Source organism: Streptomyces sp. Q2, from assembly GCF_056820935.1.
In genome coordinates this window covers 45,700-102,489 of record NZ_JBXEJE010000027.1, presented here as the reverse complement: position 1 = coordinate 102,489, position 56,790 = coordinate 45,700, and the positions used below count along the sequence as shown (strand labels likewise).

Sequence of the window (56,790 nt, the reverse complement as noted above, 5' to 3'; positions counted from 1 at the left end):
CCCCCGAACTGCACGCCATCCGCCCGCACCCGGGGCAGGGCGCCAGCGCCGCCAACATGCTGGCCGTGCTGCACGGTTCGGAACTCACCGGCCACCACCAGGACGACGCGCCCCGCGTCCAGGACGCCTACTCCGTGCGCTGCGCCCCGCAGGTCGCGGGAGCGGGCCGCGACACCATGGCGCACGCCCGCCTCGTCGCCGAGCGCGAACTGGCCTCGGCGGTGGACAACCCGGTGGTGCTCCCCGACGGGCGCGTCGAGTCCAACGGCAACTTCCACGGCGCCCCGGTCGCCTACGTCCTCGACTTCCTGGCCATCGCCGCCGCCGACCTCGCCTCCATCGCCGAGCGCCGCACCGACCGGCTGCTCGACAAGAACCGCAGCCACGGCCTGCCGCCGTTCCTGGCCGACGACCCGGGCGTCGACTCCGGGCTGATGATCGCCCAGTACACGCAGGCGGCGCTGGTCAGCGAGATGAAGCGGCTCGCCGTACCGGCGTCCGCGGACTCGATCCCGTCCTCCGCGATGCAGGAGGACCACGTCTCCATGGGCTGGTCGGCCGCCCGCAAGCTGCGCACGGCCGTCGACAACCTCACCCGTGTCATCGCCATCGAGCTGTACGCCGCCACGCGCGCCGTCGAGCTGCGCGAGGGGCTGACCCCGGCGCCCGCGTCCCGGGCGGTCATCGACGCCGTACGGGCCGCGGGGGTCGCCGGCCCTGGCCCGGACCGCTTCCTGGCGCCCGACCTCGCCGCGGCGGACGCCTTCGTACGCGCCGGACAGCTGGTCACGGCGGCGGAGACGGTCACCGGGCCACTGCGGTAGCCCAGGCCGGACAGCACGGAGCCCCGCCGGTCCGCCGACCGACGGGGCCCCGGGTGGTCACTTGAGCTTGGCGCCCTGCGCGTCGATCACGGCGGCCGGGATGTCGTAGGCCTTGCCGGTGGTGAGCGCGGCGAAGTTCACCGAGTAGTACGTGGCGATGGTGCTGCCGTGCCGCACGACCTCGGTGTGGAAGGTGCCCGACTCGCCGTCCGCGCCGGAGTCCACGGCGAACGCCACCGACTCGTCGCCGACGCCGGAGGCCTTCTCGGAGGTGATCTTGGTGATCTTCGTGTCCGTGCCGTCGGCGGTGAAGCCGAACCCGCCGGAGCAGGCCGTGATCCCGTCGGAGACGGCCTTGAAGGCCTTCTCCGCGCCGTCGCCCTCGTACGAGGAGAGGCCCACGTAGGTCGCGGTGAGGTTGAACGCCTCGGCCAGGTCGCCCGCGGAGGCGGCGTCCGTCGGGGCGTCCTCGGTGACGGTGTTGCTCGCGCTCGCGTCGGTGTCGCCCGGCGGCAGCGCGGCCATGGCGTAGGCGACGGGCTCGCACTCGGCCTTGTCGATGTTCTTCAGCACGCTCTTGGACTTCGGCAGCGTGTCGTCGCCGGAGGTGACCTTGTACCCCTTGATCTCGCCCTGCGCGAGCAGCAGCTTCTCCAGCTCCGCCGCGCTGTACGCCTTCGCGGCCGCGGTCGGCGACGAGGACGAGGACGACCCGGAGTCCGCGGAGTTCTTGGGGTCGTCGGACCCTTCGTCGGAGCAGCCCGTGATGAGGGCGAGCGACAGCACGCTCACGGCAACCGTGGCGCCTATGCGCGCGCCCGATGATCTCTTCATGAGCGGACTATGAAGGTTTCCTCAAGAACGCGTCAAGCCGGTTTAAAAGCCGAGGCGTTCCCGGCGCACCGAATAGACCACGAACCCGGCGCCCAGGGCCAGGCACAGGGTCCCGCCGGCGACGTACGGCGTGGTGTCGAAGCTGCCGGTGTCGGCGAGCCGGGTGGCGTCACCGGTCGTGCTGCTGGTGTCCGTGGACATGGCCCGTGCCTGGGTCGTGACCTGCGACGTCGGGGTCGCCGAGGGCTTCGTTCTGGCCGGCTGGTCCCCCGTCGCGTTGGCGGAGGGGACGAACCACAGGGCGCCCAGAAGGGTCCCCGCGGCGGTGGCGGTCAGCAACGAACGTCGAGCGGGTGACACGGAATATCGATCCCCTTGTGGCGCTGGCGAATTGGCCGTGTGGGGCGATGTTAGTGAAAGGTGCGGGTCACGGGAAAGTCACGGGAGGGATGAGCCTTACGCTCCGGGCATGAGCACTCCAGAGACATCACGTTATGTACGGCTTCGCGTCGATCTGATTCTCGAGATCGACGACGCCGGAGCCGTCATCGAGGCCGCGCTGGGGCGGATCGCGGACGACACCGACCTGCCGGCCGACGAGCGGGCACACGCCGAGAGCGCTGTGACGGAGGACACCGCGGAGGCCCTCGCCTACCTCGTCGACCCGTTCGACCTGGTCAGCGAGATCCCGGGGGTCGAACTCGCCCAGGCCTCCTGGTCCAGCGAGCAGATCGCCCACGATCCCGATTCGCCCGACTGGGGTCTGGACGAGGATGATGTCGACGAAGAAGACGACGAGGGCGACGACGGCGACGCGTTCGAAGGTGACGGCGAGGTCGAGGACGACCGCGAAGTCGGGGACGACCACGAGAACGAGCGGGTCGGCTGACGTTCCTTGGGGAAATCGTGACCCCGGACGGCAACCGCTGTTCGGGGTTTCGTCGTCTCATGGGGCGCACGGACCGACCCCCGCACCACCCGCCTCCGGGAACGTGGTGTGCCCCACACCTTCAATGAATGTGGAACGGGACGAACCGGTCGTAGCGTTGAAGGTTCTTGACGGGGACTCTCGGGCTTTTGGGGATTCGGCAACGATGGAGAAGCGTGTGATGACCAACAGTAGGCGGCGCAGGGGCCTGACGGTCGCGTCCGCACTGCTCGGCGGTGTGCTGGTGCTCTCGGCGTGTTCCAGTGGCGGCGACGACGCCTCCGGGAACGACGGCGGCAAGGACACCTCACAGGCCAAGGTCGACGAGGCCGCGGCCGAGAAGACCTCCGAGGCCCAGATCAAGATCACGCCCAAGGACGGTTCGGACAACGCCTCCATCAACAACTCCGCCGCCGTCACCGTGACCAAGGGGACGCTCACCGACGTGGCGATGACGACCGCGGACGGCACCGCGGTCAGTGGTGAGATATCCGCGGACAAGCTGAGCTGGAAGCCGAGCGCCCAGCTGGAGCGGTCCACCACCTACAAGCTGACGGCGGAGGCGAAGGACTCGGAGGGGCGCGTCGCCCACGAGAACGCCTCGTTCACCACGGTCTCGCCGACCAACAGCTTCATCGGCACCTTCACACCGGACGACGGCACCACCGTCGGGGTCGGGATGCCCGTGTCGATCAACTTCGACAAGGCGATCACCGACAAGGCGGCCGTCCAGAAGGGCGTCACGGTCTCCTCCACCAGCGGTCAGGAGGTCGTCTGCCACTGGTTCAACGCCAACCGCATGGACTGCCGGCCCGACGACTACTGGCAGGAGAACTCCACCGTCACGCTGAAGCTCGCGCTCGACGGTGTCGAGGGAGCAGACGGTGTCTACGGCGTCCAGCAGAAGACGGTGACCTTCAAGATCGGCCGGAACCAGGTCACGTACGTCGACGCCAAGACCAAGCAGATGAAGATCACGCAGGATGGCAAGACCGTCAAGACCATCCCGATCTCGGCCGGTTCGCCGGACAACAAGACGTACGAGGGCGTCATGGTGATGTCGGAAAAGTTCAAGGAGACGCGCATGAACGGCGCGACCGTGGGCTTCACCGACGACGACGGCAAGGGCGAGTACGACATCAAGGACGTGCCGCACGCCATCCGTCTGACGAACTCCGGCACCTTCGTGCACGGCAACTACTGGGGCGCCAAGTCCATCTTCGGCAGTGTGAACACCAGCCACGGCTGTGTGGGCCTGTCGGACACGAAGGGCGCCAACGACCCCAACACGCCTGGCGCGTGGTTCTACAACAACTCGATCCTCGGTGACGTCGTGGTCGTCCAGAACACCGGCGACAAGACGGTCTCGCCGGACAACGGCCTCAACGGCTGGAACCTGAGCTGGGCCGACTGGAAGGCCGGTTCGGCGGTCTGACCGACCCGTAATTCACAGTTTTCCGATGCCGCCCCCAGGGGCGGCATCGGTGTTTCCGGGCCAGGCACAGCCTTCTCATGCTTCTCTTATGTCAGGCTTATCCCTTCATCACGCGCCGTACCTACCTTGCGGCCATGTTCTTCACCTACCTGAGGCGCGAGTTGCGCCGCCGCAGAAAAGCGGCCCTCGTCGTCGCCTCCGGGCTCGCGCTGGGTATCGCGCTGGTCATCGTGGTCAACTCCGTGTCCTCCGGCATGGGCAAGGCCCAGGACAAGGTCCTCCAGTCCCTCTACGGTCTCGGCACCGACATGACCGTCACCAAGGCGGCCCAGCCGCAGGCCAGTGCCTCCGACCGGCCGCGCTTCCGGTTCGACGCGCGGGACGAGGACTCCGGCGCGGAGCAGAGCACCGACCGCGTCGTGGTGCAGGGCTTCCAGACCCTGTCCACCGCGACCGTCACCAAGGTCGACAAGCAGACCGGCGTCTCCGGCGCGGTGGGCGGCCTCAGCCTCCAAGTCATCAAGGTCAGCGGCGAGTTCACCCGCGGCCAGTTCCAGCAGAACGGCGAGGGAGGCAACCGGCAGGGCGCCCCCGGCGGCCAGGGCGGCGGCACCGGCCAGCCGCAGGGCGAAGTGCAGGGCGGTGGCGCCAACTTCGACGTCAACAACTACTCCGTCTACGGCACCGACGTCACCGAGCCGGCCCTCGGCCCGCTGACCTCCTCGAAGATCACCAGCGGCCGCACGTTCACGTCGTCCGAGACCGACGCCAAGGTGGCCGTCGTCGACTCGGCGTACGCCAAGGAGAAGAAGCTCAAGGTCGGCAGCACCGTCACCATCAAGAGCGTCAAGTACAAGGTGATCGGCGTCGCCACGGCCGACAGCGGTGACGCGGCGGCCGACCTCTACATCCCGCTGACGCAGGCGCAGACGCTCAGCGACTCCAAGAACAAGGTCACCACGATCTACGTCAAGGCGACCGACTCCCAGAAGATCGACAGCGTCAAGTCCGCCATCCAGAAGAACGTCTCCGGTACGACGGTGACGACCTCAGCGGACCTCGCGGACACGGTGTCCGGCTCCCTCTCCACGGCCTCCTCCCTCGCCACCAGCGTCGGCAAGTGGCTGTCGATCGCCGTGCTCATCGCCGCGTTCCTGGTCGCCGGTCTGCTGACCTCCTCGGCCGTCTCACGCCGGGTGCGTGAGTTCGGCACGCTGAAGGCGCTGGGCTGGAAGTCGGGGCGGGTGACCCGGCAGGTCGTCGGCGAGGCGATGGTCAACGGGCTGGTCGGTGGTGCGCTGGGCATCGCGCTGGGGCTGGCCGGGGCGTACGTCGTCACGGCCATCAGCCCGACGCTGCAGGCGCAGTTGGGCGGCGGCGGTGGGGGGCTCGGGGGCGGGCCCGGCGGTGGCGGAGGCTTCGGTGGTGGCCGGCAGGCCGCGGCTCGGACGCTCGACGTCACGCTCACCGCGCCGGTCAGTCTGACGACCATCGGCGTCGCGGTGGGGCTTGCTGTGGCGGGTGGGCTGATCGCCGGAGCGTTCGGTGGCTGGCGAGCTTCTCGACTGCGGCCGGCTGATGCCCTTCGGCGCGTCGAGTAGCCGACGTCGGACGGGGCGAGGGGCGGGTCGCGCGGCCCGGCGTGTGCGGGGTGGGTGCCACTGCGCCCACCCTCCCCCACTCTCGGCTTCGCTCGAGCGGGGGGACCCCCATCGCCCCAGCGGCACGACTGCCCGCAGTTACGCGGGATCGACAACTTCCTCACCACCCCAGGAGCACTCACCATGTATGAACTCAAAGGTGTCACCAAGCGCTACACCCGAGGCAAGGACACCGTCGACGCGCTCGACGGTGTCGATCTCACGATCGCCGACGGGGACCGTCTGGTCATCCAAGGTCCCACCGGTGGCGGCAAGTCCACGCTGCTCCAGATGCTCGGCGGCCTGGACCGGCCGACGTCCGGTGAAGTCGTCCTCGACGGCACGGACATGGCCAGGCTGTCCGAGGCCCGGCTCACCAAGGTGCGCAGCGAGAACATCGGCTTCGTCTTCCAGAGCTTCAACCTGATCCCGACGCTCACCGCGCAGGAGAACGTCGAGACCGCCCTCGTTCCGCTCGGCGTGAAGGGGAAGGAGCGGCGCGAACGGGCCGCCGAGGCACTGCGGTCGGTCGGGCTCGGCGAGCGGCTCGGGCATCTGCCGGGCGAGATGTCCGGCGGCCAGCAGCAGCGCGTCGCCATCGCCCGCGCGCTGGTCAAGCAGCCGAAGGTACTGCTGGCCGACGAACCCACCGGAAATCTCGACGAGTCGATGCGCGACGAGATCATGGACGTGCTCGAGACCATGTGGAAGGAGCTCGGGCTCACTTTCATCATGGTCACCCACGACTCCGCGATCGCGAAGAAGGCCCCGCGTCTTGCCACGATCCGCAAGGGGAAGATCACGGTGAAGGAGAACGCCGTCTCGTGACGGGAAGTCATGACGGGAAGCCGTGACGGGAAGTCGTGACGGCGAAGTCGTGACGGGAAGGCGTGACGATGAACTCGCAACGGCGAACTCGCGGCGGCGAAATTCGGAAATGGCCGGAGACATTCGCTTACCCGACGATCGTGTAACAGAGCCTTCCTGTGCGGTACCTGTCTATTGAGGTGCCTGATCACCCCCCGGCATACTGCGAGTTCCGGGGGGTGCACGGGTATGCGTGCGAGACCGCCCCCGGCCGGGTGAAGGGGGAATTCACCCGGTACTTCTGCAAGGGGGAAACTTGCGCAGACAAGTGAAAAGAGCAGGCGCGGCCACGATAGCCACGGCAGCGGCCGTCGCTCTGGCGGCGGGCATGACCAGCCCGGCGTCGGCGAAGCCCGAGCAGCGCTCGACCGGCGCTGCCCAGCTCACGTCCCACCACCGCATCACCCTGATCACGGGTGACCGGGTCACCGTCGACACCAAGGGGCGTGTCGTGGGCCTGGAGCGGGCGGAGGGGCGCGAAAACATACCCGTCCAGATCCGCAAGGCCGACGGACACACCCTCGTGATTCCGGCCGACGCGGCCCGACTGGTCTCCACCGGCAAACTCGACCAGCGGCTCTTCGACATCACCGAACTCAACAAGTCGGCGACGCGCACGTCCCAGAAGAACGGCCTGAAGGTCATCGTCGGCTACAAGGGAGCCGCGGCCGCCGCCAAGAACGACGTCCGTGACGCGGGCACCCTGCGCCGGACCCTCAAGACCCTGAACGCCGACGCGGTACAGACCCCGCACGAGGACGCGCCGGACCTGTGGGACGCCGTCACCAACGGCGACAAGACCGCCTCCGGCATCGCGCACGTCTGGCTCGACGGTGTCCGCAAGGCCAGCCTCGACAAGTCCGTCCCGCAGATCGGCGCCCCCAAGGCGTGGGCGGCCGGCTACGACGGCAAGGGCGTCAAGATCGCCGTCCTGGACACGGGGGTCGACGCGACCCACCCGGACCTCAAGAACCAGGTCGTCGAGGCCAAGAACTTCTCGACCTCCACCGACGTCAAGGACCACGTCGGCCACGGCACGCACGTCGCCTCCATCGCGGCGGGCACCGGTGCCAAATCCGGCGGCAAGTACAAGGGTGTGGCGCCCGGCGCGTCGATCCTGGCCGGCAAGGTCCTCGACGACACCGGCTCCGGCGACGACTCCGGCATCCTCGCCGGCATGGAGTGGGCGGCCGCTCAGGGCGCCGACGTCGTCAACCTCAGCCTCGGCGGCATGGACACCCCCGAGGTCGACCCGCTGGAGGCGGCGGTCAACAAGCTGTCCGCCGACAAGGGCATCCTCTTCGCGATCGCGGCCGGCAACTCCGGCCCGGAGTCGGTCGGTTCGCCGGGCAGCGCGGACGCCGCGCTCACCGTCGGCGCCGTCGACGACAAGGACAAGCTCGCCGACTTCTCCTCGACCGGTCCGCGGACCGGCGACGGCGCGATCAAGCCGGACGTCACCGCCCCGGGCGTGGACATCACGGCCGCGTCCGCCAAGGGCAGCGCCATCGAGCAGGAGGTCGGCGAGAAGCCGGCCGGCTACCTGTCCATCTCCGGTACGTCGATGGCGACCCCGCACGTGGCCGGTGCCGCCGCGATCCTCAAGCAGCAGCACCCGGACTGGACGTACGCCGAGCTGAAGGGCGCGCTGACCGCCTCCACCAAGGGCGGCAAGTACACCCCGTTCCAGCAGGGTTCGGGCCGTATCCAGGTCGACAAGGCCATCAAGCAGACCGTCATCGCCGAGCCGGTGTCGGTGAGCTTCGGCACGCAGCAGTGGCCGCACACCGACGACAAGCCGGACACCAAGCCGCTGACGTACCGCAACCTCGGCACCAAGGACGTCACGCTCACCCTGTCGGCGACCGCCACCAACCCCAAGGGGGCGGCGGCTCCGGCCGGCTTCTTCAAGCTCGGCGCGACGAAGGTGACCGTCCCGGCGAACGGCGGCACGGCGTCCGTGGACGTCACCGTCAACACCAAGCTGGGCGGCACGCTCGACGGCGCGTACTCCGCGTACGTGACGGCGACCGGCGGCGGACAGAGCGTCCGTACGGCCGCCGCCGTCAACCGTGAGGTGCAGTCGTACGACGTCACCGTCAAGCACCTCGGCCGGGACGGGCAGCCGACCGACGGCTACAACACCCTGCTCCTCGGCTACTCGGGCCTCGGCAACGGCCGCGGCTACCAGGTCCCGGTGGCCGCCTCCGGCACCACGACCATGCGGGTGCCCAAGGGCTCGTACCTGCTGGACGCCTGGATCGCGAAGGACTTCGTGAACCTGGAGGGCGGCCTCGACTGGCTGGTCCAGCCGAAGCTGAACGTCACCAAGGACACCTCGGTGACGATCGACGCCCGCAAGACCAAGTCGGCCGACATCACGGTGCCCGACGCGCAGGCCAAGCAGACCGGCGCGATGAGCAACTACTTCTACGAGCCGGCGGGCATCGGCATCGGCGTCGGCCTCAAGTCCTTCGCCGACCTGCGGATGGCCCACCTCGGTCCGGAGGCCGCCACCGGTCTCACCCAGACCTGGAACGGCCAGTGGACCAAGGGCGCGAGCGCCGAGTACGACGTGGCCACCACCGCCAAGGTCAAGAAGATCCAGGGCGACAAGGTCCGCCACTTCAAGGCGAGTGAGCTCGCCACGGTGAAGAACAACCTGGGTGCCGCCGCCTCCGGCAAGTCCGGCGGACTCGTCACCTGGGGTCTCTTCCCCGAGGACGTGGTCATCGGTCTCCCGGTGGAGCAGAAGCTGCCGGGTGCGCGCACGCTGTACCTCTCGACGGCCGACAAGATCCAGTGGGACCTCGACTTCGAGCAGTACGCCGGCAAGGACGCGGACGGCTTCCCGGTCATCGACGCCTTCTACACGCTGGGCGGCCCGCAGACCTTCAAGGCGGGCAAGAAGTACACGAAGACCTTCAACACCGCGGTCTTCGGCCCGCACCTGAACGCGGACTACGGGCTCTACCGCGAGGGCAACGGCATCTACGGCTTGCTGCCGCTGTTCGCCGACGGGGCCGGGCACGCCGGTTCGTCGGACTTCACCTCGGTCGCCACCTCGCTGTACCGCAACGGCACCAAGGTCGGCACCAGCGCCGACCCGCTGTTCGGTGAGACGGTGTTCAAGGTCCCGGCCGGTGACGCCCAGTACAAGCTGACCACCTCGGTCAAGCGCAGCGTCAAGGTCGCGGCCGCCTCCACCCGGATCGACGCGAGCTGGACCTTCCGCTCGAAGAAGCCGACCGGCGACGTGGCCAAGCTGCCGGCCTCCATGGTCCGCTTCAACGCCAAGACGGGCCTCGACAGCAAGGTCGAGGCGGGCAAGACGGTGTCGATCCCGGTCACCGTCGAAGGCGCGGCCAAGGGCTCCAACCTGAAGTCGCTCGCGGTGTACGTGTCGTACGACTACGGCAAGACCTGGAAGAAGGTCACCGTGAAGAACGGCAAGATCACCGTGAAGAACCCGGCGAAGGACAAGGCCATCTCCTTCCACGCCAAGATCGCCGACAAGAAGGGCAACAAGTCGACGATCTCGATCTACAACGCCTACTACGGGAAGTAGATCGCGGGCTCATTGAGCGCTGAGCGAAAGGCCTGCCGGAGGTACAGCCTCCGGCAGGCCTCTCGTGCTTGTGTGGGCACATGACTGCACAGACCGTCGAGTACATCCGGTACCGCATCCCCGAAGAGCAGTCGGCGGTGTTCCTGTCCGCCTACACCAAGGCCGCCGCCCTGCTGGCCGCGGCACCGCAGTGCGTCGACTTCGAACTGGACCGCTGCGAGGACGACTTCGAGCACTACATCCTGCGCATCACCTGGACCTCGACCGAGGACCACCTCGAAGGCTTCCGGAAGTCGGAGCTGTTCGAGGACTTCCTCGCCGAGATCCGGCCGTTCATCCCGTACATAGAGGAGATGCGGCACTACAAGCCGACCACGGTCCGCGGCACGGGCTCCGCCGTGCCCACGCTGTACGCGTGGGCGGGCGGCGCGGAGGCCTTCGCCCGGCTGACGACGGTCTTCTACGAGAAAGTCCTCGCGGACGAGCTCCTCGCGCCCGTCTTCGCGGGGCTGGACCCCGAGCACGCCGAGCACGTGGCACTGTGGCTCGCCGAGGTCTTCGGCGGGCCGCCCGCCTACTCCGAGACGCAGGGCGGGCACGGGCACATGGTCGCCAAGCACATGGGCCGCGGCATCACCGAGCCGCAGCGCCGCCGCTGGGTGAACCTGATCCAGGACGCGGCGGACGAGGCGGGCCTGCCGACGGACGCCGAGTTCCGCTCGGCCTTCCTCGCCTACGTGGAGTGGGGCACACGGCTGGCCGTGCACTTCTCCGGCCCGGACGCGACGCCGCCGGCGGAGCAGCCGGTGCCCCGGTGGACCTGGGGAGCGGCACCGCCGTACCGGGGCTGACGCGGGCCCCCCGCCGCGACACGTCGGCTCCGGTGCTCTCAGGGCGCCGGCGCCGACGTCCCCAAACCCGCCCGCGTCGCGTCCGTGCCCCAGCTCGCCAGCAGGCGCAGGGCCTCGGCCGACGGGGAGCCCGGTTCGGCGTGGTAGGTGATCAGGGACTGTTCCTGGTCGTCGACCAGGCGGAACGTCTCGAAGGAGAGTTCGAGGTGGCCGACGAGCGGGTGGTGCATCCGCTTGACGCCGTGACTCTTCTCCTTGACGTCGTGGGTGGCCCACAGCCGCCTGAACTCCTCGCTCTTCACGGAGAGCTCGCCCACCAGTGCGGACAGCTGCGGGTCGTCCGGGTGGCAGCCCGCGTCCATGCGCAGGTAGCTGACGATGTCGGTGGCCTTCTGTTCCCACTCGACGAACAGCTCCCGGTAGTCCGGCTTCAAGAACGTCATCCGCGCCCAGTTCCGCTCCTGCGGCGGCAGCTGCCCCCAGTCCCCGAAGACCGCCGCGGCCATCCGGTTCCAGACGAGGATGTCGGAGCGCCGGCCCACGATGTACGAGGGAATGCCGTCCATCGTGTCCAGCAGCTGCCGCAGCGCGCCCCGCACCTGCTGGGTGCGGGCGGTCTGCTTCTTCTTGTGCTGCTTGGGCTTCGCCAGATGGGTGAGGTGGGCGTGCTCGGCGTCGGTCAGCCTGAGCGCGCGGGCGATGGCGTCCAGCACCTCCGCCGACACGTTCCGCCCGTTGCCCTGCTCCAGGCGCGTGTAGTACGCCACCGACACCCCGGCCAGCTGCGCCAGCTCCTCCCGGCGCAGTCCCGGCACCCGGCGGTGCCGCCCGAAGTCCGGCAGCCCCACGTCCTCCGGCTTCAGCCGGGCCCGCCGGGTGCGCAGGAACTCGCTGAGCTCGGCTCGCTGGTCCAGCGACCCGCCACTCTCCGCGCCGGGGTCCTGTACGGGTTCGGGCTGCTCGTCCATGCGTCCAGTATTCACGGTCGTACGCACACCAAACTGACCCCGCCAGTGGTAGGACCAGTGAACGTAGGCAGAGCCGTGGCCTGGGTGAAAGCCGTCCGGTGAGGCACGCTGGAGGGCGTGCCCGGCCGGAAGGCAGCCGGGCACGGAAAAACCCTTTGCTAGGAGAACCCTCCGCATGACCACTGTTGCTGCGTACGCCGCCCCCGCCGGCAAGGCTCCGCTGGAGCGCACCACCATCGAGCGTCGCGCGGTCCGCGAGTTCGACGTGCTGATCGACATCAAGTTCGCCGGCATCTGCCACTCCGACATCCACCAGGTCCGCGAGGGCTGGGGTGAGGCGATCTTCCCGATGGTCCCGGGTCACGAGATCGCGGGCGTCGTCACCGAGGTCGGTTCCGGCGTCACCAAGTTCAAGGTCGGCGACCGGGTGGGCGTCGGCTGCCTGGTCGACTCCTGTCGTGAGTGCGACAACTGCAAGGCCGGCCTGGAGCAGCACTGCACCGGCGGCTCGGTCGGCACGTACAACGCCATCGGTAAGGACGGCGAGCCCACGTACGGCGGCTACTCCACCCACGTCGTCGTCGACGAGAACTTCACCGTCCGCATCCCCGACGGCCTGGCCCTGGACGTCGCCGCACCGCTCCTGTGCGCGGGCATCACCACGTACTCGCCGCTCAAGCAGTGGGGCGCGGGCCCCGGCAAGAAGGTCGCCGTGGTCGGCCTCGGCGGTCTCGGCCACATGGGCGTCAAGATCGCGCACGCGCTCGGCGCCGAGGTCACGGTCCTCTCGCAGTCCCTGCGCAAGAAGGACGACGGCCTGAAGCTGGGCGCCGACCACTACTACGCGACCGGTGACCCGAAGACGTTCGAGGAGCTCGCCGGCTCCTTCGACCTCATCGTCTCCACCGTGTCGGCCCCGCTGGACTTCGGCGCCTACCTCAGCCTGCTGAAGACGGGCGGCGCCCTGGTGAACGTGGGCGCCCCGGAAGAGCCCGTCGCCCTGAACCTGTTCTCCCTCATCGGCGGCAACAAGACCCTCGCCGGTTCGATGATCGGCGGCATCGCGGAGACCCAGGAAATGCTGGACTTCTGCGCCGAGCACGGCATCGGCGCGGAGATCGAGCTGATCGGCGCCTCCGAGATCAACGACGCGTACGAGCGCGTGCAGGCCAGCGACGTGCGGTACCGGTTCGTGATCGACACCGCGACGATCTGAGCACCGGCTGACGGGCCCCGGAGGATCATCCACCGGGGCCCGTCAGCGTGCCGCCGTACGACTCCTTCAGCGTGTCGCCGTACGACGCCCCAGCAGCCACAGCAGATACGGCCCCCCGACCAGCGACGTGAGCGCGCCGACCGGGATCTCCAGCGGGGGCAGCAGCGTGCGCGCCGCGAGGTCGGCGGCGACGAGCACGAACGCGCCGGTCAACGCCGAGCACAGCAGCGGAAGGTGCGGCGTCCGGGTGATCCGACGGGCCAGCTGGGGCGCGGTCAGCGCGACGAACCCGATCGGTCCCGCGGCACCTGTCGCGGTAGCGGCGAGGACGACCCCCAGCACGGTGAGGCCGAGGCGGGCCCGGTCCACCCGGACGCCGAGCGCGGCCGCCGTGTCCGGGTCGAGTCCCAACGGCCGTACGGCCCGCCCCGCCCACACCAGCGCGGGCAGACACAGCAGGAGCACGCCGGCCAGCGGCCCCGCCTGCTCCCAGCCCCGCCCGTTCAGGCTGCCGGTCAGCCACAGCTTGACCTGCTCGGCGGCCTCCAGCTCGCTGTCGGTGAGGTACAGCTGGACGATCGCGGACAACGCGACCCCGATCCCCACACCGGTCAGCACGAACCGACCCGGCTGCATGCCGCGCCGCCACGCCAGGACGTAGACGAGGGCCGCGGCGCCGAGCCCGCCCGCCACGGACACCACGGGCATCGCGCCCGGCGAGCCGACCGTCCCGGTCGCCAGGGCGAGCACGGTCGCGGCGGCGGCCCCGTGCCCCACGCCGATCACGTCCGGGCTGGCGAGCGGGTTACGGGTGACCGTCTGCACCAGCGCCCCCGCCACTCCCAGAGCGGCCCCCACCAGCACCCCCAGCACGATCCGCGGCACCCGCAACTCCCCGACGACCAGGTCGTACGGCCCCGATCCGGTGCGCAGGGTGTGCCAGACCTCGCCAGGGGAGACGTACGTCTGCCCGAGACAGGCGGAGGCCAGCATGACGGTCGCGAGGAGCACGAGGAGCGTCACGGCGGCCGCGGCGGAACGGCGGTGAAGGAGGAGGGAGACACGGCGATGGGGCCGCAGCACCGTGGTCCCGGGGGCGGTGGTGCCCGACCTCGCCATCCCGCGGGCAGTCGTGCCGCTGGGGCGATGGGGGTCCCCCCGCTCGAGCGAAGCCGGGAGTGGGGGAGGGTGGGCGCGGGCGGCACCCCGCGGGCGCCGGGCTGCGCGACCCACCTCCGCCCAGGACCAGCGCCGGGCCCCCTTCACACCACGGCCCCCTTGCGCCGCACCAGCACCACCAGCACCGGCACCCCCACCAACGCGGTCATCACCCCGGCCGGCACCTCGGCGGGCGCCCGTACCACCCGCCCCGCCACATCCGCGCCCAGCAGCAGCGCCGCCCCCAGCAGCGCGGACAGCGGCAGCACCGCCCGATGTCCCCCGGAGACCAGCCGCCGCGCCAGGTGCGGCACCGCGAGTCCGACGAAGGCGATGGGACCGGCCGCGGCCACCGCGGCGGCCGTCAGCAAGGTCGCCCCCAGCGCCGCCGCACCCCGCACCAGCTGGACCCGGTGCCCCAGCGCCCGTGCCGTCTCCTCGCCCAACGCCAGCGCGTCCAGCCCGCGCGCACACGCCAGCACCAGCACCGCACCGGCCGCCAGGAACGGCAGCATGCGGACGACCGTGTCCGCGTCCCGCCCGCTCAGCGCCCCGACCTGCCAGAACCGGAACTGGTCGAGCGTGGCGGAGCTGGAGGTGAGGACGACGGTCGTGGCACCGGCGGTCATCGCGGACAGCGCCGTGCCCGCCAGCGCCAGCTTCACCGGCGACGCCCCCTCCCGTCCGCGCGCGGCGAGGGCGTACACCAGACACGCGGCGCCGACGGCACCGGCGAAGGCGTACCAGACGTACCCGCCGAAGCCGTTCGCCAGCCCGAACCCGATCGCGAGGACGACCCCGGCCGCGGCCCCCTGGCTCAGCCCGAGGATGCCGGGGTCGGCGAGCGGGTTGCGGGTGACGGCCTGGAGTGCGGCGCCGGCGACGCCGAGCGCGGCCCCCGCGGTCAGCCCGACCTCGGTGCGCGGCATCCGCAGCGACCGTACGACCAGGGCGTCCGGCGAACCGCCACCGTGCAGCAGGGCGTCGAACACGGCCGACAGCGGCACCGCGCGGGTGCCGACGGCGAGGCTGAGCAGGCCGACGGCGGCCACCGCGAGGACGGCCGCCGGCCAGGCGAGGTGTCTGGGGCTCACTTGCCGATGTGTTCGGCGAGCTGTCGTATCACCAGACGCGCGGCGGTCGGACCGGCGTTGAGGTACCAGGGGTCGTCGTCGACCTTCACGGCCTGCCCCGCCTCGACGGCCTTCATCGACTTCCACAACGGCCCGGCGACGACACTCGCCGCGTCGGTCTCGCCGGCGTCACCCTGGACGGAGTAGAAGATCCAGTCACCGTCGGCGGTGTCGATGCTCTCCGGGCCGATGTCCTCGGAAATCGCGGTGAACCGCTGCGACTCGGGCCGCGGCAGCCCCATGTCGACGGCGATGGACCCGGTGAAGGACGCGACGCCGAACATGCGGGTGCGGTCGGGTGTGAACCGCACCATGGACACGGTGGGATCGCCGAGGTCCGCGCCCTTCTCGGCGGCGTCGGCGGCGATGTCGTCCAGCAGGTCCTGGGCCGCCTCGCCCTTGCCGACGGCCTCGCCGACGAGGAGCAGGTCGCGCTTCCAGTTGATGCCGTTGCCGGCGGTGATCACGGTGGGCGCGATCTTCGACAGCTTGGGGTACAGGTCGCCGAGCGAGTCGTTGGCGAGGATCAGGTCCGGCTCGGCGGCGGCGAGGGACTCCAGGTTGGGTGCCTGCCGGGTGCCCGCGTCGGTCATGCCGGCGAGCCGTGCCTTGTCCTTCGGGAAGGCGTCGGTGAGGTAGTCGGGCACGAGCCCGGCGTTATCGGCGCGGGTGGTGGCCGTGGGCACGATCCCCAGGGACAGCAGGTCGTCGAGCTGACCGGTGCTGAGGACGGCGGTCCTCTTCGGCTCGGCCTCGATGGTCGCCTTGCCCTGGAAGTGGGTGACGGTCCGCGGGAACGTCCCGTCGGTGTCCGTGTCGGCGCCCATGCCGTCGGCGAGGGCGCTCGGTGCGGCGGACGGCCCCTCCGTGGCCCCTGCCGAGGCGCCCATCACCGGGTTGCGCGCCCCCTCCGCCTTCTCCGCGCTCCCGTCACCGCCGTCCGAGGCCGAGCAGCCGGCGAGCAGCCCTCCGACGACGGTCGCGGCCAGGACGGCCTGCATTGCTACTGCGCGCACGACGACTCCGACGATGTACTGGTTCACCGGAGTCCTGGCACCGTTGCACTCGTTCAGCGATAAACCGTTTTGCTAAGGCAAGGCTTACCTTAACCGGTCGCGGAGTATGGTCGGTACGAAGGAGGCCCGCACTCGGCGCGAGGAGGCCCGCGCGATGACCGTCCAGCTGAACCACACCATCGTCGCCGCACACGACAAGAACACCTCGGCCCGGTTCCTCGCCGACATCCTGGGCCTGGAGGTGAGCCCGCCGTACGGCCCCTTCACCCCTGTCGAGATCCCCAACGGCGTGACCCTCGACTACATCGACACCCCCGGCCCGATCACCCCGCAGCACTACGCCTTCCTCGTCTCCGAGGACGACTTCGACACGATCTTCACCCGCGTCCGGGACGCCGGTCTGACCTACTGGGCGGACCCGTTCCACAGCCGGGTGGGGGAGATCAACCACAACGACGGGGGCCGGGGTACGTACTTCGACGATCCGAACGGGCACAACCTGGAGATACTCACGCGGCCGTACGGCAGCGGGAGTTGAGCGACGCGGATCGGCGGGCCCGGCCCGGCAGTCCCCGTCGGGCAATCCCCGTCTGGCAGGCCCGGTCCGGCAAGCCCGGCCGCCCGCCGGCCCCGGTGTCACGCGAGGGCCGACGGGGGAAGCCGCCAGGGCAGTTCCAGGGCCTTCCTAGGGCCGCTCTAGGGCAGTTTGACGAAGGGGGACAGGAAGGCCCGGGCTCCGGGGGTGTCGAGGCGGTAGGTCACGTTGGTGGCGTAGCACGGGGTGTCGCCGGTGATGGTCGTCGCGGCGAGGATGGTCCTGCCGCCGACGACCGCGAAGTTGGGGCCGCCCGAATCGCCGTAACAGGCACCGCCGTTGCCTTGGGGCGCGGTCATCGCCAGCCGTATCCACGCGTTGTTGAGGGCGTCGAAGGTCACCGGTGCCTTCATGCGAACCCCGCCGCCCGGGTGGGTCTGGCCGCCCGGTCCGTTGACGGCTTCCTGGGTGCCGTACCCCGCGACGAACCAGTCGGCGGCGTTGAGCCCCTTGGCGCCGAGTGCGCCGAACTGGTCGGCGGTCGGCAGAGCCGCAGGGGTGAACGTCCAGCGCGCCTTCAGCTGTTGGGCGGGCAGATCGACCACCGCGATGTCGTGCGTGTCGGAGGCAGGGCCGGGGTAGGCGGGGTCCGTGTGGGCGGTGCCCTGGACGCCCACGGCGGCGGCCTGCGCGGCCGGGTCGCCGGGGTACTTGACGGCGGCGGCGTCGAGTCCGGCCTGGACGTTCTGGTCCAGGGACACGTAGAACCGCACGTTGTCCGGCCAGTCCGTGGTGCAGTGGGCGGCGGTCAGGAAGGTGTTCCCGTCGATCATGGTGCCTGAGCAGACCCAGTCGACGCGGTCCGGGGTCGCCGGGTTCGCGTCGTTGTCCCAGGTGGCGACGAGGGCGCCGACCTCGGTGCGCTCCGGCGCGGGGGTCGCGTTGTAGGAGTTGATCGCTGACGAGGGCAGCGCGGTCGCGAGCACGGCGGCGCAGGCCGCCGCGGTGACGGTGGTGGCGCGGGCCATGGTGGTGGCGCGGGCCGTGGTGCTGATGCGGGCCGTGGTGGTGGCACGTCTGTCGGTCAAGAGAAGACCCTTCGGCTGGGGTGGGACGGGTGTTCTCCTGTGGGGGGTGTGAGCCGCGATCAGTGAAGCGCCTGCGGCCGACCGCGGCAAGAGGGCGGCGCGTTCCTCGCGAAGTGATCGACGCGATCCGACCACCGCATGACGCGCTGCGATCGGTCGGATCGGGACCTTCGGTCGGATCGGGCCCTTCTTCCGGATCGGGCCCTTCGGTCGGATCGGGAGATTCGTCCGGACCGGGACCTTCCGACGGTCAGGGGCGCAGACCCTTGAGGCCGTCGTAGGCGGACATGACGATCTCCAACCCCCGCTGGTCCTCCGCGGGTTCGCGCATCTGGTTCGTCACGTACGCCACCGCCATGCGCGCGTCGGGTTCGATCATCACGAGTGAGCCGCCCCAGCCGCCCCACCCGTAGGTGCTGCCGAACAGCCCGTAGCCCAGGCCGTAGCGCACCGGCATGCCCAGGATCCGGTCGTCACCGCTGAACTGCTCCACCCACGCCCGCTCACAGCCCGCCTGCGACAGCAACCGCACGCCCCGCGCCGCTCCTCCGCAGGCCATCACCGACTGCACGAGGGCGACCGAGCGGGCGTTGCCGAATCCGCTCGCCGCGGGGATCTGCGCGCGGCGCCAGGCCACGCTGTTCCCGTCGCGGACCCGCATCCCGGTTCCGGCGGCCGGGTTCGTGTTGCCGGCGGGCGTGCTCGCGGTGTAGTCGTCGTCCCGGGAAGGGGGCGGGATGGTGAGGGCCACGCGGTGGTCGTGTTCGGCGGACAGTCCGACGTGGAAGTCCGCGCCCAGGGGTCCGGCCACCTCCTCGGCGAAGTAGTCGCCGACGCTCCGGCCGGTGATCCGGCGTACGACCTCGCCCACCAGGAATCCCTGGGTGATCGAGTGGTACCCGGCCGCGCTGCCCGGCTCCCACCGAGGCGCCTGCCCCGCCAGCCGTGCCGTGGCGGACGTCCAGTCGTAGAGCTCGTCGACCGGCCCCTCCCAGTCGGGCAGGCCCGCGGTGTGCGAGAGCAGGTGCCGCACCAGCACCTTCTCCTTGCCCGCCGCGGCGAACTGCGGCCAGTACCGGGCGACCGGTGCGTCCAGGTCGAGATCACCGCGGTCGGCCAGGACCAGGGCGCACAGCGCCGTCATCGTCTTCGTGACGGACCAGACGTTGACGATCGTGTCCCGCTCCCACGGCACCGTGCGCTCCGCGTCGGCGAACCCGCCCCAGACGTCCACCACGGGCTCGCCGTCCACGAAGACCGCCACCGAGGCGCCCGCGTCCCCCTCGTCCAGGAAGGCGGCCAGCGCGCTGGGCACCGCGGTGAACAGATCGTCGTACGAGCCCTGAATGTCGGCCATACAGGTATCTAGCCCTCACCGGGCCGTCGCAGGCAACCGAGATTCCCTCGACGCCGAGCGCAGGGCTACGTCTCCTTGCTCACCGAGGTCCTCGTCGGCGGGGGGTCCTGCGCGCCCAGGTCGAGACGGAACGGCGGGTACTGATCGGTCAGCAGGGCGGCATAGGCGGTGACCCGCGCGACCCAGCGGGCCAGGCCGATCAGGAAGTCGAAGAGGTGCACCGGGTACCGGGCGGTGAACGCCAGGATGATCACGGCGACCAGGGAGAGGAAGGGAATCAGGCCGCCGCCACGCCAGGCGCCCCCTTCTCCCCAACCCCAGCCGCCACCGACGAACATCCCGACGACGATGCACTGCGGGATCACCAGCAGCCACCACTTCACCAGGACCAGGCCGCGGGAGAGGCGCTCGGGATAGGCGACGTCGAAATGCGCCGGATAGTCGGGCACGTCCGCGAGGGTGAACGGCGGGTACCGGTCGGTGCCGAGCGCGGTGTGGGCGTAGTAGCTGACGCGCCAGTTCCAGCGCATCACGCCGACACTGAAGTCGAAGAGGGACCGTGGGTATCGGCCGGTGAACAGGATGGCGAAGAACGCGATGACGGTCACGACGACGAACGCGATCCACAGGAAGAACAGCACGATGTAGTGCGGGATGGCGAGGAGCCACTTCACCAGCCACAGCCATCTGGACAGCCGGGGATCGAGAAACGCTTCGAGGCGCACAGGTGACGCGGCGACCGGGCTCATGCGGCGCAACTCCCTTCGAGGCCTCCCCCCACCTGGCGCCCACCGTCCGTCAGCTCCCCCGCACGGGCCGGTGACCAGGTGTTTTCCGGATCATGAATCCAGGCTCGCACGCGGGGCGGAAGGCCGCGACCGGGGCTGGGCGCGCCCGCGGCGATGCGGACGGTGACGATCAAAGGGGCGTGGGCTGGTGATCGGCGACCGCGGGGTCGGTCGGACGGGCACGGAATCGCCGGGGCCCCTCGTGCGTTGAGCGGGGTGGGCCGGGATGCCGGTGGTGTGTGAGCCGAGCAGCCCGAGCGACCGAGCTGACCGATATTGGAGGGGCCGTAATGGCTGTGCAGACGCAGAGGGCCGTGCTGGCGGGCGGATGCTTCTGGGGGATGGAGGAGCTGATCCGCCGACTCCCGGGCGTGACGGCGACCCGGGTCGGATACACCGGCGGTGACGTGCCGAACGCGACGTACCGTAACCACGGCACGCACGCGGAGGCCATCGAGATCCTTTTCGACCCCGCGGAGACCGACTACCGCGCGATCCTGGAGTTCTTCTTCCAGATCCACGACCCGAGCACCAAGAACCGCCAGGGCAACGACATCGGCCTCAGCTACCGCTCGGCGATCTACTACGTGGACGACGAGCAGAAGAGGATCGCCGAGGACACGATCGCGGATGTGGACGCCTCCGGACTGTGGCCGGGCAAGGTCGTCACCGAGGTGGAGCCGGTCGGTCCCTTCTGGGAGGCCGAGCCCGAGCACCAGGACTACCTGCAGCGTTATCCGAACGGCTACACCTGCCACTTCCCGCGCCCGGGATGGCGACTGCCCACCCGCACGCAGGGCTGACCGCGAGGCGGCCCGCTCGTGACAGCCGGTTCCACGGCGGGCCGCCCGTGGCACCGGCCACCCGCCATCCGGCCGTCGTCTCAGTTGGGCAGTGTCGCCGGGCTGCCGCCGTTCGCCTCGTAGCCCGCGACCGCCAGGGCCCGGTAGACCGCGAACTCCGCGGCCGGGTCGGGGGACAGCGTCCAGGGGAGGGCGCCGACGTGGCCGTCGACGTGCACGAGCTGGCTCATCGCCTCCGCCCAGCGCTCGGCGCGCACCAGGAAGAAGACCAGCAGGTGGCGCACGTGCGCCAGCATCGGGTCGTCGGCGCGGGCCGAGTGGACGGCGTACAGCGCGCCGTGGATCGCCTTCGTCACGGTCTCGCTCTGGTAGAAGCCGCTGACCAGGTTCACCTCGGGGAGGTGCTCGAAGACCGCGAAGAGGGGCATGGCCGCCAGGAGCGAGCCCCGGGGAGCTCTCGCCGCCGCCGCTTCCGCGAAGCCGTACGCCTGCTCGCGCGAGCCGTGCCACTTCTCGCACCAGTAGTGCAGGGCGGCCAGATGCGCCCCCATGTGGTTCGGGGCGCGGTCCAGGATCTTCAGCCAGAGCTGCTCGAACTCCGGCCGCGAGTACGCCAGTCCGCGCGCCACCGACAGCTCGACGATGTACGGGATCGGGTCGCCGGGGGCCAGCAGGGCCGCGTCGCCGACCGCGGACCTGGCCTCCTCCATGATGATCCGGAACTCGTCCGTGCCCGGCGTCGCCGTCCGCCACGCCTGCTGCACCAGGAACTCCGCCTGCACCGCCGCGCCGCCCGCGTCCTTCGGCGCCTCGGCCCGCCACACCCGCAGCCACTGCCCGCCCGGCGTCTCGCTCACCCCGCCGGGCCGCTGCCGCAGCTCCAGCGAGGCGGCCCCCGCGAAGGCCTGGACGCGCTGCCACCGCAGCTCGCCCTCCGCCTCCGTACCGGCGAGGAGCTGGGCCGCCGCCCGGTGGTCCTGGGTGCGCTGCACCAGGTCCAGGACGTCCACCAGGTCCTGGTCGGGGCCGGGCATCCGGACGTCCAGCTCCTCCTGCAGCGCGAAGCCGTAGTTCGCCGGGTCCGCGGCGTCCGGATGGCCCGGCGGGACCTGCTCGATCATGCCGCGCCGGCGCCGCATGACGGGAAGCAGCACGAAGCCGAGCATGACCAGCGCCATCAGGACCCAGAGAATTTCCATGTCTCAAGGGTTCCAGACGCCTCGGACAATTGGCCAACCCGGTCGGCGCCTGTGGAAAACTCCCGGGCGCACTACGCTCGGTGCCCATGAGCGACAGGCACATCAGTCAGCACTTCGAGACCCTCGCGATCCACGCGGGCAACACCGCGGATCCCCTCACCGGCGCGGTCGTCCCGCCGATCTACCAGGTCTCGACCTACAAGCAGGACGGCGTCGGCGGCCTGCGCGGCGGCTACGAGTACAGCCGCAGCGCCAACCCGACCAGGACGGCCCTGGAAGAGAACCTCGCGGCCCTGGAGGGCGGCCGCCGCGGCCTCGCGTTCGCGTCCGGACTGGCGGCCGAGGACTGCCTGTTGCGTACGCTGCTCAGCCCCGGCGACCACGTGGTCATCCCCAACGACGCGTACGGCGGCACGTTCCGCCTGTTCGCCAAGGTCGTCTCCCGGTGGGGTGTGGAGTGGTCGGTCGCCGACACCAGCGACCCGTCCGCGGTACGGGCCGCCATCACCCCGAAGACCAAGGCGGTGTGGGTGGAGACCCCGTCCAACCCGCTGCTCGGTATCACCGACATCGCCGCCCTCGCCCAGGTCTCCCGGGACGCGGGCGCGCGGCTCGTCGTCGACAACACCTTCGCCACGCCGTACCTGCAGCAGCCGCTGTCCCTCGGCGCGGACGTCGTGGTGCACTCGCTGACCAAGTACATGGGCGGCCACTCCGACGTCGTCGGCGGCGCCCTGATCGTCGGCGACCCGGAGCTGGGCGAGGAGCTGGCGTACCACCAGAACGCGATGGGCGCGGTCGCCGGGCCCTTCGACTCGTGGCTGGTGCTGCGCGGCACGAAGACGCTGTCGGTGCGCATGGACCGGCACAGCGAGAACGCCACCAAGGTGGCCGACATGCTGACCCGGCACGCGCGCGTGACGAAGGTCCTGTACCCGGGTCTGCCCGAGCACCCGGGGCACGAGGTCGCCGCCAAGCAGATGCGGGCCTTCGGCGGCATGGTCTCCTTCCAGGTCGCGGGCGGCGAGGAGGCGGCCGTCGAGGTCTGCAACCGCGCCAAGGTGTTCACGCTCGGCGAGTCCCTGGGCGGCGTCGAGTCGCTCATCGAGCACCCCGGCCGCATGACGCACGCGTCCACGGCCGGCTCGGCCCTGGAGGTGCCCGCCGACCTCGTACGCCTGTCCGTGGGCATCGAGAACGCCGAGGACCTTTTGGAGGACCTCCAGCAGGCCCTCGGCTAGGCACCTGCCGCCCCCGGGCCGGTCGCCGCGAACGCCCGCCGGGGGTCACCAGTCCGTGAGCGGTGGAGTCGTGTCCGACGGCGGCTCCACCCACGGCTGGGCCATCAGCGCCCAGACCACGAAGGCGACGGTCGCGGCGACGAGCAGCAGCCACAGAAGACGCCGGGCGGCCGTCCTGCGGCGCAGCATGCGGCCGCCGCGCCGCACGACCTCTCCGTACAGCTCCGGGGGTACGGACGGCACGGACCGCTCCATGATCCGCCGTACGGCGGCCTCCCGCTCGGGCCGGTTCACGCGCGCCTCCGGCCGCCGGGCCGCCTCATGACGGCGCCACCCTCGGGCCGGCCACCGACGGCGCCGGGCCCCGGGGCGGATGCAGCATGGTCGCCGTGGCCCGGTCGCAGAGGGTGCGGACGCGTTCCACGGGCACCCCGAGGAGTGCCGCCGCCTGTTCCTCGGCGACGCCCTCGTACAGCCTCAGGACGAGGATCAGGCGCTCCTGCGGAGCCAGCCGGGCCAGGACGCCGGCGGGGTGGCGGCGGGCCGGGACGAGGCCGCCGTAGTGGTGCCACGCCCCGCGCGCGAAGCGGGTGGCCAGGTACTGGCGGGTCCGGTCGTACGGGTCCTCGCCGCGCAGCCGGTCCCAGCACGCGTACGTGTGCGCCAGAGCCAGCGTCAGCAGGCGCCGCGCGCGCGGGTTGTCGTGCGGCTCCTCCGCCGTGAGGAGCGTGGCGGCGTGCAGCAGCCGCCCGGCCGCACCCGCGACGAACGCCTCGAACTCGAGGGCCCGGCGGGCGCCCTGGGCCGCTTGCCGTTGCCGCACCGCACCTCCCGCCTGAGGGCGATCCTGAGAGAACGGGCCCGGCCCCGTACGGCATGCGAAACGGTGTACGAAGGGGACCCGGTCTCATATGAGGCCAGGCGCGGCCCGTTGGTCAAGAGCCGCGCAGGGCCGAGAGCTCCGCGCCGGTGTGCGGGGAGCCGGCCGTCAGGAGGCGGACGGCGCGTCGGCCCCGGATACCTCATGCCCCGCCATCCGGGTGGACAGGGCGGTGTTGAAGCGCGTGAGGAGCGTGCAGAACGCCTCGCGCTCCTCAGGCGCCCAGTCGTGTGTCAGCTCGGCCATCAACTGACGCCGCGAGGAGCGCACTTCCTCGAGGCGGGACAGCCCGCGCGGAGACAACTGGAGCACCACCGCCCGCCCGTCCTCGGGGTGCGAGGTCCGCTTGACGAGCCCGGTGTCGACGAGCGGAGCGACCTGACGGGTGACCGTCGACGAGTCGATGCCCATGCTCGCGGCGAGCGCCTTGACGCCCATCGGGCCTTCCTTGTCGAGCCGGTTCAGCAGCAGGTACGCGGCGCGGTCCATGGAGTTGCGCACCTGCCCCACGCCGCCGAGCCGGGTCTGTTCGGCACGTCGGGCGAACACCGCCACCTCGTGCTGCAGCGTGTCGAGGAGACCGCTGTCACCGACGGTCGTCATGTCCATCGACATTTCAGGTGTTGTGGGCATGGCCGGAGGCTCACTTCGTGAAGGGGGTGCTGGATTGGGGGACAGGGTACGCGGCCCGGAGGCGGGCCGTACCGGGGCTGCGCAAACCGGTCTCGGAGGTTGGTCACGAAGGTGGCCCGCGCGTGTGAACTGCGAGACTTGAGTCATGAACTACCGCCAGGTCCCCTCCGTGCCGCCGGTGACGCTCGACGACGTACGCGGTGCCCAGAAGATGCTCTCGGGCGTGGCGAGGGTGACCGCGATGGAGGGCAGCCGGCATCTGACCCGGCTGGTCGGCGCGCCGGTCCACTTCAAGTGCGAGAACCTGCAGCGGACGGGCTCGTTCAAGCTGCGCGGCGCGTACGTCCGTATCGCCGGGCTGCTGCCCGAGGAGCGGGCCGCGGGTGTCGTCGCGGCCAGCGCGGGCAACCACGCGCAGGGCGTGGCACTGGCGTCGTCGCTGCTCGGCGTGGGCGCCACGGTGTTCATGCCGAAGGGTGCCCCCCTGCCGAAGATCAGTGCCACCCGGCACTACGGCGCCGAGGTGCGCCTGCACGGGCAGGTGGTCGACGAGACGCTGGCCGCCGCGCAGGAGTACGCGGAGGCGACCGGCGCGGTGTTCATCCACCCGTTCGACCACCCTGACATCATCGCAGGCCAGGGCACGGTCGGCCTGGAGATCCTGGAGCAGTGCCCCGAAGTGCGCACGATCGTCGTCGGCATCGGCGGCGGAGGGCTGGCGGCCGGCATCGCGGTCGCGGTGAAGTCACTCAGGCCGGACGTGCGGATCGTGGGCGTCCAGGCGGCGGGCGCGGCCGCGTACCCGCCCTCGCTGGCGGCCGGGCGCCCGGTGCTGATCGAGAACCCGGCGACGATGGCCGACGGCATCAAGGTCGGGCGGCCCGGCGACGTGCCGTTCGGGATCATCGGCGAGCTGGTGGACGAGGTGCGCACGGTGACGGAGGACGAGCTGTCCACCGGGCTGCTGCTGTGCCTGGAGCGGGCCAAACTGGTCGTCGAGCCGGCCGGGGCGAGCCCGGTCGCCGCGCTGCTGAGCGACCCCGGCTCCTTCGAGGGGCCGGTCGTGGCGGTGCTCTCCGGCGGCAACGTCGATCCGCTGCTGATGCAGCGGGTGCTGACCCACGGACTGGCCGCGCAGGGCCGCTACCTGGCCGTACGTCTTCGGCTGACGGACCGGCCCGGAGCCCTCGCGACGCTTCTCGGCGTGTTGTCAGTGGTGGACGCTAACGTCCTCGATGTGGGCCACGTACGGACCGATCCACGGCTCGGGCTCACGGAGGCGGAGGTCGAGCTGCACCTGGAGACGAAGGGACCGGCGCACTGCGCCGAGGTCGGCCGGGCCCTGCGCGACGCGGGCTACACGGTCATCGGCTGAGGTCAGGCGCCTCTTTGTCACCCGATCGGGTAAGTCCGTTGAGAGACGCGATACATCGCGTTACGGTGTGTCCCGTGCCACCCCTACTCCGCCTTTCCGAACGCTTCGAACCTTCCGAAGAATCCCCGACGACGTGGAGACTCATATGCCAGGCGCCATCTATGCCGAAGGCCTGGTCAAGACCTTCGGTGACGTAAGGGCTCTGGACGGCGTCGACCTCGATGTCCCCGAGGGCACCGTGCTGGGCCTGCTCGGGCCGAACGGCGCGGGCAAGACGACCACCGTCCGCTGTCTGACGACGCTGCTGCGCCCCGACAGCGGCAGGGCGGTCGTCGCCGGCCTCGACGTGCTCAAGCAGCCCAACGAGGTGCGGCGCTCGATCGGCCTGTCCGGCCAGTTCGCCGCGGTCGACGAATACCTGACCGGCCGCGAGAACATCCAGATGGTCGGCCAGCTCTACCAGATGAAGGCCAAGGCCGCGAAGGCCCGGGCCGAGGAACTGCTGGAGCAGTTCCACCTGTCCGACGCGGCCGACCGCCCCGCCAAGACCTACTCCGGCGGCATGCGCCGCCGCCTCGACCTTGCCGCGGCGCTCGTCGTGTCGCCGCCCGTGATGTTCATGGACGAGCCGACGACCGGCCTCGACCCGCGAAACCGGCAGCAGCTGTGGGAGGTCATCAAACAGCTGGTCCTGGGCGGTACGACCCTGCTGCTGACCACCCAGTACCTGGAAGAGGCCGACCACCTCGCCCACGACATCGCCGTGGTCGACCACGGCCGTGTCATCGCCCGCGGCACCTCCGACCAGCTCAAGGCCCGCACCGGCGGCGAGCGCGTCGAGGTCGTGGTGCACGAGCGGGAGCACATCCCCACCGCCCGCGAGGTGCTGGGCGGCTTCGGCAAGGGCGAGACCACCGTGGAGGAACACACCCGCAAGCTCACCGTGCCCGTCACCGGCGGCGCGAAGCTCCTCGCCGAGGTCATCCGCGAACTGGACGCCCGCGGCATCGAGATAGACGACATCGGCCTGCGCCGCCCGACCCTTGACGACGTCTTCCTCTCCCTGACCGGCCACGTGGCCGAAATCAGGGACGAGGAGAACGGCGCGGGCACCAAGAACGCCAAGAGCGCCAAAGGCGTCAAGAACGCCGCGGACGCCGAAGACACCAAGGATGCCAAAGACCGTCGGCACAAGAAGGAGACCGCCAAGTGAGTGCCGTCACCGATGCCGTGCGGATCACGGCGCCCACCAACCCCGTCACCCAGTCGGTCCGCGACTCGCTGGTGGTCGCCAAACGCAACCTGATCAGGATGTCCCGCATCCCGGAGATGGTCATCTTCGGGCTCATCCAGCCCATCATGTTCGTGGTGCTGTTCAGCTACGTGTTCGGCGGGTCGATGAACATCGGCGGCACCACCGACCCCGGCGTCTACCGCGAGTTCCTGATGGCGGGCATCTTCGCGCAGACGGTCACCTTCGCCACCGCGGGCGCCGGCGCGGGCATCGCCGACGACATGCACAAGGGGCTCATCGACCGTTTCCGCTCGCTGCCCATGGCGCGCGGCGCGGTGCTGACCGGACGGACGCTCGCCGACCTGGTGCAGACCGCGCTCACCCTGTTCGTGCTGGCCGTCGTCGCCCTGCTGGTCGGATGGCGCACCCACACCAGCGTGGGTGAGGTGCTCGGTGCCTTCGGGCTGCTGCTCCTGACGGGATACGCGTTCACCTGGATCGGCGCGGTGATCGGTCTGTCCGTGCGGACACCGGAGGCGGCCACCTCGGGCGGGCTGATCTGGCTCTTCCCGGTGACGTTCGTCTCGAACGCGTTCGTGGACTCCAGCCAGATGACGCCCTGGCTGCGTCACGTCGCCGACTGGAATCCCTTCAGCGCCACCGTCCAGGCCTGCCGCGAGCTGTTCGGCAACCCGGGGGTCTCGACCTCGGACGCCTGGCCGATGCAGCACGCCGTGTGGGCCTCGATGATCTACTCGGTCCTGATCATCATCCTGTTCAGGACGCTGGCGGTGCGGAAGTACCGGTCCGCGACGGCCTGAGAGGGCGGGTCGACGGCATGACGAGGCCCCCGGCGTCCGCGGGGACGCCGGGGGCTCGCCAAGGACGTGCGGGGGGCCGGGTCAGCCGCTGTAGGGCTCGGCCTTGAGGATCGTCACCGAGGCCTTCTTGCCGTTCGGCAGCTCGTACTGCGCGTTCTCGCCGACCTTGTGGCCGATCACGCCGGAGCCCAGCGGGGACTGCGGGGAGTACGTCTCGACGTCGGTACTCGCGTACTCGCGCGACGCCAGCAGGAAGGTCATCGTGTCGTCCTCGTCACCGTCGAAGGCGATCGTCACGACCATGCCGGGCGCCACCGCACCGTCGGTGGAGGCCGGGGCCTCGCCGACCTTGGCGTTGTCCAGGAGCTGGGTCAGCTGGCGCACTCGGAGCTCCTGCTTGCCCTGCTCCTCCTTGGCCGCGTGGTACCCGCCGTTCTCGCGCAGGTCGCCCTCCTCGCGCGCGGCCGCGATCTTGGCGGCGATCTCCGTGCGCGCAGGACCAGACAGGTACTCCAGCTCGGCCTTGAGCTGGTTGTACGCCTCCTGGGTCAGCCAGGTGACGTTCTCGCTGGTCTGGGTCACAGGTGCTCCTCGTAGGTACTGGGAATACAAAGCATCGCCCTACCCAGAAGAATGTTCCTTCTCGGATGGGCGAAACCACGAGCCTAACAATTCAGCGGCCCAAGGGGGAGGACATAAGCCTCGGAATCCCCTCGTAGCAGGTCAGGGCCTACGCAGTGCGGAGTACCTCAGTCGGCGTGGCAGCCGAGCAGCTCGGCCGTGGTGCCCGGCGACGTGGTGCGCAGCGTGAGGACCTTGTCGATGCGGGTGGCGTCCCCGTCGAAGCGGAAGTCGGCGCGGCCCACCTCGGCGCCGCTCTCCGCCTGGGAGCGCAGGGTGCAGTAGCCGCTCGCACCGGAGTCCTTGCGGACCTCCAGGTGGATCCGGACCGCGTCCTTCCCCGGCTCGAAGGTGATGACCTCGGCGCTGATCTTGTTCTGGCCGACGTAGTGGTACGCGAAGTACCCCACGAGGGCGAGGAGCAGGGCGGCGAGGACGGCGCCGGTGATCTTGAGTGTGTGGTCGGCACGCTCGTCCGAGGAGCGGCCGTAGCGGCCCTCGGGCAGTCGCGTGCTCGCCGTGCTCATGATCGTCCCTCTCGGCAGGGCCTCCGAAGCGTGGGACCCGGAATTTTTGGTCCCTCGGTTCGGTCACTATAGAAGCGCCGATCGCACCCGTTCACATCGGGCGCCGACTACGAGGATTGAGTCTTGACTGACCAGCTGCGACTGATGGCCGTGCACGCCCACCCCGACGACGAGTCGAGCAAGGGCGCGGCCACCATGGCGAAGTACGTGTCCGAGGGGGTGGACGTGCTGGTGGTGACCTGCACGGGCGGGGAGCGCGGTTCCATCCTCAATCCCAAGCTGCAGGGCGACAAGTACATCGAGGAGAACATCCACGAGGTACGCAAGAAGGAGATGGACGAGGCCCGCGAGATCCTCGGCGTCGGGCAGGAGTGGCTCGGTTTCGTCGACTCGGGCCTGCCGGAGGGTGACCCGCTGCCGCCGCTGCCCGAGGGCTGTTTCGCCCTGGAGGACGTCGACAAGGCGGCCGGCGAGCTGGTGAAGCAGATCCGCTCCTTCCGTCCGCAGGTGATCACCACCTACGACGAGAACGGCGGCTACCCGCATCCCGACCACATCATGACCCACAAGATCTCGATGGTGGCGTTCGAGGGCGCGGCGGACACCGGGAAGTACCCGGAGGGGGAGTTCGGACCGGCGTACCAGCCGCTGAAGCTCTACTACAACCAGGGCTTCAACCGTCCGCGCACCGAGGCGCTGCACCAGGCGATGCTGGACCGGGGCCTGGAGTCGCCGTACGGGGAGTGGCTCAAGCGCTGGGACGAGTTCCAGCGCGCCGAGCGCACGCTGACCACGCACGTCCCGTGTGCCGAGTTCTACGAGATCCGCGACAAGGCGCTGATCGCGCACGCCACGCAGATCGACCCCGACGGCGGCTGGTTCCGGGTGCCGATGGAGATCCAGAAGAAGGTCTGGCCGACGGAGGAGTACGAGCTGGCGAAGTCCCTCGTCGATACCTCCCTCCCCGAGGACGACCTCTTTGCGGGCATCCGCGACAATGCCTGATATGAGCGCAAGCGCAAGCCTGGCAATGACGCACCTCGTGACCTTCGCCAAGGAGGTCGACGAGGACAAGGTCACCCCCGGCGTCCTCGGCTTCATCGTCTTCGCGGCGATGGCCCTGGCGGTGTGGGCCCTGATGAAGTCGATGAGCAAGCACATGGGCAAGGTCGACTTCAAGGAGACCTCGGACCCGAAGCCGGGGTCCGCGGACGCCTCCGCCTCCGCCTCGGCGTCCGCCGAGCCCGGGGCGAAGCAGGGCTGAGGGCCGCCCACCGGTTCGTGTCCCTCACCGGCAGTGGTCGGCCAGGGACAGCAGCAGGTGGGCGGACTCCGGCCGCGGACGCTCCGCGTGGGCACCGGCCGGACCGCGCCCGCGTACGACGAGGTCGGTCGCGAAGACGTCGCTCGCGTCGACGCTGGCGAAGCGGTGATCGAGCGCGGCGAGCCGGTACGGCTCACGGGGCGGCGGCATCCGGATCGCGGGGACCGGGGCCGGTGCGGTGCCGATACCGGCGTACCCGATGCCGCCCGTTTCCCCGCCCGCAGATGCCGAAGCCGGTGGCCCGGTCGTGCTGCGAGTACGTCGCGACGACCGGCCCGCGCAGAGGGCTTCGCCGAGCGCGGTGCAGGTGCCGTGCCGATGCGCGGCGCGAGCGGAGTGAGCGTGGGCTCGGGCCGCACCAGCCGGCCGCTGGCTGCGAACGGCACACTGCTCGACCGGGGGCACCCTCCTGTACGCCGAAGCCCTACGACGCCGCTACGTCGGCGAGGTCACCGCCACCCCCATGACCTCCCGAGCATGCCTGCCCGGCACCATTCCCAACCGCCAGGCCTGCCAGCCGGCTTCGAGGTTCACGCCGCGTTCCAGCAGCAGCTGGTACGCCTGCACGTAGTCGTCCAGTTTCTCGTCCCGGGCCGGATGGACCGCCCGCCCGAGCTGTGCCAGCTCCTCCTGCGCCACGGCCGTACCGATCTCCACGCCGCCCGGGGCGGCGTACGGCAGCATCGTGCAGCGCAGGAAACGTGCCCAGTCCTCGCCCCGTCGGTCGCCGTACGAGGTGAACAGGGCCGCCGCCTCGTCGCACAGGGCAAGGGCCTGCGGGGTGCGGGCGTTGCCCGCGTCCACGACGGCGAGTTCCAGGCAGGTCCACGCCTCGCCGTGCCCGACGCCGATGCGCTGGAAGTCGGCGCGGGCGTCGACCAGGAGCTGACGGGCGAAGCCCGAGTTGCGCAACGACCCGGTCTGCGCGGCGCGTTGGTCGCGGGTCACCCGTGCCGAGTGGTGCCGGGCGCAGGCCAGGCCGTAGACGTCGCGGATCCGCGAGAACATCGTGCGCGAGCGTTCCAGCTCGCGGACCGCGAGGGTCAGGTTGCCGGTCTCCTCCAGGGCCTGGCCCAGGTAGTACACCGTCCACGCCTCGCCGCGCGCGTCCTCGTTGTCGCGGTGCCGGGACGCCGCCTGGCGCAGGCCGTCGACCGCCGCCGACGCGTCGCCGGCGACCAGGCGGGCGCGGGCCAGCTGGGTCAGGGCCCAGGCCTCGCCGCGGGCGTCGCGGGTGCGGCCGTACAGGTCGAGGGCCGTGTGCAGCTCCTGTTCCGCGCGCGGTACGTCGCCCATGCGCAGGCCCAGTTGGCCGAGCTGGAAGTGGGCCCAGGCCTCGCCGTGCACCGACTCGCCGGCGCGGTGCAGGAGCAGGGACTGGGTCAGCAGCTCCATCGCCTCCGCGAGGCGGGCCCGGTCGCGTTCCACCGCGGCCAGCGCGTGCATGGTCCACGCCCGGTCGGTGGCCAGGTCGGGCGCCGCCTGGAGATCCAGCGCCTCCCGGAGCTTGGACGCCGCCTCGGTCAGGTTGCCCTGGTGGTGCAGGGTGATGCCGAGCGAGCACAGGGCCCGGGCCGCGCCCGCGTCGTGGTGCGCCTCCATATAGAGGTCCACCACCGACGTCAGCGTGGTGCGTGCCTTGTCCAGCTCGCCCAGCTGCCGCGCCGCGATGCCGGTACGCCACTGCACCGAGCGGACCAGCAGGCCCTGGTCGACGGCCTGCGCCAACTCGCTGATCTCGCCCAGCCGGTAGAGGTCGCCGCGCAGCAGGCAGTAGTCGCACAGGGCGCCGAGCAGGTTGAGTACGGCGGCCTGGTTCACGCCCTCCGCGTGCCGGAGCGCCGCCGTGATGAAGCTGGACTCGTCGTCGAGCCAGCGCAGTGCCTCGTCGAGGGAGTGGAAGCCGTGCGGGCTGAAGCGGTCCGAGCGGGTCGACATGTTGCCGTCGACCAGGCGCAGGACCGAGTCCGCGAGGTCGGCGTAGTTCACGATCAGGCGTTCTTGTGCCGCCGTACGTTCCGAGGGTTCCTCCTCGTCGAGGAGGCGGGCGTGGGCGAAGGTGCGGACCACGTCGTGGACGCGGTAGCGGTGGCCGCGGACGTGGTCGACGAGGCCCGCCCGGGCCAGGGCGACCAGGTGGCGGCTCGCCTCCGTCTCGTCGGTGGCCAGCAGGGCGGCGGCCGCCGCGGCGCCGAGGGAGGCGCGGCCGGCCAGGGCGAGGCGGCGCAGCAGCCGGCGGGCCGGGTCCGTCTGGTCGGTGTAGCGCAGCCACAGGACTCTCTCGGCGGGTTCGACCGGGCCGTACGCGTCGAGATCCGTGGCGAGTTGGCGCGGTGAGCGCGGGCCGAGCGACGAGCCGGCGATGCGCAGCGCGAGGGGCAGGCCGCCGCACAGCCGGGTGATGCGGTCGGCGGACTCGGCGTCGTAGGGGCCGGTGCTGTCCTGCGCGGCCGCTGTCAGCAGTTCCTCCGCGCCGGGCCCGTCCAGGGTCTCGACGGGCAGGTGGTGCACCCGGGCGGCCAGGTCGGCGGGCAGGTCGAGGGGCCGGCGGGCGGTGACCAGGACCAGGCTGTCGGAGCGCTCGGGGACGAGCGTGCGGACCTGCTCGGGGTCCGAGGCGTCGTCCAGGACGATGGTGACGGGCAGGCCGGTCAGATGCTGGTGGTACAGCTCGCTCAGCCGCTTGACCTGCTGGTCCGCGGAGGAACGCTCACGGAACAGCAGCTGTTCGCGGGGGGCGCCGAGACGGTTCAGCAGGTGCAGCAGCGCGTCGCGGGTCGTGAGCGGCGCCTCCTCCGGGCTGTCGCCGCGCAGGTCGACGACGCACGCGCCGCGGAAGTAGTCCTTCAGGTCGTGGGCGGCGCGCACCGCGAGCGTCGTGCGGCCGCTGCCGGGCGCCCCGTGCAGGACGACGACCGTCGGCCGGGTCTCGGTGCTCGCGCGGGCCGCCTGAACCCACTGACGGATCCGGTCCGTCTCCTGTCGTCGGCCCGCGAACGTGCCCACGGGCTCGGGGAGTTGCCCGAACGACTGCTCCAGCACGTTCCGCCCGCGAGCCGCCGCGCTCTTGTCGGTGCCCTTCAGCCGCGGTCCGGTCCGCTTCGGCCCGGTGGAGGCGTTCCGTACCCGCTGCTGGTCGAGGTAGGGGCGGATGCCGCGTACTTCGAGGGCCGTCAGCCACTGCAGCCGCAGCTGCTCGGGGCCGCCGGGCTGGCCGAGCGCGCCCGCGCGGTGGTGCGCGGCGGGCAGATGCGAACCGGCCACCTTCACGACCGTCGCCGCCGCGCCCACCACCCCCACGGTCACCCCGGCGCCGAACGCGGTGCCCGTGCCGGTGCCCAGAGCCAGGTCGGCGACGGTGGCCGCGACCGCAGCAACGCCCGCCACCAGCAACGGAGTAGCGCCGCCCTCGCGCGCGTAGCGCTGCCCGAAGGTGAGCTGACCGGCCTCGGACTCCTCCAGGGCGCGGGTGTACGCCTCGTACTCCTCCGCGGCCGTCTGCGCCATCGAGTCCAACGCCCCGCGCGCCCGCGACAGCAGCACGGTCCCGTCGGTACGCCCGCCCGACCGCCGTACCTCCTCCTCCACGGCCCGTGCCAGCAACCGCTCGGCCTCCGCGCGATGACTGTCCCGCATGTCACGTCCCCCTCCGGCGGCAACGGCTCTTCCTCGTGGTGCTTCGGTGGTTCCTTGGTCAAGTGTGCTGTGGACGGCGCATCGGGGCGAGGGGGCGACGGTCTTCGATCCCCTTGCGGGACACGTGCGTTGGTGCGTGGGGGCAGCAGCGCGGCTATCGTGATCACAGGTGTTGAAGGGGGACGACATGAGCAGCGATCACAACGCGCCGACGGGTGCGCCGGCCGGTCCACCGCACGGAAACCAGCAGCCACGCTGGGCCTGGTGGGTGGTCGGGATCGTCGTCCCCCTGGTGGGCGTGCTCATCACGATCCTTCTGACCCGGTCGGACTCGTCGCGGGACGACGGGAAGGCGGACGCGTCCGCCGTGACGGAGCAGCCGGTATCGGCCACGCCCGCCCCGGAACAGCCCGCCGCGTCCCCCACGAAGAGTGCCGCGGCGGATCGGGTGCTGTGGGGGCCGGATGTCGTCGAGGCCGAGACGACCGACAACGGGTCGTACATCGAGCTGGACACGTCCGGACCGATCGTGCAGAGCACCTCCAAGGGCGCGGACATCATTTTCTGGGCGCCGATCGGTGACCCGGGGCTGTTCGTGCCGGAGTCCGCCTCCCACCTGGCCCTCCTGCCCGCCTCCGGTCCCGCTCCGACGGCCGAGGACTGTGTCGGGAGCGTGGAACGCAACGGCTCCTACTCGGCGGACGTGAAGCGGGGTGACCGCTTCTGCCTGCTGACCGACGAGGGGCGGGTCGCCTATCTGAAGGTCCTCAGCGCGCCGGACCGGGGCACGGGGAAACTCGAGGTCGCCGTCTGGGAGACGCCTGCCGCGTGACGGGACGGGTACTGCGGCAGGATGGACACCATGCCGAACCGACTGGCCCATGAGACGTCCCCCTACCTCCTCCAGCACGCCGAGAACCCCGTCGACTGGTGGCCCTGGTCGGCCGAGGCCTTCGAGGAGGCCCGGAAACGGAACGTGCCGGTACTGCTCAGCGTCGGCTACAGCAGCTGTCACTGGTGTCACGTCATGGCGCACGAGTCCTTCGAGGACCAGGCGACCGCCGACTACCTCAACGCCCACTTCGTCAGCGTCAAGGTCGACCGCGAGGAACGCCCCGACGTGGACGCCGTCTACATGGAGGCCGTCCAGGCGGCCACGGGGCAGGGCGGCTGGCCCATGACGGTGTTCCTGACGCCGGACGCCGAGCCCTTCTACTTCGGCACGTACTTCCCGCCCGCCCCGCGCCAGGGCATGCCCGCCTTCCAGCAGGTCCTGCAGGGCGTGCACAGCGCCTGGGCGGACCGGCGGGACGAGGTCGCCGAGGTGGCCGGGAAGATCGTGCGGGACCTGGCGGGGCGGGAGATCTCCTACGGCGACAGCCAGGCGCCCGGCGAGGAGCAGCTGGCCGCGGCCCTCCTCGGGCTCACCCGGGAGTACGACGAGCAGCGCGGCGGGTTCGGCGGGGCGCCCAAGTTCCCGCCGTCCATGGCCGTGGAGTTCCTGCTGCGGCACCACGCGCGCACCGGGGCCGAAGGTGCCCTCCAGATGGCCCGGGACACCTGCGAGCGCATGGCCCGCGGCGGCATCTACGACCAGCTCGGCGGCGGGTTCGCCCGTTACTCCGTCGACCGGGACTGGGTCGTACCGCACTTCGAGAAGATGCTGTACGACAACGCCCTGCTGTGCCGCGTCTACGCCCACCTGTGGCGGTCCACCGGCTCGGAGCTGGCCCGCCGGGTCGCCCTGGAGACCGCCGACTTCATGGTGCGGGAACTGCGCACGAACGAAGGCGGGTTCTCCTCCGCGCTCGACGCCGACAGCGACGACGGGACCGGGAAGCACGTCGAGGGCGCCTACTACGTGTGGACGCCCGGGCAGTTGCGCGAGGTGCTCGGGGACGAGGACGCCGAACTCGCCGTCCGGTACTTCGGCGTCACCGAGGAGGGGACCTTCGAGCACGGGGCGTCCGTCCTCCAACTCCCGCAGCAGGACGAGGTCTTCGACGCCGACCGGATCGCGTCCATCAAGGAACGCCTCCTCCACCAGCGGAACGACCGCCCCGCGCCCGGCCGTGACGACAAGGTCGTCGCCGCGTGGAACGGGCTCGCGATCGCCGCGCTCGCCGAGACCGGCGCCTACTTCGACCGTCCCGACCTGGTCGAGGCCGCGCTGGGTGCCGCCGACCTCCTCGTCCGGCTGCACCTGGACGAGCACGCCCGTCTCTCCCGTACCAGCAAGGACGGGCATGTCGGCGCGAACGCCGGGGTGCTGGAGGACTACGCCGACGTGGCGGAGGGCTTCCTCGCGCTGGCCTCCGTGACCGGCGAGGGTGTGTGGCTCGAGTTCGCCGGGTTCCTCCTCGACCACGTCCTCACCCGGTTCGCCGACGACTCCGGCAGCCTCTACGACACCGCCGCCGACGCCGAGAAGCTGATCCGCCGCCCGCAGGACCCCACCGACAACGCCACCCCCTCCGGCTGGACCGCCGCCGCCGGAGCCCTGGTCGGCTACGCCGCCCACACCGGCGCCGGGCCGCACCGCGTCGCCGCCGAGAAGGCCCTCGGCGTCGTCAAGGCGCTCGGTCCGCGCGTTCCCCGCTTCATCGGCTGGGGGCTCGCCGTCGCCGAGGCGCTGCTCGACGGGCCGCGCGAAGTGGCGATCGTGGGGCCGGACTTCGACGACCCGGGCACAAGGGCCCTGCACCGCACGGCACTTCTCGCTGCCGCGCCCGGTGCCGTGGTCGCCGTGGGGACGCCGGGCAGCGACGAGTTCCCGCTGCTCGCCGACCGACCGCTGAGCAACGGTGAACCGACCGCGTATGTCTGCCGTAATTTCACATGTGACGCTCCGACGACCGATCCGGACCGGCTTCGCACGCAACTGAGCGACTGAACCGGAAGCGGAGGTCTCTCTTTCGCGTGCCAAAATTGCGCATGTGTTCGGATACATCCCGCTACCGGCGTCACCGTTCCGAAACACGCTATTTATCGGAACAGCTCCCGCGCTTCACAGTTCCCCCCTAATCTCTGCACAGTGACGCGACGGATGGGGTCATCCGTTGCGACAGGGGGTTTTGGGATCTGGGGGGATCTGTTGCTGACGTCTGTCTTCATCGCTGCCGTCTCGCTTGCCTTGTTCTGGATGGCGGCGTTCACCTTGTGGTGGCAGATGCACGCGTGGCGTACGCCCGAAGTGCTCGCCTCCACCCGCTTCCACAGACCGGACGGCGGGGAGAGCCTGTCGTTCTCGCTGCTGCTTCCGGCACGGCACGAGCAGGCCGTGCTCGACCACACCATCCAGCGGCTGCTGGAGTCGAGCCACACCGACTTCGAGATCATCGTGATCGTCGGACACGACGACCCGGAGACCACGGCGGTCGCCTGCGACGCCGCGGAGCGTGACCCACGCGTACGGGTCGTCGTCGACACCCACGAGAAGAAGAACAAGCCGAAGGCCATGAACACGGCGCTGCCGCACTGCCGCGGCGACGTCGTCGGGGTCTTCGACGCCGAGGACCAGGTCCACCCGGAGCTGCTCGCACACGTCGACCACGCCTTCCGGACGACCGGCGCGGACGTCGTCCAGGGCGGTGTCCAGCTGATCAACTTCCACTCCAGCTGGTACAGCCTGCGCAACTGCCTGGAGTACTTCTTCTGGTTCCGCTCCCGGCTGCACCTGCACGCGCAGAAAGGGTTCATCCCGCTCGGCGGCAACACCGTCTTCGTGAAGACGGACGTGCTCCGCGAAGCCGACGGCTGGGACCCCGACTGCCTCGCGGAGGACTGCGACCTGGGCGTGCGCCTGTCCAGCGTCGGCAAGAAGGTCGTCGTCGCCTACGACTCCGACATGGTGACCAAGGAGGAGACCCCCGGCTCGCTGATGTCGCTGCTGAAGCAGCGCACCCGCTGGAACCAGGGCTTCCTCCAGGTGTACCGCAAGAAGGACTGGAAGCAACTGCCGGGATTCGGGCAGCGGTTGCTGGCCCGCTACACCCTCATGACGCCCTTCATGCAGGCCTTCACCGGCATCATCATCCCGCTCAACGTGGCCATCGCGCTCTTCCTCGACGTGCCCGTGAGCATCGCGTTCATCACCTTCCTGCCGGCCGTGACCGCCCTGGTGACCTTCGTCTTCGAGCTGGTCGGGCTGCACGACTTCGGCAAGCAGTACGGGCTTCGCGTCCGCTTCGTCCACTACGTCAAGCTCGTCGTGGGCGGCCCCTTCTACCAAGTGCTCCTCGCCGGGGCCGCCGTCCGCGCCGTCTGGCGTGAGCAGCGCGGCCGCAACGACTGGGAGCTGACCACTCACGTCGGCGCGCACCTCACCCCGTCCGAAGTGACCCGAGAGGACGTCCCTGCGTGACCTCCACCCTCCCCGCGGTGACCACCCCGAAGGTCCCCGCGCAGCGCCGCCCTGCGCCTGAATCCGCTCCGGCCGGCCGGCCGGCTCCACCGAGCCGCCTGCGGTCCTCCCGCTCTGACCTCCTGCTGTGCGGTCTGCTCCTCGTGGCGATCCTGGTCGTGCAGGGCTGGAACATCGCCGACTACCCGACGCTCAGCGACGACGAGGGCACCTACCTCGCCCAGGCCTGGGCGGTCCAGGAGGGCAAGGGCCTCGCCCACTACACCTACTGGTACGACCATCCGCCGCTCGGCTGGATCCAGTTGGCCCTGCTGACCTGGATACCCTCGATGATCAGCCCCGAGTCGATGACCGTCGGCTCGATGCGCGCGACGATGCTGGTGATCAGCGGCATCAGCGCGGTGCTGGTCTACGTCCTGGGCCGCCGCCTGTCCCTGCCGCGCTGGGCCGCCGGGCTCGGCATGGTCCTGTTCGGGCTCTCGCCGCTCTCCGTCGTCCTCCAGCGCGAGATCTTCCTCGACAACCTCGCGGTGATGTGGACGCTCGTGGCGTTCACCCTCGCCGCCTCCCCGAGCCGTCACCTCTGGCACCACTTCGGGGCGGGGATCGCGGCCGCCACGGCCGTCCTCACCAAGGAGACAATGCTCGTCATCCTGCCCGCGCTCCTGGTCACCATGTGGCGCCACAGCCACCGCGACACCCGGAAGTTCGCGGTCACCGGCGCCATCACCGCCTGCACGCTGATCGGCTTCTCGTACCCCCTCTTCGCCCTCCTCAAGGGCGAGTTGCTGCCCGGCGGCGGACACGTCTCGCTCTGGGACGGCGTCAAGTACCAGATGACCAGGCCGGGTTCGGGCTTCATCCTGGACCAGGGCTCCGGCTCGCACGGCGTCTTCGAGTCCTGGCTCTACTACGACCGTGTCCTGCCCCTGGGCGGCCTCGCCGGCGCCCTCCTGCTGCTGGCCACCTGGCGCTGGTCGGTCACCGCCCGCGCCCTGGCCGGACCGGCCCTGACGGTGGCGATCCTCGCCGCGCTGGCCCTGCGCCCCAACGGCTACCTGCCCGCGATGTACGTCATCCAGGCGCTGCCCTTCCTCGCCCTCGTCCTCGCCGGAGGCACCGCCTCCGTCGCCCACGCCGTGCTGCGCAGATGGCGCGCCGAGGGGGAGAAACGATTGCTCACGGGCGGGCGGTACGCCCTCGCGGCGGTCCTCGCCGTCGCCGCCGGCACCTACGTCGTCCCGAAGTGGTACGACGGCGACCGCACCGCCGTCACCGTCGACGCCAACGCCCCCTACCAGGCCGCCTCGAAGTGGCTGAGCACCGAGGTGGACAACCCCGGGGACACGCGGGTACTCGTCGACGACGCGATGTGGCTGGACCTGGTGCACGCCGGGTACCGGCCCGGGCTCGGCGTCATCTGGTTCTACAAGGCCGACCTCGACCCGGCGGTCACCAAGACGATGCCACACGGCTGGAAGGACATCGACTACGTCGTGGCCTCCCCGACGGTGCGGCGCGACGCGGTCGACCTGCCCAACGTCAAGGCGGCCATCCAGCACTCGAAACCGGTCGCCGTCTTCGGCACCGGTGCGGACCGGATCGAGATCCGGCAGATCCAGACCACCGGCACCGCCGCGGGAGGCGCCCGATGACCCAGGAATCCATCGTCCCCGGAGAACTGGGCGATCCGGCGGTACGGGCCGTCGAGGTGCCCGAGCCGGGCGCCGTGACCATCGTCGTACCGACGTTCAACGAGTCGGCGAACGTACGGGAGTTGCTGCACCAGATCACCCAGTCGGTGCCGTCCAGGCTGCCCTGCGAGGTCGTCTTCGTGGACGACTCCACCGATGACACCCCCGAGGTCATCTACGAGGCCGCGAAGGACTGCCCCTTCCCGGTGACCGTCCTGCACCGCGACGAGCCGGTCGGCGGGCTCGGCGGCGCCGTCGTCGAGGGCATGAAGGCGGCCGGGTCGGACTGGATCGTCGTGATGGACGGCGACTGCCAGCATCCGCCGTCGCTGGTACCGGAGTTGGTCGCCACCGGCGAGCGGGCGAGCGCCGGGCTCGTCGTCGCCTCCCGCTACATCAAGGGCGGCAGCCGCGCCGGACTCGCGGGCAGCTACCGGGTCGCCGTCTCGCGCGCGGCGACCTGGCTGACCAAGTCCCTCTTCCCGCGCAAGCTGCACGGCATCAGCGACCCGATGAGCGGGTTCTTCGCCATCCGGCGCAGCGCGGTCACCGCCGACGTGCTCCAGCCCCTCGGCTACAAGATCCTCCTCGAACTCGCCGTGCGCAGCCGTCCGCGCGGGGTGACCGAGGTCCCGTTCGTCTTCCAGGACCGCTTCGCGGGCGAGTCCAAGTCCAGTGCCCAGGAGGGCTTCCGCTTCCTGCGCCACCTGGTCGGTCTGCGCACCGCCTCGCCGGTCGCCCGCATGGTCGGCTTCGGCCTGATCGGCGCGACCGGGTTCGTGCCGAACCTGCTCGGCCTGTGGGTGCTGACCCTGCTCGGCATGCACTACCTGCCGGCGGAGATCGTCGCCAACCAGCTCGGCGTCGCCTGGAACTTCCTGCTCATCGAGCACCTGTTGTTCCGCGACCGCCGCCGGCACCGGCGGCTGTGGGACCGCGTCGGCCGGTTCGCGCTGCTCGCCAACGCGGACCTGGTGCTGCGGATCCCGCTGATCGCGTTGTTCGTCCACCGGTTCGACATGAGCGCGCTGTCCGCGACCGCTCTCGCCCTGGTGACGACCTTCGTCCTGCGCTTCGTGGGGACTGAAGCGCTGGTCTATCTGCCGCGAAGGGGCCGCGGGGGCCTCGACAGCGGTCGTACCGCAAGGAGAGCCGAGTGAACAGACACCGTAGGAGATCCGCCCTCCTGGCCGTGGCCGGCCTGACGGGGGGCCTTCTTCTCACCTCACCCCAGCCAGCCTCCGCCGCCAACCTCATCAAGAACCCCGGCTTCGAGACCGCCGGCACCGACGGGATGCCGTACTGCTGGGAGAAGTCCGGCTGGGGCGACAACGACTTCACCTTCACCACCACCTCCGACGCCCACTCCGGCTCCAAGGCCATGAAGGTCGAACTGACCCGCCGGGCCAGTGGTGACCGCAAGGCGCTGATCACCGAGTCGGCTCAGTGCGCGCCGGTCGTGACCGCGGGCAAGCAGTACGACCTGGGGCTCTGGTACAAGTCGACCACCCCGGACACGTCCCTCACCCTCTTCCGGCACGACGCGACGGCGGGCTGGCAGTACTGGACCGACCTCAAGACGCTGGAGATGGCGGGCAGCTGGACCCAGGCCTCGGTCCGCACCCCGGAGGTCCCGGCCGGCACGGACCGCATCACCTGGGGCGTCTCCGTCTACGGCACCGGCTCGGCCACCACCGACGACTACACCATGGACCAGGTCGCCGACCCGGTCCCGGACCCGGTGTGCACGGGCACCGCCGAACAGTGTGCCAACGGCCGGTGGGACGTGCTGCCCACGCAGAACCCGGTGCGTTCCATGCACTCCGTCGTCCTCAACAACGGCAAGGTGCTGCTGATCGCGGGCTCCGGCAACAGCGAGGAGCAGTTCAACGCGGGCACCTTCACCTCCGCGGTCTACGACCCGGTGAAGGGCACCTACAAGGTCATCCCCACGCCGAAGGACATGTTCTGCTCCGGGCACGTCCAGCTCCAGGACGGCCGCGTCCTCGTGATGAGCGGCAACAAGGCGTACCCGGTGGCGGGCGGACACGGCTACGAGGGCTACAAGGACTCGTACATCTTCGACCCGGTCACCGAGACGTACAGCAAGACCAACGACATGAACGACGGCCACTGGTACCCGTCGGCGACCGCCCTCGGCAACGGTGACGTCATCTCCTTCGGCGGGCTGAAAGAGGACTCGACCGGCTCGGTGACCGCCGAGTACTGGTCGGACGCCGAGCAGCAGTGGCAGCCGCTGTGGAAGGTCAACCAGACCTGGTCCTACTGGGGCCTGTACCCGTCGATGATCCTGATGCAGGACGGCCGCCTCTTCTACTCGGGCAGCCACGTCTTCGGCAACAACATCCCCGGCACGGGGTCGGCGATCTACGACTACAACGCCAACACCGTCACCCAGATCCCGGGCCTGCAGAACAAGGACCAGCGCGACCAGTCGGCCAGCGTGCTGCTGCCTCCGGCGCAGGACCAGAAGGTCCTCACCCTCGGGGGCGGCAACATCGACTCCAACCCGGACGCCAACCGGCTGACCGACGTCATCGACCTCAAGTCCGCCAACCCGGCGTACGTCGCCGGGCCGCCGCTGCCGCAGGGCACGGTCGACCTCGGCAACGGCAAGGTGGCCGAGACCGGCAACCAGGGCAAGATGTACGTCTCCGCCGTACTGCTGCCCGACGGCAAGGTGCTGGAGACGGGCGGCGCGCTGCACAACCGGGCCGACCCGGTCTTCGAGTCGTCGATCTACGACCCGGCGTCGAACACCTTCGACCCGGTGGCGGCAGACCCGCAGGCGCGCGGCTACCACTCGTCCTCGTTCCTGCTGCCCGACGGCCGGGTGATGTCGACCGGCGACAACCCGGGCAACGGCACCTGGAACCACAACGTGTCGATCTACACCCCGCCCTACCTGCTCAAGGGCACGCGTCCGACGATCACGTCGGTGATCGACACCGAGTGGAACTACGGCGACACCCAGCGGATCACCGTCGACCGGCCCATCGCCAAGGCCGAGCTGATCCGCCCGGCAGCCGTCACCCACTCCTCGGACCCGAACCAGCGGTTCGTGGACCTGCCGCTGTCGGTGGACGGCAACAACGTCGACCTGAACGTGACGAGCAACCCCAACATGGCCCCGCCCGGCTGGTACATGCTCTTCGCGGTCGACGCCAACGGTGTGCCGTCGGTGGCCAAGTGGGTGCACCTCCAGGGCCCGTCGGCCCTGAGCGCCACCGACGCCTCGGCGCACGTCCACTCCTTCGCCGACTCCCTGGAGGGCACGGTCCAGAAGCCCGGCAAGAAGAGGACCTCGCAGAAGGTCAGCCCCACCGTCTCCGGCTGCGACCCGCACTACGGCTCCATCAACGTCTGCGTGCCGACCGCGTTCCCGGACGAGGTCAAGACCACGACGGCGGCCCGCTGTGCCTGGCTGAAGACGAATGACTACGGCCGTCTGAAAGTCAACGGCAAGGACGACCCGCTCCGGCTCGACCGGAACAAGGACGGGATCGCCTGCGGAAAGGCCGACGTGAGGAAGAAGAACTAGCGGTCGCCCGCGAACTCCTCCAGGGCGCGCTCCACGATGGCCTCCAGCTGCTCGTGGTGCGCGCCCTTCCAGTACGCCCGCCCGCACTCCCGGCACTGCGCGAAGACGTCGTACGACCGCTGCGTCCCGCCCTCCAACCGGTCCGCCACCTCCTCCTTGGTGGCCTCCCTCAGCAGGCCGTTGCAGGCGGTGCACCGGGTCCACGGACGCAGTTCCGGGCGGAACCGGTCGAGGACGTCCCGTAGCTGGTCCTCGGGGCGGGTGCTGTAGACGAACGCCCCCGCCCACAGCTCGCGTCGGCGCAGCAGGCCCCGGTCCCGGCTGAGCATGACCCGGCGCTCCACCGCCGAGCGGGTGGCCAGGGCCGGGTCGCCGATGTCCGTCGACTCGTAGGCCGTGTCCACGCCGAGCAGGCGCAGCCGGCGGGCGAGGGTGCCGAGGTGGACGTCGAGGAGGAAGCGCAGCGGAGCGCCGGGAACCTGCTGGGGACGCTGGACGGGGCGTACCCGCACCGACTCGCCCGTCGCCGGGATGTGAGACACCGGGACCTCGCGGCCGTCCACGACCAGGGCGCCGACCTCGGTCAGCGGGACGCCGAGGGACTCCACGACATGGCCGAGGGTGGAGACGCCGTCGGTGGCTACCGGGGTGGCACCGGACCGCCGTCCCTGCGGGACGAAGAGGGTCAGTTCGGGGGCGAATTCGACGTGGATCTCCGGCGCTGCGCTCACCGGGTCAGGATGTCACGGCCGCGGGCGCCGGCCTCAGGGGTTTTCCCGGGGAGGCCGTGCTCACAGGCCGCGGTACACCTCGCGTCGATGGGCGACCGCGAGCACCCATACGAAGAGGCGGCCGTCCTCGACGGTGTAGACGACTCGGTAGTCCCCGACCCGCAGGCGCCAGCGGGCGTTGTGCCCTTGGAGCGCCTTGATGTCGAAGGCGGCCGTGTCCTTGGCGTCCAGCGCCCTCTGTAGCTCGGTGAGCCGGTAGAGAATGCGCACGGCGTCGGGGCGGGGGATCTTGAGCATGTCCCGCTGGGCGTGCGGCGTGAACCGCGTGACGTACCCCATCGGGATCAGGGACGGGCGGTGCGGAGCGCGGCGGCCATCTCGTCGAGGGAGACCGACCCTTCTGACCCCTCCGACTCCGCGTCGTCGGCCAACCGGTTCAGCCAGGCGTCCTCGGCCTGTTCCGCGAGCTCACGCAGACGGCGGTACTCGTCGATGTCGAGGACGACGGCCTCCTGCCTGCCCCGCCGGGTGATGATCGTGGGGGTCTCGTCCCTGTGGGCGCGGTCTATGACATCCGCCAGGTGCCTGCGGACGTCGGCCATGGGTGCGATCACCGGTTCAGTCATGTTACCAATGTATCAGGTGTACATCCGTGGCTCTCAGGACTTCTCCCGGGTGAGGCCGTGTTCGAGGACGTCCAGGGCGCGGTCGAGGAGTTCGCGCAGGTCGTCCCGGAAGTCGTTCTCGGCCCAGTACAGGGAGATCTCCGCGAGGCCGCCGATCAGGGACATCGTGTAGACCCGCACCTCCAGGCCGTCCTCCGCGCGGCCGGTGCGGGCGGCGACGGCCGCGGCGAGCAGCCTGCCGGTGACGGACATGCTCTCCATCATCCGGGAGCGCACCGCGGGCACCTGGACCATCAGGTGTGACCGCAGCCGGGTGACCTCGGGCTCCTCGGCCGCCCCGAGAGCGATGGCCTTGCGCATGACGTACCGCAGGGAGTCCGGCCACGGCTCGTCGGCCGGCCGGGCCCGCAGTTCCTCCAGGAGGATCGCGTCGTACTCGTCCGTGAGGATGATGTCCTCCTTCGTGGGGAAGTAGCGGAAGACCGTGGACGGCGACACCTCGGCGCGCTCGGCGATCTGCTCGATCGTCGTGGCGTCGTACCCCTGCTCGTCGATCAGCGCGTACGTCGCGCCGCGGATCGCCGCCCGGGTCTTGATCTTCTTCCGCTCGCGAAGTCCCAGCTGGGGACGGTCGGTGGGGGAAGAGGTGCGTGCGGGCGTCATGAGGGTCATTGTCGGTCATCGGCGGCAGCGCCGTCCAAATGAGAGTGACTCTCAAAATGGGCACGCAAAAGCGGCCACGGCTGACGAGCCGTGGCCGCTGTCTCCGGTCGGAAGGGCTAGCCGTGCTGGAACGCCACCATCGAGATGCCGACGTAGTGCGCGATGAACGCCGCCAGGGTCAGGGAGTGGAACACCTCGTGGAAGCCGAACCAGCGCGGTGACGGGTTCGGCTTCTTGATGCCGTAGATCACTCCGCCCGCGCTGTAGAGCAGGCCGCCCACGACCACCAGGACGAGGACCGCGATGCCGCCGCTGCGCATGAAGTCGGGCAGGAAGAAGACGGCCGCCCAGCCCATCGCGATGTAGCAGGGCGTGTAGAGCCAGCGGGGGGCGCCGACCCAGAAGACGCGGAAGGCGATGCCCGCCGCGGCCGCCGCCCAGATGCTCCACAGCAGCCACTGGCCCTTGGCGCCCGGCAGCAGCAGCATCGTCAGCGGGGTGTAGGTGCCGGCGATGATCAGGAAGATGTTGGCGTGATCCAGCCGGCGCAGGATCCCGTCCATGCGCGGGCTCCAGTCGCCCCGGTGGTACAGCGCGCTCACGCCGAAGAGCAGGCAGGCCGTCAGCGCGAAGATCCCGCAGGCGAGGCGGCCTCTGGGGGAGTCGGCGAGGGCGGTGAGCACCAGGCCCGCGATGAGTACGGCCGGAAACATACCCAGGTGCAGCCAACCACGGAGTTTGGGCTTGACCGGGTGCGGCAGGGAAGTCGCGACGGGACCGCGGCCTGCGGCCGGGGTGTCCGAGGTCGCGTCGGGGACGGACGCAGTCATACGAGGCATCGTACCTACGGAACCGTAAGTTGCGGGTCAGGGCGACCCGTTGGTCGGCCCGGAGTGGCCATCGTCTCACGGAGGTTTGGCGCACCTCCCGCCGATCTCGCTCCGGTGGCGGACTTCCAAGGGACCTTCAGCTGAATCCCATGTGGACGCAAAACGCGAATTTTACACGTGGCGATCCTCACTCCGCTCATCTGTACGCCCCTCTGGACAGATGGGCGAACTCGTCGGATGATCAAATGAGTGCGGTCGACACCGGATGAGCGCCAGAGGGAATCGACGCTGCGAAGCATCCGGGTCGCGGCCCCCACGGGGCAACTAAGGACAAAATCCCTCATTTAGGAGCAATCGTGGCGCGCGACATCGCGGCTCCCCCCGTCATCCCCACCACCCACAAGGAACTCGTCTCGTGGGTGAACGAGATCGCAGAACTGACCCAGCCGGACAACGTGGTCTGGTGTGACGGATCCGAGGCCGAGTACGAGCGCCTGTGCGAGGAGCTCGTCGCGAAGGGCACCTTCAAGAAACTCGACCCGATCAAGCGCCCCAACTCGTACTACGCGGCCTCCGACCCGACTGACGTCGCCCGCGTCGAGGACCGCACCTTCATCTGCTCCGAGCAGGAGAAGGACGCCGGCCCCACGAACCACTGGAAGGCCCCCGCCGAGATGCGGGAGATCTTCGCCGGTGAGAAGGGCGTCTTCCGCGGCTCGATGAAGGGCCGGACGATGTACGTCGTCCCGTTCTGCATGGGCCCCCTCGGCTCGGACCTCTCGGCGATCGGCGTCGAGATCACCGACTCCGCCTACGTCGCCGTGTCCATGCGCACCATGACCCGCATGGGCCAGGCGGTCCTGGACGAGCTCGGCACCGACGGCTTCTTCGTGCGTGCCGTGCACACGCTCGGAGCGCCGCTGGCCGAGGGCGAGGCGGACGTGCCGTGGCCGTGCAACTCCACGAAGTACATATCCCACTTCCCGGAGTCCCGCGAGATCTGGTCCTACGGCTCCGGCTACGGCGGCAACGCCCTGCTCGGCAAGAAGTGCTACGCCCTGCGCATCGCCTCCGTCATGGCCCGCGACGAGGGCTGGCTCGCCGAGCACATGCTCATCCTCAAGCTGACCCCGCCGCAGGGCGAGTCGAAGTACGTCGCCGCCGCCTTCCCGAGCGCCTGCGGCAAGACCAACCTCGCCATGCTGGAGCCCACGGTGTCCGGCTGGACCGTGGAGACCATCGGCGACGACATCGCCTGGATGCGCTTCGGCGAGGACGGCCGCCTGTACGCCATCAACCCCGAGGCCGGCTTCTTCGGCGTCGCGCCCGGCACCGGTGAGCACACCAACGCCAACGCGATGAAGACCCTGTGGGGCAACTCGGTCTTCACCAACGTCGCCCTCACCGACGACAACGACATCTGGTGGGAGGGCATGACGGAGGAGACTCCGGCCCACCTCACCGACTGGAAGGGCAACGACTGGACGCCGGCGTCCGAGACCCCGGCCGCCCACCCCAACGCCCGCTTCACCACCCCCGCCTCACAGTGCCCGATCATCGCGCCCGAGTGGGAGGACCCCAAGGGCGTGCCGATCTCGGCGATCCTCTTCGGCGGGCGCCGCGCCACCGCCGTACCGCTGGTGACGGAGTCCTTCGACTGGAACCACGGCGTCTTCCTCGGCGCCAACGTGGCCTCCGAGAAGACCGCCGCCGCCGAGGGCAAGGTCGGCGAGCTGCGCCGCGACCCCTTCGCCATGCTGCCGTTCTGCGGCTACAACATGGGCGACTACATGGGCCACTGGGTCGACGTCGCCAAGGGCAAGGACCAGTCGAAGCTCCCGAAGATCTACTACGTCAACTGGTTCCGCAAGAACGACGAGGGCAAGTTCGTCTGGCCCGGCTTCGGCGAGAACTCCCGTGTCCTGAAGTGGATCGTGGAGCGCCTGGAGGGCAAGGCCGAGGGCGTCGAGACCCCGATCGGCATCCTGCCGGCCAAGGGAGCCCTGGACACCAACGGTCTCGACCTGTCCGAGTCCGACCTCGACTTCCTCCTCACCGTCGACAAGGAGGTCTGGCGCGAGGAGGCCGCCCTGGTCCCCGAGCACCTGAACACCTTCGGTGAGCACACGCCCAAGGAACTGTGGGACGAGTACCGCGCACTGGTGCAGCGCCTGGGCTGAGCCGGCCCTCCCGAGCCACCGCGGCCGGCTCGATCGTGCCCTGACCAGCAACATCGTCACGGCCGGCCGCGGTGACAGCACCTTCGCGCAACCCCGTACCGGCGAGGTTCCGCACAACGACGTGTGGGGCCCTGGGCCTGTCGTCGCTCTTCCGTCCGCCTCGACGGAAGAGCGACGGCCGGCCCTCGCCCATTCACCGCGACCGGTCCTCCAGATACCGGGTGTGCGACTCCTGCCGCCGGGCCTCCGTCTCCCGCAGGTCCGCGGCCAGCCGCTCGGCCTCCTCGTGCAGCAGCGTCAACTGCCGCTCCAGATGCCGTTCCGGTGACTCCTGGCCCGGCGCCAGCCGCGTCCACCACCGGGTCCGTACGAACGTGTCGACGGCCTCGGGAACGTCCTGGCGTACGGTCCGCGACAGCGTGTGCACGCCCTCCGGGTCCTGGGCGAGCACCTCGGCTACCCAGCCGGGGTCCAGCAGCGCGGCCAGCAGCTCCGTCAGTTCGGTGAGCCGGCCCGCGGCGGCGGGCGGCAGCTCGACGTCCGCGAGATAGGACACCAGCCGGTCGAAGTCGGTCCGCACCTCCTCCAGCTGGGCCGACGGGTCCGGGAAGTCCGGCAGCGGCGGCCGCTCGGGCGGCGCGATCAGGGCCCCGGCGCCGTACAGACCCACCACGACCACGGGCCAGTACGGGCCCGCGACCCCGGCGAAGGTCAGCGCCAGCCCCGCGAGACCGCAGGCGCTCCCGGCGATGTTCTTGCGGGACTCGAGGTAGCCGAGCAGGTCATTGGTAGCCACGGATCTCCTCGAAGGCGCCGTCCAGCGAGCCCTGCCGGGCGTCGAAGAGGCGGCCGCCGGTCAGCTCGGCGATGTGTTCCAGTTCGGAGCGGTCGGAGTCGCCGAAGAGGATGGGGAAGACGGGCGTCTCCCGCTGTGCGGCGCCGAGCCCGGCGTAGAAGTCGTCGAACTCCGCCGCCTTCGCGCCCGCCGTGTTCTCGCCGTCCGTCATCAGCACGACGGACGTGAAGGTGTCCCGTCCGGCGTCGAGATGTTCGTACGCCTTCTCCAGCGACGTGTAGATCGCGGTGTCGCCCTCGGCGGTGAGCGCCTCGGTGTCCTCGCGGATGGCGTCGAGACCGGCCCGCGGGTCCGCCGGGTCCACCACATGCGTGCGTACGCTCTTCACCCGCGACCCGAACGGCATCAGCGTGACCTCCTCGCGGTCCCGGAAGTCGCCGGTGAGGTCGGTGAGCGCGTCCTTGAGCCCTGCCAGCCGCTCGCCCTCCATCGAGCCCGAGGTGTCGAGGACGTAGACGGTCCTGGACGGGCGGCGCAGCTCGTTCTCGTACGAGTCGAGCAGGCCGTCGGCGACGGAACGGCTGCCGGGGAACGGCAGCTCACGCCGCCGGGCGGGATCGAGGCCGGGCGCGGGCGGCACGGCGGCGACGACCGGGCGGCGGTGGGTGCGCTCGGTGATCTCGCGCTGGATCTTTGGCGTGCGCAGGGCCTCGGCCAGCCGGCGGACGTCCTCGCGGGTGCCGGCGTCGGTCGCCGCGAGGGAGGAGAGCGGGTAATCGGCGGTGACGACCCCGTCGCGGGGGCGGATCACGGTGAGGCCCGGGATGCCCTTGAGGACGGACTCGTAGTTGAGCAGGGCGTCCACGGTCCCGCGCCGCTCGTACGCCGTCGCCAGCCAGCCCGACGACCCCGACGTCAGCTTCTGCCCCTGGAAGAACTCCTTCAGCCGGGGCGTGGCCTTCGAGACATCGGCGTCCGTGAGCGCGGACTGGGCGCCGGAGAGCGCGGAGGCCACGGAGACCAGCGTGGCGAAACCGGAGTGGGAGCGGGCCGGATCGGTCATGCCGTACGTCAGCTTCCCGTCCCGGACAGCCTGCTCGACCTGGGTCCAGGTGACGTCGTCCGGCTTCCAGCCGAGCGCCCGGACGGTCGCCGGCTTCACGCCCACGGCGACCGGGCTCGACATGACCGGCGTCTCGGACACGACCTTCTTCGCCGCGTCGGGACGCAGGCGCAGGTAGTCGTTGGACGACAGCCACAGGGCGTCGTACCTCCCGTCCGCCTTGCCCTGCGCCAGCAGTTCCACGGCGTCCAGAGTGCCCAGGTAGGTGGGCCGGACCCTGATCCCGGTGTCCTTCTCGACCCGGTCGAGGACCGGGGCCATGTCGGCGATCTCGCTGGAGGCGAGGACGCGCAGGGTGCCGGGTTCGGGGGCGCCCGTGTCGTCCCCCTCCGGGGCCGCGGTGCAGCCCGTCAGGAGGGCCACCGCGAGGAAGGCGGTGAGTCGTCGTCTCATGTGAGCCCGCCGTCCAGCGCACCCTGCGACCGGCTGCGCTCCAGATAATCGCTCGCGTGCTGGAGTTCCGAGGTCAGGGACTCCACGGTCGCCGCCATCGCCTCGGTCGCCCGGACCTTGTAGGTGTCGATCGCGTCGAGGGTCCGGTAGATCTGCTGGAAGGCGGTGCGCAGGGTCTCGGCCCCCACTGCCGGGTCCGCGGCGATCCGCTGGATCTCGCCGCTCTGCGTGGCGAGCATCTCCGCGTTGCCCCGGATGAGGTCCTCGGTCGTCCCGCGCAGGGCGTTGACCTGGTCGACGACCTTCTTCTGGTGGTCGAGCGCGGAGGCCAGCATCACGGAGATGCGCAGGGCGGCGACCGTGGTCGTGGCCGCCCGGTCGACGCCCTTGACCAGCTCCTCGTTGTTGCGTCGTACGACGTCCATGGCGAGGTAGCCCTGCGCGCACACCGCGAGCTGGGTGAGCAGGTCCTGGTGCTTCTGCCGGACCGGGAAGAGCACGTCGGCACGGAGACTGTCGGCCTGCTGCGGATCGGTCGCCTCCACGCCGGCGATGTGCTGCTCGACGGCTGCGTCCAGGGCCTCGGTCAGCACGACGTACTCCTGGAGCTTGCCCATGGTCTCCCACAGGCGGACCCGCTCGGTCTGCAGCGCGGCGTTGTCACGCCTCAGTTCGTCCTGCCCGCCGCGCAGCGCACCCACGATCGTGTTCAGGGTGCCCTGCGCGGAGGCGTACTTGGCGACGTGATCACGCAGCTTGTTGCCGCCGGGCAGCCGGGACAGGAACTTCCGCCCCTTGGCCGCGGGCAGGTCCCGCGGGTCCAGGTCCTCGACGACCCGCCGCAGTTCGACGAGCGAACCCGCCACCCGCGACTGCGCGTCCCCGCCCTTGGCGGGCAGGCTCCGCACGGTCCGCTCCAGCATGCGGTTGGACTGCGCGGCGGCACTGCGCATCTCGCCGGCGCCGAGCGCGGTGATCTCCCCGACCTTGCCGGCGAACTCGGGGGAGCGGGCGTCGAGGGCGGCGAGACCCTCGACATACGCGGCGGCCTTCTCGGCCATGCCGGTCCGGACGCTGTCGTCGACGGGGACGAGCCCGCCGGCCTTCTCCCGGGGCACGGGCGTGACCACCTCGGGCGGGGTGAGGGTGAAGGTGTCGTCGGTCATGTGCCGTCCCCCTGTCCGCTCGCCCGGCGCGCCATCGCGTGCAGCACCTCGGAGGTGGGCACGGGCGCCTGCCGGATCCCGGTCAGTGTCTGGTTGAGGTAGGCGGCGTGGGCGGCCGTGGCCTTCGTGAACTCGGCGGTCGTGCCCTGCGGCCGGAACCCGTGCCGGACAGCCAGCTCGCGCAACGCCGGGTCGTCGGCGAGGAGTTCGCCGAGTGCGCGGCCGTTCTCCGTGAGCGGTACGACGGTGTGGTCGCTGTTGGCGGTGGTGTCCGGGTAGAGGACGGTCAGGTCGTCGACGCCCCGCCCCTCGCCCAGCAGCGCGGCGACCTGCGACTCGTAGACCAGTACCAGCGGGTTGCCGGCACCGCTGACGAAGTCCCGGAAGGCCGCGTCCGTGCTGGACTGCTGGGCGCCCTGCACGCTGACCAGCTTGCGCATCAGGGGCGCGGTCCGGGCGACGTCGGCGTCACTCGCGGCCACCTTGCCGCCGGCGGCGGCATAGGAGGCGGCGGCGAGGTACAGGGCGCCGGAGCTGGAGGTCTCGGGGGCGGTGGAGGCGACGTAGAGCGTGCCGGTCAGCTCCCCGTACTTCTCGGCGCCCTTGAGCTGCTGCCAGGTCCGGTCGCGCTCGGCGGCGTCGAGATAGGCGGCCATCCTCAGGGTGCCGCGGTTCCTGTCGAGGGCGGCGAGGCCGTTGGCTGCCAGCACCTCGGCGGCGCCACGATGGGCCACGACGATGAGCGGCGAGTAGAAGGGCCGCGGCAGCGGCTGCCTGATCCCGTACTTCGCGGCGAGCTCGGCGGCGGGCGCCTGGCTGGACGGGAAGGCGAGGTCGTAGCCCTTGAGGTCCAAGCCCTCCATGGCCCAGGACCCGGAGGTCTCGGCCTTGACGGTGTAGCCCTTGGCGGCGAGGGCCTTCACCACGTCGGGATCGGCGAAGAACTCCGCCTTCTCCGATCCGATCACTGCGCGCACGGTCTTCGTTGCCGTGCTCCTGTCCTCGATGTCCCGGCCCGCTACGACGGCTGCCACCACGCCGCCGACCAGCAGGACCGCGAGGACGATTCCCACGATTCGTCTCACAGGGGGAGAGTGCTCGCGGAACCCAACATTCCCCGGCGCGGGGGATGAACGGGAGGTGTCATACCTGCCCCGGCACTGCAACGCCCTCAAGGGGCGCGGGGAACTGCGCGACAGGCCACGAATCACCGGCAGCCGCAAGACAACGCGAACCAGCGGGCACTGCAACGCCCTCAAGAGGCGCGGGGAACTGCGCGACAAGCCACGACGCGAACCAGCGGGAGATGTCATTCCTGCCCGGGCACTGCAACGCCCCCAAGGGGCGCGGGGAACTGCGCGACAAGCCACGAATCACCGGCAGCCGCAAGACAACGGGGACCCCTACGGCGAAGCGCACCGCATCCAACCGGCACTTCGCAACCGGCGACAACAAAAAACCCCGCTCAAGCCAACGCAGTGCCATGGCACCCGGTCCGCGCGTCGCTGCGGGTGCACGCGGACCGGGGCCGTTTCGGGGAGCCGTACGGCTCAGTGGGCGGCGAGCTCGCGCGGCTCCAGGGCCGCCGCGTGGGCGTCCATCCGCTCGGCGGACAGGATCGCCGCCGCCGTGTCGGCGCGGGACGCGGCCACCACCAGCGCGCGGCCCGCCAGGGCATGCGCTCGCCGGTGCACGGGCGCGAGGTTGGTGCGGGCGTCGACGTCGGTGAGCGGGGCTCGGGCCGGCGGGCGGCCTCCCCGCAGCCGGGTCACCTGCTCGGCGAGCCGGTCGGCCGCGGTGTCCAGGTCGGCGGACGGCGCGAGCGAGCGCAGCTCGTCCGTCACGGTGAGCAGCGCGGCGAGATGGCCCGCGAGCTGGATGTCCAGCTCTTCCTCACGGGTGTGGTGGGGGAAGTCGGAGGTCGTGCCGGCCATCGTGCTGTGGACCGACTTGGTGCGGATCGGCTCGTACATGGGATGGCCTCCTGTGTTCTCAGGAAACCATCCTAGCTTAGATTCCGTCTAAAGTTGAGCGGACCCCAAAGCCGCTGTCACGGCTGGCCGTATCCGTCCAGGAACCGGCCGATCCGGGTGATCGCGGACCGCAGGTCCGCCACCGTCGGCAGGGTCACCACCCGGAAGTGATCCGGCTCGGGCCAGTTGAAGCCGGTGCCCTGGACGACCATGATCTTCTCCTGCCGGAGCAGGTCCAGGACCATCTGCCGGTCGTCCTTGATCTTGAAGACCTTCGGGTCGAGGCGCGGGAAGAGATACAGCGCCCCCTTCGGCTTCACGCAGCTCACGCCCGGGATCTGTGTCAGCAGCTCGTACGCCAGGTCCCGCTGTTCCCGCAGCCGCCCGCCCGGCAGTACCAGGTCGTTGATGGTCTGCCGCCCGCTGAGCGCGGCGACGACTCCGTGCTGGCCCGGCATGTTCGCGCACAGGCGCATGTTCGCCAGGATCGTCAGACCCTCGATGTAGGAGTCGGCGTGGGCGCGCGGCCCGGAGATCGACATCCAGCCGACCCGGTACCCGGCGACCCGGTACGCCTTCGACATCCCGTTGAAGGTGAGGGTGAGCAGGTCGGGGGCGACCTTGGCGGTCGGGATGTGCGTGGCGTCGTCGTACAGGATCTTGTCGTAGATCTCGTCCGAGCAGACCAGCAGGTTGTGGCGGCGCGCGATGTCGGTGAGCCCTCGCAGCATCGCCTCGTCGTACACGGCCCCCGTCGGGTTGTTCGGGTTGATGATGACGATCGCCTTGGTGCGGTCGGTGACCTTCCGCTCCACGTCCGCGAGGTCGGGCATCCAGTCGGACTGCTCGTCGCACCGGTAGTGCACGGCGGTGCCGCCGGACAGGGAGACGGCCGCGGTCCACAGCGGGTAGTCGGGGGTCGGCACGAGGACCTCGTCCCCGTCGTCCAGCAGGCCCTGCATCGCCATCACGATCAGCTCGGAGACGCCGTTGCCGATGAAGACGTGCTCGACGTCGGTCTCGATGCCGAGGGTCTGGTTGTGCATCACGACCGCCCGGCGCGCGGCCAGCAGGCCCTTGGCGTCGCCGTAGCCGTGTGCCGACGAGACGTTGCGGAGGATGTCCTCCAGGATCTCGGGCGGGCACTCGAAGCCGAACGCGGCCGGGTTTCCGGTGTTCAGCTTGAGGATGCGGTGCCCTGCCGCTTCCAGGCGCATCGCCTCCTCGAGAACCGGGCCCCGGATCTCGTAACAGACGTTGGCGAGCTTGGTCGACTGGATCACCTGCATGTCTGGGAGCTTACGGCCCGGTAACGCTCTCCGCGTCGTGTTTTCCGCCACGTGAGACGCGGCGGTTTGGGTGGGTATCGCCGACGGCTGTCCCAGCGACCCCTCCCGTCCCTACAATGCGCGCCCATGTCCAGGCCACCTCAGTACGAGAACGAGGCGTACGGCGCCGACGGCGCGCCGGGCGCCCACGGCACGGGTGCGGTCGGCGCGCCGCCGGAGGTGCCGAGCGTGTATCTCCCGCAGGTCGGGTCGACGCCCCCGTACGAGGAGTACGTCGACCCGGCCGCCGCGCACGGCTGGCAGAACGCCTACGACCAGACGGCTGAACTGCCTCCGGTGGCCGACGCCTGGCCGGTGGCGGTCGGCGCGCCGCCGGCCGGAGCCGAGCTGGTGCCGGTCCGCAGTCCCGGACCGGGGCACCGCCGGTCACGGCGGAAGCCGAGCCGGTGGCGCTCGCGTCGGGTGGTGGTCGCCGCCGGTGCGGCGGGGGCGGTGTCCGCGGTGGCCCTGATCGCCGGGTTCTCGTTCTCGGGTTCCTCCTCGGACGGACCGCAGGGTACGGAGGGTGGCACGCGGTCGGCGCCGGACGAGGCCACCGGGCCGGGGGGCTCGTCCTCCTCGGCCGGGCCCGCGTCCTCCGGTTCCCCGGACACCTCGGGGCCTGGCGGTCCGGCGCCCGGCGAGGCGGCGGCCTCGGTGGACACCTCGGGGCCCGGCGCCTCCCCGGACGAGAAGCAGTCCGGCGAGCCCTCGGCGGGGTCGTCCACGGCCCCGGCCGCCACCCCGTCCCCCACGGCCACCGCCTCGGCGCCCGCGGACACCGCTCCGGGCAACTCCGAACGCAAGGGGCGGGGACCGGGAGGCACGAAGGCGCCCAAGTAGGGGGAAAGCCAAGGAGGTG

52 protein-coding genes (1 of these 52 only partly in view) are annotated in these 56,790 nt (G+C 70.5%); 24 read left to right on the top strand and 28 right to left on the bottom strand.

The window, feature by feature from the left end:
- Positions 1–824, top strand: the 3' portion of a protein-coding gene (gene hutH, locus ACWBNA_RS28980) for a histidine ammonia-lyase (protein ID WP_482707517.1). 715 nt of this gene lie to the left of the window's left edge; 824 of the gene's 1,539 nt are visible here — the last part of the coding sequence; the start codon falls outside the window, past its left edge; it ends in the stop codon at positions 822–824.
- Between the two features lie 57 nt (positions 825–881).
- Here the strand turns inward: hutH and ACWBNA_RS28975 are convergent, their stop codons facing one another.
- Entirely contained in the window at positions 882–1,658 is a 777-nt protein-coding gene (locus tag ACWBNA_RS28975; RefSeq protein WP_482707460.1) for a hypothetical protein, read from the bottom strand.
- A 42-nt stretch (positions 1,659–1,700) separates the two neighbouring features.
- Positions 1,701–2,018, bottom strand: coding sequence for an LAETG motif-containing sortase-dependent surface protein (locus tag ACWBNA_RS28970; protein ID WP_482707459.1), 318 nt, complete (start codon positions 2,016–2,018; stop codon positions 1,701–1,703).
- Between the two features lie 109 nt (positions 2,019–2,127).
- On the opposite strand from ACWBNA_RS28970, the gene ACWBNA_RS28965 reads away from it, so the two are divergent.
- From ACWBNA_RS28965 to ACWBNA_RS28940, 6 genes are all read left to right on the top strand, one after another.
- Positions 2,128–2,547: a hypothetical protein gene (locus tag ACWBNA_RS28965; protein ID WP_482707458.1), complete on the top strand. Its 420-nt coding sequence runs from the start codon at positions 2,128–2,130 to the stop codon at positions 2,545–2,547.
- Positions 2,548–2,767: 220 nt separating this feature from the next.
- Positions 2,768–4,021, top strand: a complete 1,254-nt coding sequence (locus ACWBNA_RS28960; protein ID WP_482707457.1) for a L,D-transpeptidase — start codon at positions 2,768–2,770, stop codon at positions 4,019–4,021.
- 134 nt (positions 4,022–4,155) lie between these two features.
- Complete coding sequence (locus ACWBNA_RS28955) at positions 4,156–5,622, top strand: ABC transporter permease (RefSeq protein ID WP_482707456.1); 1,467 nt, start codon at positions 4,156–4,158, stop codon at positions 5,620–5,622.
- A 183-nt stretch (positions 5,623–5,805) separates the two neighbouring features.
- Complete coding sequence (locus tag ACWBNA_RS28950) at positions 5,806–6,489, top strand: ABC transporter ATP-binding protein (protein ID WP_482707455.1); 684 nt, start codon at positions 5,806–5,808, stop codon at positions 6,487–6,489.
- Positions 6,490–6,856: 367 nt separating this feature from the next.
- The gene (locus tag ACWBNA_RS28945) at positions 6,857–10,096 is read left to right on the top strand and encodes a S8 family peptidase (protein WP_482707515.1); all 3,240 of its coding nucleotides are present in this window, start codon (positions 6,857–6,859) and stop codon (positions 10,094–10,096) included.
- Between the two features lie 80 nt (positions 10,097–10,176).
- Entirely contained in the window at positions 10,177–10,947 is a 771-nt protein-coding gene (locus ACWBNA_RS28940; RefSeq protein WP_482707454.1) for a globin domain-containing protein, read from the top strand.
- Positions 10,948–10,985: 38 nt separating this feature from the next.
- Here ACWBNA_RS28940 and ACWBNA_RS28935 read toward each other — a convergent pair whose 3' ends face one another.
- The gene (locus ACWBNA_RS28935) at positions 10,986–11,915 is read right to left on the bottom strand and encodes a helix-turn-helix transcriptional regulator (protein WP_482707453.1); all 930 of its coding nucleotides are present in this window, start codon (positions 11,913–11,915) and stop codon (positions 10,986–10,988) included.
- 175 nt (positions 11,916–12,090) lie between these two features.
- On the opposite strand from ACWBNA_RS28935, the gene ACWBNA_RS28930 reads away from it, so the two are divergent.
- The gene (locus ACWBNA_RS28930; protein ID WP_482707452.1) at positions 12,091–13,131 is read left to right on the top strand and encodes an NAD(P)-dependent alcohol dehydrogenase; all 1,041 of its coding nucleotides are present in this window, start codon (positions 12,091–12,093) and stop codon (positions 13,129–13,131) included.
- A gap of 66 nt (positions 13,132–13,197) precedes the next feature.
- On the opposite strand, the gene ACWBNA_RS28925 is transcribed toward ACWBNA_RS28930, so the two are convergent.
- The 3 genes from ACWBNA_RS28925 to ACWBNA_RS28915 all read right to left on the bottom strand — a co-directional run bounded on the left by ACWBNA_RS28925 (position 13,198) and on the right by ACWBNA_RS28915 (position 16,438).
- Positions 13,198–14,250, bottom strand: coding sequence for a FecCD family ABC transporter permease (locus tag ACWBNA_RS28925; RefSeq protein ID WP_482707451.1), 1,053 nt, complete (start codon positions 14,248–14,250; stop codon positions 13,198–13,200).
- 143 nt (positions 14,251–14,393) lie between these two features.
- Positions 14,394–15,383 (bottom strand): FecCD family ABC transporter permease, encoded by a 990-nt coding sequence (locus ACWBNA_RS28920; protein ID WP_482707450.1) that lies wholly within the window; start codon positions 15,381–15,383, stop codon positions 14,394–14,396.
- A complete protein-coding gene (locus ACWBNA_RS28915; RefSeq protein WP_482707449.1) occupies positions 15,380–16,438 on the bottom strand; it encodes an ABC transporter substrate-binding protein in 1,059 nt (352 codons plus the stop codon). The genes ACWBNA_RS28920 and ACWBNA_RS28915 overlap by 4 nt, the downstream gene beginning before the upstream one ends.
- Before the next feature lie 154 nt (positions 16,439–16,592).
- On the opposite strand from ACWBNA_RS28915, the gene ACWBNA_RS28910 reads away from it, so the two are divergent.
- Entirely contained in the window at positions 16,593–16,976 is a 384-nt protein-coding gene (locus ACWBNA_RS28910; protein WP_482707448.1) for a VOC family protein, read from the top strand.
- A gap of 158 nt (positions 16,977–17,134) precedes the next feature.
- Here the strand turns inward: ACWBNA_RS28910 and ACWBNA_RS28905 are convergent, their stop codons facing one another.
- From ACWBNA_RS28905 to ACWBNA_RS28895, 3 genes are all read right to left on the bottom strand, one after another.
- Complete coding sequence (locus ACWBNA_RS28905) at positions 17,135–18,061, bottom strand: trypsin-like serine protease (RefSeq protein WP_482707447.1); 927 nt, start codon at positions 18,059–18,061, stop codon at positions 17,135–17,137.
- A 250-nt stretch (positions 18,062–18,311) separates the two neighbouring features.
- A complete protein-coding gene (locus ACWBNA_RS28900; RefSeq protein WP_482707446.1) occupies positions 18,312–19,418 on the bottom strand; it encodes a serine hydrolase domain-containing protein in 1,107 nt (368 codons plus the stop codon).
- Between the two features lie 65 nt (positions 19,419–19,483).
- Positions 19,484–20,167, bottom strand: coding sequence for a DUF4389 domain-containing protein (locus tag ACWBNA_RS28895; protein ID WP_482707445.1), 684 nt, complete (start codon positions 20,165–20,167; stop codon positions 19,484–19,486).
- A 329-nt stretch (positions 20,168–20,496) separates the two neighbouring features.
- Between ACWBNA_RS28895 and msrA the strand changes: the two genes are divergently transcribed.
- A complete protein-coding gene (gene msrA, locus ACWBNA_RS28890) occupies positions 20,497–21,009 on the top strand; it encodes a peptide-methionine (S)-S-oxide reductase MsrA (protein ID WP_482707444.1) in 513 nt (170 codons plus the stop codon).
- 80 nt (positions 21,010–21,089) lie between these two features.
- Here msrA and ACWBNA_RS28885 read toward each other — a convergent pair whose 3' ends face one another.
- Positions 21,090–22,208: a hypothetical protein gene (locus ACWBNA_RS28885; RefSeq protein ID WP_482707443.1), complete on the bottom strand. Its 1,119-nt coding sequence runs from the start codon at positions 22,206–22,208 to the stop codon at positions 21,090–21,092.
- A gap of 86 nt (positions 22,209–22,294) precedes the next feature.
- Between ACWBNA_RS28885 and ACWBNA_RS28880 the strand changes: the two genes are divergently transcribed.
- Positions 22,295–23,449, top strand: coding sequence for a cystathionine gamma-synthase (locus ACWBNA_RS28880; RefSeq protein WP_482707442.1), 1,155 nt, complete (start codon positions 22,295–22,297; stop codon positions 23,447–23,449).
- Positions 23,450–23,494: 45 nt separating this feature from the next.
- Here the strand turns inward: ACWBNA_RS28880 and ACWBNA_RS28875 are convergent, their stop codons facing one another.
- From ACWBNA_RS28875 to ACWBNA_RS28865, 3 genes are all read right to left on the bottom strand, one after another.
- Positions 23,495–23,743: a hypothetical protein gene (locus ACWBNA_RS28875; RefSeq protein ID WP_482707441.1), complete on the bottom strand. Its 249-nt coding sequence runs from the start codon at positions 23,741–23,743 to the stop codon at positions 23,495–23,497.
- Positions 23,744–23,768: 25 nt separating this feature from the next.
- Positions 23,769–24,272 (bottom strand): sigma factor-like helix-turn-helix DNA-binding protein, encoded by a 504-nt coding sequence (locus ACWBNA_RS28870; RefSeq protein WP_482707440.1) that lies wholly within the window; start codon positions 24,270–24,272, stop codon positions 23,769–23,771.
- Positions 24,273–24,437: 165 nt separating this feature from the next.
- Positions 24,438–24,944, bottom strand: a complete 507-nt coding sequence (locus ACWBNA_RS28865) for a MarR family winged helix-turn-helix transcriptional regulator (protein ID WP_482707514.1) — start codon at positions 24,942–24,944, stop codon at positions 24,438–24,440.
- Between the two features lie 163 nt (positions 24,945–25,107).
- Between ACWBNA_RS28865 and ilvA the strand changes: the two genes are divergently transcribed.
- The 3 genes from ilvA (at position 25,108) to ACWBNA_RS28850 (ending at position 28,392) form a co-directional block, all read left to right on the top strand.
- Entirely contained in the window at positions 25,108–26,337 is a 1,230-nt protein-coding gene (gene ilvA, locus ACWBNA_RS28860; protein ID WP_482707439.1) for a threonine ammonia-lyase, read from the top strand.
- A 145-nt stretch (positions 26,338–26,482) separates the two neighbouring features.
- The gene (locus ACWBNA_RS28855) at positions 26,483–27,550 is read left to right on the top strand and encodes an ATP-binding cassette domain-containing protein (RefSeq protein WP_482707438.1); all 1,068 of its coding nucleotides are present in this window, start codon (positions 26,483–26,485) and stop codon (positions 27,548–27,550) included.
- Positions 27,547–28,392, top strand: a complete 846-nt coding sequence (locus ACWBNA_RS28850; RefSeq protein ID WP_482707437.1) for an ABC transporter permease — start codon at positions 27,547–27,549, stop codon at positions 28,390–28,392. The genes ACWBNA_RS28855 and ACWBNA_RS28850 overlap by 4 nt, the downstream gene beginning before the upstream one ends.
- 81 nt (positions 28,393–28,473) lie before the next feature.
- Here ACWBNA_RS28850 and greA read toward each other — a convergent pair whose 3' ends face one another.
- Complete coding sequence (greA, locus tag ACWBNA_RS28845) at positions 28,474–28,974, bottom strand: transcription elongation factor GreA (protein ID WP_482707436.1); 501 nt, start codon at positions 28,972–28,974, stop codon at positions 28,474–28,476.
- Positions 28,975–29,141: 167 nt separating this feature from the next.
- Positions 29,142–29,540 (bottom strand): DUF4307 domain-containing protein, encoded by a 399-nt coding sequence (locus tag ACWBNA_RS28840; RefSeq protein WP_482707435.1) that lies wholly within the window; start codon positions 29,538–29,540, stop codon positions 29,142–29,144.
- A gap of 123 nt (positions 29,541–29,663) precedes the next feature.
- Here ACWBNA_RS28840 and mca point away from each other — a divergent pair, with 123 nt between their 5' ends.
- Both mca and ACWBNA_RS28830 read left to right on the top strand, forming a co-directional pair.
- Positions 29,664–30,545 (top strand): mycothiol conjugate amidase Mca, encoded by an 882-nt coding sequence (mca, locus tag ACWBNA_RS28835; RefSeq protein ID WP_482707434.1) that lies wholly within the window; start codon positions 29,664–29,666, stop codon positions 30,543–30,545.
- The gene (locus ACWBNA_RS28830; protein ID WP_482707433.1) at positions 30,538–30,804 is read left to right on the top strand and encodes a hypothetical protein; all 267 of its coding nucleotides are present in this window, start codon (positions 30,538–30,540) and stop codon (positions 30,802–30,804) included. Before mca ends, ACWBNA_RS28830 begins: the two co-directional genes overlap by 8 nt.
- A gap of 24 nt (positions 30,805–30,828) precedes the next feature.
- On the opposite strand, the gene ACWBNA_RS28825 is transcribed toward ACWBNA_RS28830, so the two are convergent.
- Positions 30,829–31,014 (bottom strand): hypothetical protein, encoded by a 186-nt coding sequence (locus tag ACWBNA_RS28825; protein ID WP_482707432.1) that lies wholly within the window; start codon positions 31,012–31,014, stop codon positions 30,829–30,831.
- Positions 31,015–31,299: 285 nt separating this feature from the next.
- Positions 31,300–34,500, bottom strand: a complete 3,201-nt coding sequence (locus ACWBNA_RS28820) for a tetratricopeptide repeat protein (protein WP_482707431.1) — start codon at positions 34,498–34,500, stop codon at positions 31,300–31,302.
- 187 nt (positions 34,501–34,687) lie between these two features.
- Between ACWBNA_RS28820 and ACWBNA_RS28815 the strand changes: the two genes are divergently transcribed.
- From ACWBNA_RS28815 to ACWBNA_RS28790, 6 genes are all read left to right on the top strand, one after another.
- The gene (locus ACWBNA_RS28815) at positions 34,688–35,332 is read left to right on the top strand and encodes a hypothetical protein (RefSeq protein ID WP_482707430.1); all 645 of its coding nucleotides are present in this window, start codon (positions 34,688–34,690) and stop codon (positions 35,330–35,332) included.
- 30 nt (positions 35,333–35,362) lie between these two features.
- Complete coding sequence (locus ACWBNA_RS28810) at positions 35,363–37,393, top strand: thioredoxin domain-containing protein (RefSeq protein WP_482707429.1); 2,031 nt, start codon at positions 35,363–35,365, stop codon at positions 37,391–37,393.
- A gap of 201 nt (positions 37,394–37,594) precedes the next feature.
- On the top strand, positions 37,595–38,863 hold the full coding sequence (locus ACWBNA_RS28805; protein WP_482707428.1) for a glycosyltransferase: 1,269 nt from the start codon (positions 37,595–37,597) through the stop codon (positions 38,861–38,863).
- Positions 38,860–40,518: an ArnT family glycosyltransferase gene (locus tag ACWBNA_RS28800; RefSeq protein WP_482707427.1), complete on the top strand. Its 1,659-nt coding sequence runs from the start codon at positions 38,860–38,862 to the stop codon at positions 40,516–40,518. Before ACWBNA_RS28805 ends, ACWBNA_RS28800 begins: the two co-directional genes overlap by 4 nt.
- Positions 40,515–41,717 (top strand): glycosyltransferase, encoded by a 1,203-nt coding sequence (locus tag ACWBNA_RS28795; protein WP_482707426.1) that lies wholly within the window; start codon positions 40,515–40,517, stop codon positions 41,715–41,717. The genes ACWBNA_RS28800 and ACWBNA_RS28795 overlap by 4 nt, the downstream gene beginning before the upstream one ends.
- Entirely contained in the window at positions 41,714–44,119 is a 2,406-nt protein-coding gene (locus ACWBNA_RS28790; RefSeq protein ID WP_482707425.1) for a galactose oxidase family protein, read from the top strand. The genes ACWBNA_RS28795 and ACWBNA_RS28790 overlap by 4 nt, the downstream gene beginning before the upstream one ends.
- Here the strand turns inward: ACWBNA_RS28790 and ACWBNA_RS28785 are convergent.
- The 5 genes from ACWBNA_RS28785 to trhA form a co-directional block, all read right to left on the bottom strand.
- On the bottom strand, positions 44,116–44,850 hold the full coding sequence (locus tag ACWBNA_RS28785; RefSeq protein WP_482707424.1) for a Mut7-C RNAse domain-containing protein: 735 nt from the start codon (positions 44,848–44,850) through the stop codon (positions 44,116–44,118). The two genes, ACWBNA_RS28790 and ACWBNA_RS28785, sit on opposite strands and share 4 nt — an antisense overlap.
- Positions 44,851–44,910: 60 nt before the next feature.
- A complete protein-coding gene (locus tag ACWBNA_RS28780; RefSeq protein WP_482707423.1) occupies positions 44,911–45,189 on the bottom strand; it encodes a type II toxin-antitoxin system RelE family toxin in 279 nt (92 codons plus the stop codon).
- A gap of 5 nt (positions 45,190–45,194) precedes the next feature.
- Complete coding sequence (locus ACWBNA_RS28775) at positions 45,195–45,476, bottom strand: type II toxin-antitoxin system Phd/YefM family antitoxin (protein ID WP_482707422.1); 282 nt, start codon at positions 45,474–45,476, stop codon at positions 45,195–45,197.
- A gap of 33 nt (positions 45,477–45,509) precedes the next feature.
- Positions 45,510–46,139 carry a TetR/AcrR family transcriptional regulator gene (locus ACWBNA_RS28770; protein ID WP_482707421.1) on the bottom strand — a complete coding sequence of 210 codons (630 nt, stop codon included), beginning with the start codon at positions 46,137–46,139 and terminating at the stop codon, positions 45,510–45,512.
- 116 nt (positions 46,140–46,255) lie between these two features.
- A complete protein-coding gene (trhA, locus tag ACWBNA_RS28765) occupies positions 46,256–46,969 on the bottom strand; it encodes a PAQR family membrane homeostasis protein TrhA (RefSeq protein WP_482707420.1) in 714 nt (237 codons plus the stop codon).
- Between the two features lie 356 nt (positions 46,970–47,325).
- On the opposite strand from trhA, the gene ACWBNA_RS28760 reads away from it, so the two are divergent.
- Positions 47,326–49,149 (top strand): phosphoenolpyruvate carboxykinase (GTP), encoded by a 1,824-nt coding sequence (locus ACWBNA_RS28760; RefSeq protein ID WP_482707419.1) that lies wholly within the window; start codon positions 47,326–47,328, stop codon positions 49,147–49,149.
- Positions 49,150–49,342: 193 nt separating this feature from the next.
- On the opposite strand, the gene ACWBNA_RS28755 is transcribed toward ACWBNA_RS28760, so the two are convergent.
- From ACWBNA_RS28755 to ACWBNA_RS28730, 6 genes are all read right to left on the bottom strand, one after another.
- The gene (locus ACWBNA_RS28755) at positions 49,343–49,945 is read right to left on the bottom strand and encodes a hypothetical protein (protein ID WP_482707418.1); all 603 of its coding nucleotides are present in this window, start codon (positions 49,943–49,945) and stop codon (positions 49,343–49,345) included.
- On the bottom strand, positions 49,932–51,461 hold the full coding sequence (locus ACWBNA_RS28750) for a substrate-binding and vWA domain-containing protein (protein ID WP_482707417.1): 1,530 nt from the start codon (positions 51,459–51,461) through the stop codon (positions 49,932–49,934). Before ACWBNA_RS28750 ends, ACWBNA_RS28755 begins: the two co-directional genes overlap by 14 nt.
- On the bottom strand, positions 51,458–52,627 hold the full coding sequence (locus ACWBNA_RS28745) for a toxic anion resistance protein (protein WP_482707416.1): 1,170 nt from the start codon (positions 52,625–52,627) through the stop codon (positions 51,458–51,460). Before ACWBNA_RS28745 ends, ACWBNA_RS28750 begins: the two co-directional genes overlap by 4 nt.
- Positions 52,624–53,712: a hypothetical protein gene (locus ACWBNA_RS28740; RefSeq protein ID WP_482707415.1), complete on the bottom strand. Its 1,089-nt coding sequence runs from the start codon at positions 53,710–53,712 to the stop codon at positions 52,624–52,626. The genes ACWBNA_RS28745 and ACWBNA_RS28740 overlap by 4 nt, the downstream gene beginning before the upstream one ends.
- 465 nt (positions 53,713–54,177) lie before the next feature.
- Positions 54,178–54,600, bottom strand: a complete 423-nt coding sequence (locus ACWBNA_RS28735; RefSeq protein ID WP_482707414.1) for an SCO4983 family protein — start codon at positions 54,598–54,600, stop codon at positions 54,178–54,180.
- 77 nt (positions 54,601–54,677) lie between these two features.
- Complete coding sequence (locus ACWBNA_RS28730; protein ID WP_482707413.1) at positions 54,678–55,889, bottom strand: pyridoxal phosphate-dependent aminotransferase; 1,212 nt, start codon at positions 55,887–55,889, stop codon at positions 54,678–54,680.
- Positions 55,890–56,015: 126 nt separating this feature from the next.
- On the opposite strand from ACWBNA_RS28730, the gene ACWBNA_RS28725 reads away from it, so the two are divergent.
- On the top strand, positions 56,016–56,771 hold the full coding sequence (locus ACWBNA_RS28725; RefSeq protein WP_482707412.1) for a hypothetical protein: 756 nt from the start codon (positions 56,016–56,018) through the stop codon (positions 56,769–56,771).
- Positions 56,772–56,790: the final 19 nt, after the last annotated feature.

Coding starts and splice junctions, on each gene's coding strand:
- ACWBNA_RS28975 (WP_482707460.1), bottom strand. CDS start 1,658: ATGAAGAGATCATCGGGCGCGCGCATAGGCGCCACGGTTGCCGTGAGC.
- ACWBNA_RS28965 (WP_482707458.1), top strand. CDS start 2,128: ATGAGCACTCCAGAGACATCACGTTATGTACGGCTTCGCGTCGATCTG.
- ACWBNA_RS28960 (WP_482707457.1), top strand. CDS start 2,768: ATGACCAACAGTAGGCGGCGCAGGGGCCTGACGGTCGCGTCCGCACTG.
- ACWBNA_RS28955 (WP_482707456.1), top strand. CDS start 4,156: ATGTTCTTCACCTACCTGAGGCGCGAGTTGCGCCGCCGCAGAAAAGCG.
- ACWBNA_RS28950 (WP_482707455.1), top strand. CDS start 5,806: ATGTATGAACTCAAAGGTGTCACCAAGCGCTACACCCGAGGCAAGGAC.
- ACWBNA_RS28945 (WP_482707515.1), top strand. CDS start 6,857: ATGACCAGCCCGGCGTCGGCGAAGCCCGAGCAGCGCTCGACCGGCGCT.
- ACWBNA_RS28940 (WP_482707454.1), top strand. CDS start 10,177: ATGACTGCACAGACCGTCGAGTACATCCGGTACCGCATCCCCGAAGAG.
- ACWBNA_RS28935 (WP_482707453.1), bottom strand. CDS start 11,915: ATGGACGAGCAGCCCGAACCCGTACAGGACCCCGGCGCGGAGAGTGGC.
- ACWBNA_RS28930 (WP_482707452.1), top strand. CDS start 12,091: ATGACCACTGTTGCTGCGTACGCCGCCCCCGCCGGCAAGGCTCCGCTG.
- ACWBNA_RS28925 (WP_482707451.1), bottom strand. CDS start 14,250: ATGGCGAGGTCGGGCACCACCGCCCCCGGGACCACGGTGCTGCGGCCC.
- ACWBNA_RS28910 (WP_482707448.1), top strand. CDS start 16,593: ATGACCGTCCAGCTGAACCACACCATCGTCGCCGCACACGACAAGAAC.
- ACWBNA_RS28900 (WP_482707446.1), bottom strand. CDS start 19,418: ATGGCCGACATTCAGGGCTCGTACGACGATCTGTTCACCGCGGTGCCC.
- ACWBNA_RS28895 (WP_482707445.1), bottom strand. CDS start 20,167: ATGAGCCCGGTCGCCGCGTCACCTGTGCGCCTCGAAGCGTTTCTCGAT.
- msrA (WP_482707444.1), top strand. CDS start 20,497: ATGGCTGTGCAGACGCAGAGGGCCGTGCTGGCGGGCGGATGCTTCTGG.
- ACWBNA_RS28885 (WP_482707443.1), bottom strand. CDS start 22,208: ATGGAAATTCTCTGGGTCCTGATGGCGCTGGTCATGCTCGGCTTCGTG.
- ACWBNA_RS28880 (WP_482707442.1), top strand. CDS start 22,295: ATGAGCGACAGGCACATCAGTCAGCACTTCGAGACCCTCGCGATCCAC.
- ACWBNA_RS28865 (WP_482707514.1), bottom strand. CDS start 24,944: ATGTCGATGGACATGACGACCGTCGGTGACAGCGGTCTCCTCGACACG.
- ilvA (WP_482707439.1), top strand. CDS start 25,108: ATGAACTACCGCCAGGTCCCCTCCGTGCCGCCGGTGACGCTCGACGAC.
- ACWBNA_RS28855 (WP_482707438.1), top strand. CDS start 26,483: ATGCCAGGCGCCATCTATGCCGAAGGCCTGGTCAAGACCTTCGGTGAC.
- ACWBNA_RS28840 (WP_482707435.1), bottom strand. CDS start 29,540: ATGAGCACGGCGAGCACGCGACTGCCCGAGGGCCGCTACGGCCGCTCC.
- ACWBNA_RS28830 (WP_482707433.1), top strand. CDS start 30,538: ATGCCTGATATGAGCGCAAGCGCAAGCCTGGCAATGACGCACCTCGTG.
- ACWBNA_RS28825 (WP_482707432.1), bottom strand. CDS start 31,014: ATGCCGCCGCCCCGTGAGCCGTACCGGCTCGCCGCGCTCGATCACCGC.
- ACWBNA_RS28820 (WP_482707431.1), bottom strand. CDS start 34,500: ATGCGGGACAGTCATCGCGCGGAGGCCGAGCGGTTGCTGGCACGGGCC.
- ACWBNA_RS28815 (WP_482707430.1), top strand. CDS start 34,688: ATGAGCAGCGATCACAACGCGCCGACGGGTGCGCCGGCCGGTCCACCG.
- ACWBNA_RS28810 (WP_482707429.1), top strand. CDS start 35,363: ATGCCGAACCGACTGGCCCATGAGACGTCCCCCTACCTCCTCCAGCAC.
- ACWBNA_RS28795 (WP_482707426.1), top strand. CDS start 40,515: ATGACCCAGGAATCCATCGTCCCCGGAGAACTGGGCGATCCGGCGGTA.
- ACWBNA_RS28780 (WP_482707423.1), bottom strand. CDS start 45,189: ATGGGGTACGTCACGCGGTTCACGCCGCACGCCCAGCGGGACATGCTC.
- ACWBNA_RS28775 (WP_482707422.1), bottom strand. CDS start 45,476: ATGACTGAACCGGTGATCGCACCCATGGCCGACGTCCGCAGGCACCTG.
- ACWBNA_RS28770 (WP_482707421.1), bottom strand. CDS start 46,139: ATGACGCCCGCACGCACCTCTTCCCCCACCGACCGTCCCCAGCTGGGA.
- trhA (WP_482707420.1), bottom strand. CDS start 46,969: ATGACTGCGTCCGTCCCCGACGCGACCTCGGACACCCCGGCCGCAGGC.
- ACWBNA_RS28750 (WP_482707417.1), bottom strand. CDS start 51,461: ATGAGACGACGACTCACCGCCTTCCTCGCGGTGGCCCTCCTGACGGGC.
- ACWBNA_RS28745 (WP_482707416.1), bottom strand. CDS start 52,627: ATGACCGACGACACCTTCACCCTCACCCCGCCCGAGGTGGTCACGCCC.
- ACWBNA_RS28735 (WP_482707414.1), bottom strand. CDS start 54,600: ATGTACGAGCCGATCCGCACCAAGTCGGTCCACAGCACGATGGCCGGC.
- ACWBNA_RS28730 (WP_482707413.1), bottom strand. CDS start 55,889: ATGCAGGTGATCCAGTCGACCAAGCTCGCCAACGTCTGTTACGAGATC.
- ACWBNA_RS28725 (WP_482707412.1), top strand. CDS start 56,016: ATGTCCAGGCCACCTCAGTACGAGAACGAGGCGTACGGCGCCGACGGC.